Source organism: Herbaspirillum aquaticum (assembly GCF_002213425.1).
GTDB lineage: Bacteria > Pseudomonadota > Gammaproteobacteria > Burkholderiales > Burkholderiaceae_D > Herbaspirillum > Herbaspirillum aquaticum.
Map to the genome: position 1 here is coordinate 172,375 of NZ_NJGV01000005.1, position 57,070 is coordinate 229,444.

Here is a 57,070-nt window from a genome sequence, read left to right on the forward strand (position 1 = left end):
TTCACCATTGTGGATGCTGGTGCTTGCCATGGCTTTGTCTCCCACTGTTAGAGGTTTAGTCGCAGTACGTGCTACAGGGCCTGTTCACACTTAATCTGCGAGTGCGAGAGGTCGCCAAGCGTTGACTGCCTAGGCGCAGCGACGCGCCGTGGTGGTGCCACGGCAAGGAGCTGCAACAACGGCAGGCGACGCTTGGCGGCCTCTCCCGGAGGGTTGCCCCCAGAAGGCGCGCTGGCCGCGTTGCACGTCAGGGCTGGTGGCGCCACCACCAGCCCTGACGCGCGCCTTGCCACCACGCCTTCTGGGGGCAACGCATCTCGCAGATTAAGTGTGAACAGGCCCTAATCCCAACCTGGCAGGTGGCAAGTGACAGGGTGGGACAAAACGTCCAATCGCCAACACACTTTATTGGCGTTACATTACCACGCTCTGATACATACGACTGGAATTTTCCTTCATGGTTTCTCAAATCCTCCGTCGCGGATTGCTCCTGCTTCCTGCGCTTCTGTTGGCTGGGTGCAACACCGTCGTGATGAATCCTTCCGGCGACATCGCTAACCAGCAAGCACGCCTGATCGTCATCTCGACCGCGTTGATGCTGCTCATCATCGTCCCGGTGATCATCCTGACGCTGCTGTTCGCATGGCGTTATCGCAAGAGCAACACTTCCGCTCCCTACGAGCCGGACTGGGATCACTCGACCCGCCTGGAACTGGTCATCTGGGGCGCGCCCCTGCTGATCATCATCGCCCTGGGCCTGTTGACCTGGATCACCACCCACACCCTGGACCCGTACCGTCCGCTCTCGCGCATCGACGCCGAGCGTCCGCTGTCGCCCCAGGTCAAGCCGCTGGTGGTGGAAGTGGTGGCGCTGGACTGGAAGTGGCTGTTCATCTATCCGGAACAGGGCATCGCTACTGTCAATGAGTTGGCGGCGCCCGTGGATGTTCCCATCCAGTTCAAGATTACTGCCTCCAACGTGATGAATTCCTTCTACATCCCGGCACTGGCAGGCCAGATCTACGCGATGCCGAGCATGGAAACCAAGCTGCACGCCGTCATCAACAAGGCCGGCGAATACGAAGGCTTCTCGGCCAACTACAGCGGCGCCGGCTTCTCGCACATGCGCTTCAAGTTCCATGGCCTGGACCAGGCCGGCTTTGACGCCTGGGTGCAGAAAGCCAAGGCAGGCGCCGGCAAGCTGGACCGTGCCGAGTACCTGAAGCTGGAACAGCCGAGCGAACGCGAACCTGCCCGCCTGATCGGCAGCGTCGAGCCCGAACTGTTCCACGCCATCGTGAACCGCTGCGTAGCACCCAACACGGTTTGCATGGACAAGATGATGGCCACCGACCTGAACGTGAAACCGGGCCAGCAAAAGGCCGAATGATTTCCTTGCCTGGTAGCCGTATCAGCGCAGCAGAACACCGCTGCGCCCCAATTTCCTTTTTCCCCGGGAAGTAAAGATGTCTGACAATTTTGACCTGATAAAGCTGATCTTCGGTCGTCTCAGTCTGGAAGCGATTCCATACCATGAGCCGATCCTGATCGGTACCTTCGCCATGGTGGCGCTGGGCGGCATAGTCGTACTCGGCCTGCTCACCAAATATCGCCTGTGGGGCATGTTGTGGCGCGACTGGTTCACCAGTATCGACCACAAGCGCATCGGCATCATGTACATCGTGCTGGCCATCGTCATGCTGCTGCGTGGCTTTGCCGATGCGTTGATGATGCGTGCGCAGCAAGCCATCGCCTTCGGCGACAACGCCGGCTTCCTGCCGCCGCACCACTATGACCAGGTGTTCACCGCCCACGGCGTGATCATGATCTTCTTCGTGGCCATGCCCCTGGTGACCGGTCTGATGAACTACGTCGTGCCCCTGCAGATCGGTGCACGCGACGTGGCATTCCCCTTCCTGAACAACTTCAGCTTCTGGATGACCACCTTCGGCGCGCTGCTGGTGATGGCCTCGCTGTTCGTGGGCGAATTCGCCCGCACCGGCTGGCTGGCTTACCCGCCGCTGTCGGGCATCCTGTACAGCCCTGACGTGGGGGTGGACTACTACATCTGGGCCTTGCAGGTGGCCGGGGTAGGGACACTGCTCTCCGGCATCAACCTGGTGGTGACCATCGTCAAGATGCGCGCCCCCGGCATGAACATGATGAAGATGCCGGTCTTCACCTGGACTTCGCTCTGCACCAACGTCCTGATCGTGGCTGCCTTCCCGGTGCTGACCGCCGTGTTGGCCATGCTGTCCCTGGACCGCGTCTTCGGCACCAACTTCTTCACCAACGACATGGGCGGCAACGCCATGATGTACGTGAACCTGATCTGGATCTGGGGCCACCCCGAGGTCTACATCCTGATCCTGCCGGCCTTCGGCGTGTTCTCGGAAATCGTGTCGACCTTCAGCGGCAAGCGCCTGTTCGGTTACACCTCGATGGTGTACGCGACCGTGGTGATCACCATCCTGTCCTACCTGGTGTGGCTGCACCACTTCTTCACCATGGGTTCGGGCGCCAGCGTGAACTCGTTCTTCGGCATCACCACGATGATCATCTCGATCCCTACCGGTGCCAAGATCTTCAACTGGCTCTTCACGATGTACCGTGGCCGCATCCGCTTTGAAGTGCCGATGCTGTGGACCATCGGTTTCATGGTCACCTTCGTCATCGGTGGCATGACCGGCGTGCTGCTGGCCGTTCCTCCGGCCGACTTCGTGCTGCACAACTCGCTGTTCCTGATCGCCCACTTCCACAACGTCATCATCGGCGGCGTGGTGTTCGGCATGTTCGCCGGCATCAACTTCTGGTTCCCGAAGGCCTTCGGCTTCAAGCTCAACGAATTCTGGGGCAAGTGCTCGTTCTGGTTCTGGCTGGTCGGCTTCTACCTGGCCTTCATGCCGCTGTACGTGCTGGGCCTGATGGGCGTGACCCGTCGCATGAGCCACTTCGACGATCCGTCGCTGCAGATCTGGTTCGTGGCTGCAGCACTGGGCGCTGGCCTGATCGCCCTGGGCATCGCTTCTTTCATCATCCAGATTGCCGTCTCGATCCGCGACCGCAAGAAGCTGGCCGATGTGACCGGCGACCCGTGGAACGGCCGTACCCTGGAATGGTCGACTTCCTCGCCGCCGCCGGCTTACAACTTCGCCTTCACCCCGGTCGTGCATGACAACGACGCCTGGGCTGACATGAAGAAGAACAACTATCAGCGTCCGCTGGGTGATTTCGTGGAAATCCACATGCCCAAGAACACCGGTGCAGGCTTCATCATCGCCGCGCTGTCCGCTGCTGTTGGCTTCGCCATGATCTGGCACATGTGGTTGCCCGCCGTGGCCGGCTTCATCGCCCTGTGCGTGGCCACCATCGTGCACACCTTTAATTACAACCGCGACTACTACATCCCGGCCGACGAAGTCGTCCGTGTCGAAGCAGAGCGCACACGTCTGTTGAATAGCCATGTCTGAAGCAATCAACCACACGGCCGACGCGACGCCTAGCTCGCGCTATTTCGTCCGCCATCACCATCCGGAGAACGGCACCCTGCTGGGCTTCTGGATTTACCTGATGAGCGATTGCCTGATCTTCGCCTGTCTGTTTGCGTGCTATGCCGTCCTGGGCCGCAACTATGCAGGCGGGCCGACCGGCGCCGAGCTGTTCGACCTGCCGCTGGTGGCGCTCAACACCGCGCTGCTGCTGCTGTCGTCGATCACCTACGGTTTCGCCATGCTGGCCATGCAGGCCAAGAAGCAGCAGAACACCATCATCTGGCTGATCATCACGGGTCTCTTGGGTGCTGGCTTCATCTACTTCGAACTGTATGAGTTCCTGCACCTGATCCACGAAGGCGCCGGCCCGACCCGTAGCGGCTTCCTGACCTCGTTCTTCGCGCTGGTCGGTACCCACGGCCTGCACGTGACCTTCGGCATCATCTGGCTGGTCGTGCTGCTGTTCCAGATCAACAAGCACGGCCTGACCGAAGCCAACGGCCGTCGCCTGATGTGCCTGTCGATGTTCTGGCACTTCCTGGACGTGGTCTGGATCGGCGTCTTCACCTTTGTCTACCTGATGGGAGTCCTGCCATGAGCCGCGGCCACCAAGAACACCCGGCCCGTCCGATGGGCCACCACGACGACCACGGCCACGGTCACGACCATGGTCATGGTCATGGCGACCACGCCGCCCACGGCACGATGAAGGATTACGTTACCGGCTTCGTGCTGGCCGTGATCCTGACCGCGATCCCGTTCTGGATGGTCATGAACAAGACCATCGCCAGCTCGGCGACCCTGGGCATCGTACTGCTGGCCTTCGCGGCCGTGCAGATCGTGGTGCATATCAAGTATTTCCTGCACATGAACGGCAAGTCCGAAGGCGGCTGGAACATGCTGGCGATGATCTTCACCATCGTCATCGTGGTCATCACGCTGTCCGGCTCGCTGTGGGTCATGTATCACCTGAACCACAACATGATGCCGACCATGTCGCCGGAAAACATGGCCAACGAAACCGTGCCGCAGTCGATGCAAGGCATGCAGGGCATGCAACACGGCGCAGCCCAATCGAAATGAGCCAAACGCCAAGCAATGGCGTGAAGCAAGGCAAAGAAAGCGGGGCGGTGCAAGCCGCCCCGGTATCCCGCACAAAGGCCAGCTTGTTGTTGCTGACGCTTTTGGCGGGATTTTTCTTTCTGGTCTTCGCCGCCCTGGGAACCTGGCAGGTTTATCGCCTGCAATGGAAACTGGACCTCATCGCCAAGGTGGACGCCCGCGTGCACGCCGCACCGGTGGCACCACCCGCTCCGCAGGACTGGCCGAATGTCGGCGCCGAGCGGGATGAATACAAGCGCGTGGTCTTGAGTGGCCGCTACCTGTACAGCAAGACGGTGGCCGTGCAGGCCAGTACCGACCTCGGCAGCGGTGCCTGGCTGCTGACGCCGTTGCAGGCCGCCGACGGCAGCCTGGTGCTGGTCAATCGCGGCTTCGTGCCGGTTTCGCCGCTCAAGCTGGCCGACACGCAGCTGCCGGACGCGCCTGCGGGGCAGATGAACGAAGTGACCGGTCTGTTGCGCATGAGCGAGCAGGGTGGCGGTTTCCTGCGCAGCAACGACGCCGCACAGAACCGCTGGTATTCACGTGATGTGAAGGCCATTGCACAAGCCCGTGGTCTGCCCGTTGGGCAGGTGGCGCCGTATTTTGTCGATGCCGACAAGGCTTCGTCAGAAGCCAATGCCGCCAGCGCTCCCGATGCGCAGAAACCCGTCGGTGGCCTGACCGTGATTGCCTTCCACAACAGTCACCTGGTGTACGCCCTGACCTGGTATGCCCTGGCGTTGATGTCGCTGGGTGCGGGCTACTGGGTCATCCGCGACGAGCGCCGCTGGCGCCAGCGCATCCAGGATGCACAAGCCCGTGGCTGAGCGATGACCGCCTCCGACACCGTCGCCAAGCGCAAGACCCTGCGCGAGCGCTGGCAGCGCCTGCGCCAGGGCGAGCAGAACCCGGCCGGCCACCAGAACATGCTGCTGCTGATCCAGCTGCGCTGGCTGGCGGTGCTGGGGCAGGTGTCCACGATTGCCTTCGTGGTGCTGGTGTTCGACCTGCATTTGCCGCTGCCGCACATGCTGGAGGTGCTGTCCTGCCTGATCGCCTTCAACATCGCCAGCCACCTGCGCTGGCACGAGCGGCGCATCGCCACCAATGCCGAACTGTTCCTGGCCTTGCTGGTGGACGTGGCGGTGCTGACCTTCCAGCTTTACCTGAGCGGCGGCATCACCAATCCCTTCGCCTTCCTGTACCTGATGCAGATCATCCTCTCGGCCGTGCTCCTGAAGCCCTGGTCGAGCTGGGCCATCGTCGCCGTGACCATGGCCTGCCTGGCGGGATTGGCGCTCTTTTCCGAGCCGCTGGCGCTGCCGCCGGACCACAATGCCGGCTTGCTGAGCCTGTATGTGGAGGGCACGCTGATCTGCTTCCTGCTCAATGCCGGGCTGATGGTGTTTTTCATCACCCGCATCAGCAGCAACCTGCGTGCCGGCGATGCCCTCTTGGCCGACCTGCGCCAGCGTGCTGCGGAAGAAGACCACATCGTGCGCATGGGCCTGCTGGCCTCCGGTGCGGCCCATGAACTGGGTACGCCCCTGGCCACCGTATCGGTGATCCTGGGCGACTGGAAGCGCATGCCCGAGATCAGCCAGCGTGCCGACATGCTGGAAGACATCGCCGAGATGGAAGCCCAGCTGCAACGCTGCAAATCCATCGTCAGCGGCGTGCTGCTCTCGGCCGGCGAGGCGCGCGGGGAATCCTCCATCAAGACCACCATCAACACCTTCCTCGACAGCGTTGCCGAAGACTGGCGCAAGACGCGCCCGGTGGAGATCTTCGAATACCGCAACCTGATCGGGCAGGATGTGCCGGTGGCCTTCGACTCGGCCATCAAGCAGATGCTGGGCAACGTGCTGGACAACGCCTTCGAGGTCTCGCCGCAGTGGCTGGCGCTGGAGGTGCGCAGGGAAGGGGATCTGCTGCTCATGGAAGTGAGCGACCGTGGCCCGGGCTTCCCCGACTGGATGATCAACCAGATCGGCAAGCCCTACCAGTCCACCAAGGGCAAGCCGGGACGCGGGCTGGGCCTGTTCTTCGTGGTCAACGTGGCGCGCAAGCTGGGTGGACGGGTCTGGGCCAGCAATCGTGCCGCCGGTGGTGCGCGCGTGACGCTGGAGCTGCCGCTGTCGGCCATCAGCCTGGCACCGCTGACCGAGGAGACCACGGTCAGCGAAGCACCGGACTATCCCACCGGCGCTTGATGTGGCGCAAGCCGCGCCTGACGCGGCTTTGACTGTAATCATTTCCTTTTTCTTCAGGTGCCGCCGGTGTCCGGCGCCGTCTCGCCTTACAATACCGGCTTTGGCAAAGTAGAAAAATAGGAAATGCACATGCCGGCTGATCGCCTGCTTCTGATCATCGAGGACGACGCCGCCTTCGCACGCACCTTGGGACGCTCCTTCGAGCGTCGCGGCTATACCGTCCTGCTGGCCGCCAGCCAGGAGGAAGCGGCGGCCCACCTGAAAGAACACAATCCCGGCTATGCCGTGGTCGACCTCAAACTGGGCGGCAACGCCTCGGGCCTGGCTTGCGTGCAGATGCTGCATGCCCACGATGAAGCCATGCTCATCGTCGTGCTGACCGGCTTCGCCAGCATCACCACGGCGGTGGAAGCCATCAAGCTGGGCGCCTGCCAGTACCTGGCAAAACCTTCCAATACCGACGACATCGAAGCTGCCTTCGGCCATGTGGCCGGCGTGTCGGAGGTCGAGCTGCCCGCGCGCGCCACCTCCATCAAGACCCTGGAATGGGAACGCATCCATGAAGTGCTGGTGGAAACCGACTTCAACATCTCCGAAACCGCCCGCCGCCTGGGTATGCACCGTCGTACCCTGGCGCGCAAGCTGGAAAAACAGCGTGTGAAGTAATCTGCATACGGCCGCGCCAGCGGTTATCATTACGCCCGCCCCGCGCGCCTCGGCGGCCCGGGCACTCTCACCAGAAGGGAATGACGTGAACCATTTCAACTTCCAGCGCGGCCTCCTGTGGGCGTGCGCCGCGACCATCGTGAATCTTTCTGCGGGCGCAGCCCAGGCGCAGGACACCATCAAGATCGGCGAGATCAACAGCTACAAGGCGCAGCCAGCGTTCCTGGAGCCGTACCGCCGGGGCTGGGAGATGGCCCTGGATGAAGTCAATGCCGCCGGTGGCGTGCTGGGCAAGAAGCTGGAAGTGATCGCCCGCGACGACAACGGCAACCCCGGCGACTCCGTGCGCGTGGCCGAAGAACTGATGGCGCGCGAGCGTGTGGCATTGCTCTTTGGTGGCTTCCTCTCCAATACCGGGCTGGCGCTGACCGATTACGCCAAACAGCACAAGGTCTTCTTCCTGGCGGCCGAGCCGCTGACCGACAAGATTGTCTGGCAGAACGGCAACAAGTACACCTACCGCCTGCGTCCCTCGACTTACATGCTGGTGGCCTCCGTGGTGAAGGAAGCTGCCAAGCTGAAGAAGAAGCGCTGGGCCATCGTCTATCCCAACTATGAATATGGCCAGTCTGCGGTGGCCAGCTTCAAGACCTTGCTCAAGCAAGCCCAGCCGGATGTGGAATTCGTGGCTGAACAAGCGCCGCCGCTGGGCAAGATCGATGCCGGTGCGGTCACGCAGGCGCTGGCCGATGCCAAACCGGATGCCATCTTCAACGCGCTGTTCGCTGCTGACCTGGGCAAGTTCGTGCGCGAAGGCAATACGCGCGGCCTGTTCGACCAGGTGGAGGTGGTGTCGCTGTTGACCGGCGAACCGGAATACCTCGATCCGCTGAAGAACGAAGCGCCGCAGAACTGGATCGTCACCGGCTATCCCTGGTATGCCATCAACACGCCCGAGCACAAGAAGTTCGTGGACGCCTACCGCAAGAAATTCAACGACACCCCGCGCAATGGTTCGCTGGTCGGCTATAGCGCCTTGATGTCCATCGTCGCCGGCATCAAGAAGGCGGGCAGCACCGATGCCGACAAGCTCGCCGCCGCCTTCTCGGGCCTGAAGGTGGAGACCCCCGTGGCTTCCATCGTCTATCGTCCGCAGGATCACCAGTCCACGCTGGGGGCTTTCGTGGGGCGTACCGGCCTCAAGGACGGCCGCGGCATCATGACCAGCTTCAGCTATGTGGACGGTGCCAGCCTGCAGTTGCCGGATGCCGAGGTCAAGAAGCTGCGCCCGGCCGATTGATCCGCACACTGATCGTGTCCTTGTCCGCCTGCGGCCAGTCCTGATGCCATGACGCTTGCCAGTCTCACCGTCCAGCTGCTCAATGGCCTGGCCGATGCTTCCGCGATGTTCCTGGTGGCGGCGGGCCTGTCGCTGATCTTCGGCGTCACCCGCATCGTCAATTTCGCGCATGGCTCTTTCTATATGCTGGGGCTGTATGTGGCCTACAGCCTGGTGGAGCGCTTGGGCAGCACGGCCCTCGGTTTCTGGGGCGCACTGCTGCTGGCCGCGCTCACCGTGGCCGCGCTTGGTGCCGTGGTGGAAGTGCTGGTGCTGCGCCGCATCTATCGTGCGCCGGAACTGTTCCAACTGCTGGCCACCTTCGCCCTGGTACTGATCATCAAGGACGCCGCGCTCTGGATCTGGGGCCCGGAAGACCTGTTCGGCCCACGTGCGCCGGGACTCACCGGTGCCGTGCATCTGCTGGGACGGCGCCTGCCGCAGTATGACCTCCTGCTCATCGTGATCGGCCCGCTGGTGTTCGGGCTGCTGTGGCTGCTGCTCAACCGCACGCGCTGGGGCACGCTCATCCGCGCGGCCACCCAGGACCGTGAAATGCTGGGCGCACTGGGCGTGAACCAGGCCTGGCTGTTCACTGCCGTCTTTGCGCTGGGCTGCTTCCTGGCTGGACTGGGCGGCGCCCTGCAGGGACCACGCATGCCGGCCAACCTGGCCCTGGATCTCGATACCATCGGCAATGCCTTCGTGGTGGTGGTGGTCGGTGGCATGGGCTCGCTTGGCGGCGCATTTGCCGCCGCCTTGCTGATCGCGGAGGTCAAGGCGCTGTGCATCGCACTGGGCAATGTCTCCCTGTTCGGCATCGAGGTCTCGCTCTCTCGCCTCACCCTGGTCGTGGAATTCCTGGTGATGGCGGCCATCCTGGTGATGCGCCCCTGGGGCCTGTTCGGCAAACCGCTGGCACTGGTGCGCAGCGGGGCCGGCCATGACGCGCCCCTGCGCGCAGCCGGCCGCAAGACCCGCCTGGCGGGGTGGGCTGCGCTGCTGGCCTTGCTGGCCCTGCCTTTGCTGGCGACCCGGTTCCCCTATCTGCCGGTGCTGATGGTGGAGATCCTGATCGCCGTCCTCTTTGCCGCCAGCCTGCATTTCCTGATGGGGCCGGGCGGCATGGTGTCGTTTGGTCACGCGGCCTATTTCGGCCTGGGGGCCTATGCGGCGGCACTGGTCACGTTGAAACTGCAGTGGCCGATGCCGCTGGCCATGCTCGCCGGCGCGCTCGCGGCCATGGCCGGGGCCATCCTGTTCGGCTGGTTCTGCGTGCGCCTGTCGGGCGTCTATCTGGCCATGCTCACGCTGGCGTTTGCCCAGATCGTCTGGGCCACCATTTTCCAGTGGGACGACCTCACCGGCGGCAGCAACGGGCTGGTCGGGATTCGTCCCGCCGACGCGCTGGCCTCGCCCTTGGCGTATTACTACCTGGCCCTGGCCTGCGCCGCCCTGGGCGTGCATCTCCTGCGGCGCGTGATCCATGCACCGTTCGGGCTGGCCTTGCGCGCCGCGCGCGATGCGGCCGGGCGCGCCGAGTCGCTGGGCATGGACGTGCGCAGCCTGCAATGGGGTGGCTTTGCCATCGCCGGATTGTTCTGCGGGCTGGCCGGTGTGCTGTTCGCATTTTCCAAAGGCAGCATCTCGCCGGAAGTGGCCAGTGTGGGGCGCTCGGTCGATGGCCTGGTCATGGTCTTGCTGGGCGGCGTGCAAAGCCTGCTGGGCCCCTTGCTGGGGGCGGCACTGTTTACTTGGCTGCAAGATCTGGTGGCGCGTGAGACCGATTACTGGCGCGCCTTGCTGGGTGGCGTGATTCTGTTGCTGGTACTGCTGTTCCCGGGTGGCGTCGCAGGTGCATGGGGCGGCGTGCGTCCGTCCGCGAAGGAGGAGGGCGCATGAGCCTGCTGCAAGTCGATGGCCTGCGCAAGTCTTTCGGGGGCGTGGCTGCGCTCGATGGCGTGTCCTTCGCGCTGCCGGCCGGGCAGATGCTGGCGCTGATCGGGCCCAACGGCGCCGGCAAGTCGACCTGCTTCAATGTCATCAACGGCCAGCTGCGCCCCGATGCCGGACGTGTCCTGCTTGATGGTCAAGACATCGCCGGCCTCGACGCCCGCCGTATCTGGCGGCGTGGGGTGGGACGCACCTTCCAGGTCTCGGCCGCCTTTGCCTCGCTCACCGTCCTGGAAAACGTCCAGGCGGCCTTGCTCTCGCATCATCGCCGGCTGTGGCAATTGTGGCGTCCGGCGGCGGCCTGCCTGCGCGAACAAGCCATGGACCTGCTCGCCCAGGTTGGCATGGCCGACCAGGCAGGGCGCGCCTGCGGCGTGCTGGCCTATGGCGACATCAAACGCGTGGAATTGGCCATGGCGCTGTCCAATGCGCCGCGCCTGCTGCTGATGGATGAACCGACGGCCGGCATGGCCCCGCGCGAGCGACAGGCGTTGATGGCCCTCACGCGCCGTCTGGTCAGCGAACGCGGCTTGTCGGTGCTGTTTACGGAGCACAGCATGGATGTGGTGTTCGCCTTTGCCGACGAGATCATCGTGCTGGCGCGCGGCCAGTTGATCGCACAAGGCAAGCCGGACGCGGTACGCCAGGATGCCCGCGTGCGCGAGGTCTATTTCGGTTCCGGCGCCAGTTTCGGGAGTGCTGCATGAGGCCGCCCTTGCTGCAAGTGCAGGGCTTGCATGCCTACTATGGGCAGGCGCATATCCTGTTTGATCTCTCGCTGGAAGTCGGACGCGGCGAAGTGGTCGCACTCACCGGCCCCAACGGCGCGGGCAAGTCCACCACGCTCAAAGCGCTGATGGGCCTGCTCGAAGGCACGCAGGGCAAGGTCTCCCTGGACGGACGTGACATCACGCCCCTGGCCCCTTTCCGGCGCGCAAGGCTGGGGCTGGGCTTCGTCCCCGAGGACCGGCGCATCTTCACTGAACTGAGCGTGCTGCAGAACCTGGAGACCGGCCGCCAGCCGCCCCGCCCAGGTGTTCCAGGGTGGACCCCGCAGGCGCTCTTCGCGCTTTTCCCCAACCTGGGCGCCATGCCCCATCGCCCTGGCGGACGCATGAGCGGCGGCGAGCAGCAGATGCTCACCATCGCCCGCACGCTCATGGGCAATCCTGCGTTGCTGCTATTGGACGAACCGTCTGAAGGCGTGGCGCCCGTCATCGTCGAGCAGATGGCCCGCATGATCCTGCAATTGAAGCAGCGCGGCATGTCGATCCTGTTGTGCGAGCAGAATACGCACTTCGCGGCCATGGTCAGCGACCGTTCTTATACGCTGGATCAAGGCCGCTTGTTGACGTAGGAAAGCACGACACCGCGGCCAGCTCATCCATGGGAATCCCGCCTGTGGCAAGGCTGGCGACAGGCAGGCAAAAAGATGTAACAGGCCACTCGCGTTCCTGTTGCAAATCGCGGGGAACCGATGAGGTACTCCGTGTCCAAACTCCTGAAAGCAGCTCGCTTCCCGTTGCCTCACTGCAACCGAAAACAGCCAAACGGAGAAAAATACAATGCCCACATTCGCCAGGCACCCCACGGTGCATTGGCCTGCCGACGACTTCAATGATGCAGGAATACGTAACGACCACGCCAAGGTCGCGGTAGGCGATGACGCCAACGATATCTTTTTTGCCGCCGTCGAAATGACGCGCATGCCGATGATCGTGTCGGATCCGAACCGGCCTGACAACCCGATCATCTTCGTCAACAATGCCTTCATCAACATGACCGGCTACAGCCGCGCCGAAGTGGTGGGCAAGAATTGCCGCTTCCTGCAAGGCCCGGAAACCGACATGTCGGTCGTGGCGCAGGTCCGCGAAGCCGTGGCCGAGCGCCGCGAAATCGCCACCGAACTGCTGAACTACCGCAAGAACGGCTCCACCTTCTGGAATGCGCTCTTCATTTCCCCGGTCTATGACCAGCATGGCGAGCTGAAGTATTTTTTCAGTTCCCAACTGGACATCAGCCGCCGCCGCGACGCCGAGCAGGCGCTGGGCCAGGCGCGCAAGATGGAGGCGCTGGGCCAGCTGACCGGCGGTATCGCGCACGACTTCAACAACCTCCTGCAGGTCATCAGCGGCTACCTGGACATCATCAACCTGGCCCTGCGCAGCGACAAGCCCGACCTCGACCGCGTGGCGCGCAGTACGGACAGCATCCGCAAGGCGTCCGGCAAGGCCGCCATGCTGACCCAGCAATTGCTGGCCTTCGCCCGCAAGCAGCGGCTGGAGGGGCGCACCATCAACCTCAATTCGCTCACGGAGGGTTTTACCGATCTCGTGCAGCGCACGCTCGGTGGCGACATCGAAGTACAAACCGAGCTGGGTCAAGGCTTGTGGAATTGCCGCGTCGATCCGACCCAGATGGAAGTGGCGCTGCTGAACGTGCTCATCAATGCGCGCGACGCGATGTCCGGCAAGGGAACGGTGCGCATCCATACAAGCAATGAAGACCTGACTTCTGAAGATCGGGCGATCCAGCTGGGCGTGAAACCCGGCCTCTATGTATGCATCGCCGTTTCCGACAACGGCCCCGGCATTCCGCCCGACATCCTGCCGCGCGTGATGGATCCCTTCTTCACGACCAAGGACGAAGGCAAGGGCACAGGGCTGGGATTGTCGATGGTGTATGGCTTCGTGAAGCAGTCCGGCGGTTCGGTGCGGATTTCATCGGGCATGGACCGTGGCACGACCGTCTCGATCTACTTCCCGGCCACGCAGGACCAGGTCGGCGGCGCCTTCGAGTACGACAACCGCACCCATAGCCAGGGTGGCCACGAGCACGTTCTGGTGGTAGACGATAGAATCGAGGTCGCCGAGCTGGCCCAGGCGATGCTGGAGAGCCTGGGTTACCGTGTCAGCATGGTCAACTCGCCGACGCAAGCCCTGCAGGTCCTGCGTTCGGAGCCGAAGGTGGACCTGCTGTTCACCGACCTGATCATGCCCGGCAGCATGAATGGGGTGGTACTGGCGCGGGAGGCCCGGCGCATGATACCTTCCATCAAAATTTTATTAACTACCGGTTATGCCAGTGAGTCGATAGAGCGGCATGGCGCCGATGGCGAGTTTGCCGTCATCGACAAGCCTTATCGCCACGATGAACTGGCCCGAAAGATCCGCATTGTCCTCGACGGCGCCACTGGCGTGAGCTGAAAAAAATAACAACAAGTCGTCCGTACACGTGCCCTCACACGAAGGGGAGTCGTCCCATGCAATTGGATCACCTGCTGGCCAAGGCGCAGTCCTTGGCCTATCGGATCTCGGCCGAATACAACGGCCAGCCGCTGCCCGATGACCGCCGTGCCTGCGCCGCCATCGGCTGCCTCACCGTGGCCCAGCAGCACCACTGCGGCATCATCCTGCTGCTGCGCAATGACATGCCGGTGCACGCCTCGGCCTTTGCCTTGATCGGTCCCCAGATCGAAACCGCATTCAATGCCCTCTGGCTGTGGTACTGCGCTACTGAGGAGGAGATCACGCGCTATCTCTCGGATGGCAGCGGCAAGAGCATGCGCCAGCTGGTCACCCAAGTCGACAGCGCACTGGCCGGGCGTGATGGCCAGGAGGCGGCCATCGTGCGCGGTCACTGGGCGCGCCTGAGCGACTTCGTGTTTTCCGGCGAACGCCGCATCCGCCGCTGGCTCGACGCCAATGAGGTCGATGCCCTGTATTCCGAAGAGGCCGTCACCGAACTGGTGGAGCTGTCCAATTCGATGGCCGAGCTGGGACTGGCCAGCTATCGCACCATCCATGACAAGCATTTCACGGCGGTGCGCAATGAGCTCGCCCGTGGCCTCAGGGTGGATCAGGCCAAGTAAGACGCGCAGCAGCCTGCGCCGCCGTCATGCCCGGCAACCACGGCAGACGGCCCAGCAGCGGCGCCCGCAGGCGCTGGATGAGCGACGCCACCATGGCCTCACCCTGTTTTTCTCCCGCATCGATATGGTTGGCGACCCAGCCGGCCAGGCGCAAGCCCCGGGCACGGATGGCCTGCGCGCTGAGCAAGGCGTGATTGATGCAGCCCAGGCGGATGCCCACCACCAGCACCACCGGCAAGCCCAGTCGCACTGCCAGGTCATCGCTGTTGTGCTCGGCATTGAGCGGCACCATGAAGCCTCCCGCACCTTCCACCACCAGGACATCGCAGGACGATTGCAACTGCGCATGGCATTGCAGCAGGTGTTCCAGCGTGACCTGCACGCCTTCTTGCGCCGCCGCGATATGCGGCGCCGTGGCCTGACGCAGCAGGTAGGGGTTGACCAGCTGCGTCGGCAAGGCGGCATTGGAGGCGGCCTGCAAGGCTTGCACATCCTCGTTGCACCACACGCCCTCATGCAGGAAAGCCCCCGAGGCCACCGGCTTCATGCCGCCGGCCCGCAAGCCGCTTGCCGCATGCAGGTGGATCAGTGCGCAGGCCACCAGCGTCTTGCCTACGCCGGTATCGGTACCGGTGACGAAACAGCTGCGGCCGTTCATGCCTTCTCCTTCCCACTGAGTGCCGCATCGAAAGCGGCATGCAGCCGTTCACCCAGCCACTGCGCCTGCTGAGCGTCGATGATGTACGGCGGCATCACATAGAGCGCGGTACCGATCGGGCGTACCAGTAGTTCGCGCTGCGCGGCTTCCCGGGCAAGCCGGCGTGGGAACGCCGCTGCTGTTGCCGCATCGTCGATGCGCGCATCACAGGCCCAGATCATGCCGCGCTGGCGCACGTGCTGCACGCGGGCATCCTGTGCCAGCGGCTGCAGGGCTTGCGCCAGCAGCGCGGCGATGCGGCCGTTGCGTTCGATCACCTGGTCCTGCTCGAAGATGTCCAGCGTGGCCAGGGCAGCGCGGCAGGCCAGGGCATTGCCGGTGTAGGAGTGCGAATGCAGGAAGCCGCGCCGCACGTCATCGTCATAGAAGGCCGCATAGATGGCGTCGCTGGCCATCACCAGCGACAGCGGCAGGTAGCCGCCGCTGATGCCCTTGGACAGGCACAGCAGGTCCGGCCAGATTGCGGCCTGTTCGCAGGCGAAGAAGCTGCCGGTGCGTCCGCAGCCGACCGCGATCTCGTCGGCGATCAGGTGCGCCCCATGCGCATCGCACAGGGCACGCAGGCCGCGCACGTAGTCCGGATCATGCATGGCCATGCCGGCCGCGCACTGCACCAGCGGCTCGACGATGATGGCGGCGATACGCCCGCTGCGTTCCTGCAGCAGCCTTTGCACATCGGCCAGGGCGCGGCGGCTGACATCGGCGGCGCTTTCGCCGGGGCCGGCCAGGCGCGCATCGGGCGAGGCGGCGATATGGGCCGGGCGCAGCAAGGCCTCATAGGCGCTGCGGAACAAGGGAGTGTCGGTCACGCCCAGCGCGCCCACGGTCTCGCCGTGATAGCCGCCGGCGATGCAGATGAATTCGTTCTTGTCTGCATGCCCGGCATTGCGCCATGCATGCACGCTCATCTTCAGTGCGATCTCCACCGCCGAGGCACCATCGGAGGCAAAGAAGCAATGCCCCAGCGCATGGCCGGTGCGTGCTGCCAACCGCTCGGAGAGCTGCACCACCGGCTCATGGGTGAAACCGGCCAGCATGGCATGCTCCAGCCGTCCCAGCTGCTCGACCAGGGCGGCATTGATGCGCGCGTTGGTATGGCCGAACAGGTTGACCCACCATGAACTGATGGCGTCGAAGTAGCGCCGCCCGTCGGTATCGACGAGCCAGGGGCCATGTGCGCTGGCCAGTGCAATGGGCGGCGTGCGTTCATGCTGGCGCATCTGGGTGCAGGGATGCCAGACGCTGCGCAGGCTGCGTGCCGCCAGGGAGTTGGCGATGTCCATGGGCATGTCTCCTCAGGCCAATGCGGTCAACGCGGCCACCAGGCGCGCCACGTCAGCCGAAGTGTGCAGGGCCGACAGGCTGATGCGCAGCCGCGCGGTCCCCTTGGGTACCGTGGGCGGACAGATCGCCGGCACCCAGATGCCTTGTGCGCGCAGGGCGGCCGAGAGTGCGCGGGCGGTGGCGTTCTCGCCCACGATCAGCGGCTGGATCGCGGTGGCCGAAGGCAGCAGCGACCAGGGCAGGCCGGCCAGGCCCGCGCGCAATTGCGCGGCCAGTGCCTGCAGCCGTTCGCGCCGCCAGTCTTCGCGCGCGATCAGCGCGAGGCTGGCCGACGTGGCAGCCGCCAATGCGGGCGGATGGGCCGTGCTGAACATGTAGGTACGCGCCCGCTGCAGGATCCATGCAAGCACGCCAGCATCGCCCGCGACGAAGGCCCCGGCTACCCCGGCTGCCTTGCCCAGCGTCCCCATCGTCAGCACATGCGCTGCGCGCACCCCGGCCAGGGCCAGGCTGCCGCGTCCTTGCGGGCCGTGCACCCCCAGGCCGTGGGCATCATCCACCAGCAGCCAGGCATCGTGCCGCCCGCAGACTGCCGCCAGTGCGGCCAGCGGTGCCAGGTCGCCATCCATGCTGAAAACGGCATCGGTGAGCACCAGCTTGCGCCCGGTGGTGCAGCGGGCCAGCACCTGCTCCAGGCGTACTGCATCGTTGTGCGGGAACACCTTCAGGCTGGCCCCGGACAAGCGCGCTCCATCGATCAACGATGCATGGGCGAGGCGATCCACGATGACGGTATCTCCTTTGCCCACCAGCGCTGCAGTGACCCCGAGGTTGGCCATGTAGCCACTGCCGAACACCAGGGCCGAAGGCGTGCCGACAAAGGCGGCCAGTTCGCTTTCCAGCGATTCATGGGCGCGGCTGTGGCCGCTGATCAGGGGCGAGGCGCCGGCGCCCATGCCGTAGCGTTGCAGGGCGTCGGTGGCAGCGTCAATGAGGGCGGGATGGTTGGCCAGGCCCAGGTAATCATTGCTGCAGAAGGACAGCTCCTGGGTGCCCTCGACCTGCAGCAAAGGACCTTGCGGCCCCTCGACCACGCGCCGTGTGCGCAGCAGGCTCTGGCTGGCCAGGGCCTCCAGCCGGGTGGTGAAATCTTGCATGGAAGTGCTTTCAGAAAAATACAGACAAGCGGTCCAGCGCCCGGTAGGCGGCATTGTCTTGCCAGACCGGTGGCGTGTCGGCGAGTGTGAGCGCAGGCAGGCGCTGCATCAGGGCGCTGAAGGCGATCTCGGCTTCCAGCTGCGTCAGCGCCGCACCCAGGCAGACGTGAGGCCCTTGGCCAAAAGACAGGTGCATGCCCTCGTCGCGCCGGATATCAAAGCGATGGGGCTCGCTGAAGCGCCGCGCGTCATGATTGGCCTGGCCGATATGCAGGATGGCCAGTTGCCCGCGCCGCAAGGTCTGTCCGCCCATTGCCACATCCTGCAGCAGGCGCCGGCCCGTGTATTGCACCGGACTGTCATGGCGCAGCATCTCGCGCACGGCCAGGCGCAACGCCGCCGTATCGTCTTGCTCTGCCTTCAGGGCTGCCCATTGGTCCGGATGCTGCAGCAGGGCCAGCAGTCCGTTGCCCAGCAAATTGCGTGTGGTTTCGTAGCCGGCAAAGAGCAGGGTGCAGCACTGTGCCAGCAATTCGGTGCGGTTCAGCTGACGGTCCTGGTGCGCTTGCAGCAGCGTGCGCACGAGGCAGCCAGGGGCCAGGTCGGCAGGGCGTTCCAGCACCTGCGTGAAGAACTGGCACAGCTCCGCCAGGGCGTCTTGCGCGGCGCGCGCCTGTGCTGCATCCGGTGTCGGGCTGCCGATGAAGGCGGCGAGATCGGCGGCCCAATCGATGAACTGCGCAGGCACGCGATCCGGCAATCCCAGCAATTGCGCAATCACCAGCGCGGGCAGTGGCCGTGCAAAACGCCCGATGAAGTCGAATCCGTTTGCTGACTTCGGATCAGCGACGATGTCATCGATCAAGCGATGCGCCAGTGCAGTGATGCCCGCGCGCTGCGCTTGCAGCTCAGCCGGCTTGAAGCCCGGATTGAGCACACCGCGCAGGCGGCGATGGGCGCGTCCGTCAAGGAACAGCAGAGAACGCGAAAAGAGTCGCTTGAAGCGCTGCTGCGCCTGCTGGTCGCAGTCCTCGTCGCTGCGCGCGCCTAGAGCGCTGTTGATCCAGCGCGCCGCCCGTCGCACGGTGAAGCGGGGATCACGCAGCGCGCTGGCTACTTCCTCGTAGCCGCTGATGACCCAGGCCCCGCCGCAATACGCGGTGCTCCAGTGCAGGTGCATCAGGCAGCCGCAGGCGCCGCCTGCAGGCCCAGGCGCTGCAACAGGTCGCGGTCGGCGGAGACCGGTGCATTGGCCGTGGTCAGCAGCTTGGCACCCAGGAAGATGGAGTTGGCTCCCGCTGCAAAGCACAGTGCCTGGGTCGCGTCGCTCATGCTTTCACGTCCGGCCGAGAGGCGAATGACCGCATGCGGCAAGGCGATGCGGGCCACGGCGACCGTGCGCACGAATTCGAATTCGTCCAGCGGCGCCACATCCTGCAGGGGCGTGCCGGCAATGGGCACCAGGTGATTGATGGGCACTGACTGCGGCGGCACCGGCAGGCTGGCCAGCTGGGCGATCAGCCCGGCGCGCTGGGCGCGTGTCTCGCCCATGCCGATGATGCCGCCGCAGCACACGTTCAGGCCGGCGTCCTGCACCCGTTGCAGGGTCTGCAGCCGGTCCTGGTAGGTGCGGGTGGAGATCACCTGGCCATAGAAATCGGGGGCGGTATCGAGGTTGTGGTTGTAGTAGTCCAGCCCGGCTTCCTTGAGCGCCTCGGCCTGGGCCTGCTCCAGCATGCCCAGGGTCATGCAGGTTTCCAGCCCCAGCGCACGCACCTGGCTGACCATCTCGGTGAGGGCGGCCATGTCCCGCTCCTTGGGGTTGCGCCAGGCGGCACCCATGCAGAAACGGGTGGCGCCCTGGTCGCGCGCGGCTTGCGCCGCCTGCACCACCTGGTCCACGCCCATGAGCTTGCCGGCCGGGACCTTGGCCTCCTTGTGATGCGCCGATTGAGAGCAGTAGCCGCAGTCTTCGGCGCAGCCCCCGGTCTTGATCGACAACAGGCTGGAGAGCTGGACTTCGTTGGGCCGATGGTGTTGCCGATGCACGGTCTGGGCGCGGTACAGCAGGTCGAGGAAGGGCAGCTCGAAAAGCTGCGCGACGGCGCTGCCATCAATGGCCGCAGCTGGGCGGTGGAAATGCAGCGGCGCGCTGACCTGGTGGCCGTTGGCAGCGGAAGGGGCGGGGCACTGGCTCATCGATAAAATCCGGTCCGTGTGTGAAAAGGCTTAGAATTCAACGTCGGCGGATTCTAACTTCGCTCAATTTCGTAGAACAATTTCTTTTTTCATAGATTATCTATAAAAATATGGCGCACCAAACCGAGCATCCCAGCACCGTTGAACGCATTGCCGAGGTGCTGCGCACGCGCATCATTCGCGGCGATATCGCAGGCGGGGCGGCGCTGCGGCAGGATCACGTGGCCCAGGAATTCCAGTCCAGCCACGTACCCGTGCGGGAAGCATTTCGCCAGCTGGAGGCACAGGGATTGGTACTCACTTTGCCCCGTCGCGGGGTAAGGGTGACGCAGGTAGACCGGGCCGCGGTCAAGGAAAATGCGGAGATGCGCGGCGCGCTGGAAATCCTGGCCCTGCGCCACAGCGTGCGCAAGTTCGGGCCGCAGCACATCGCGCGCCTGGAAGAGGCCCAGGACGCCTGCGCCCAGGCTGCCTCGCTCATCGAATGGGATGCCGCCAACAACCTGTTCCACGACATCCTCTCCAGCGAATGCGGCATGCCGCGCCTGCTGGCGGTGTTGAAGCAGCTGCAGCTGACCAATTCACGCTACCTGTTTTCGACCGGTTTCAAGCGCGGCTGGCAGCCGCGCTCGGATCACGACCACCGCCTCATCATCGAGGCCCTGCGCGACAAGAAGACCGATCGTGCCGTGCAGCTGCTGAGCATGCATATCGGCACCATGGAGCGAGTGGGATTCGTTGCCGCCTAGCTGCTGCCCTGGCGGGCGAATGCCGAAGGCGGCACGCCCACATGGCGGCTGAAGGCCACACTGAAGGTGGACGCCGAGCTGTAGCCGACCTGTTGCGCGACTTCCGCCATGGAGCCGTCATCGCGCAGCAACAGCCGCTTGGCCAGTGCCATGCGCCAGGCCAGCAGGTATTCCATGGGTGCCAGCCCGACTTCGCGGCGGAAGCGTTCGAAGAAGGACGACCGTGACAAGGCGGCTGCGCGCGCAAGTCGCGCCACGCTCCAATCCTCGGCGGGATGTGCATGTATGGATCGCAGGGCCGAGGCGAGCCGTACATCGCCCAGGCCACGCAGCAGGCCGGGGGAGGCAGCGGCGCCGGCATCGGCGCTGGAGCGCAGGGCTTCGATCAGCAGCACCTCCAGCAGGCGCGCCAACACCACATCACGGGCCGGGCGTTCGGCGCGGTATTCGTCGCCCACCAGTTGCACCAGCGTGGCCAGTCGCGCGTGTGCCCGCGCCACCACCAGGCTGGGCAGCAGCGACAGCAGCAGCGGCGTGTCGGGCGACTCGAAGACGCAATGGCCCACCACCAGCTGTACCTCCGGCGGCAGGCCCAGGGTGCCCAGGTGATAGCGGCCATCGGGCAGGCGCGGAGGGGGATTGTCTTCGTCGAGGACGGCGTCCTCGCACTCCGCCATGCTGGCCAGGGTAAATCCTTGCATGGCCGGTGCCAGGAAAAAATCCCCTGCATGCAGCACGATGCCTTCATCCCCGGGACCCACACCCGGCCATGCGCGCAGGATGCGGCAACTGCCTTCCAGCACGGCGCAATAGAAGGCCAGCTCCGGCCGCGAGCGCTGTACGCGCCAGCCGCCGGCGCCTTGCACATACTTGGTGTAGCGGGCGGCGGGCCGCAGCAGGCCGACCACTTCGGCCAGGGGATCGGTCAATGCGGTGTCGGACATGGCTGGACGATTGCAAATGAATGATGGACTCCTGATTGTAGCAAGTCCGGTGATCAACGCCTATGCTTTGCCTTGTCCTCTCCCACACCACAAGGAAACGTTCATGAAAACCGTCCTCATCACTGGCTGTTCGTCCGGCTTCGGCCTGGAAATCGCAAGCTACTTCCTGCAACGTGACTGGCAGGTCATCGCCACCATGCGCACACCGCGCAGCGACCTGCTGCCGGCCTCGCCAAACCTGCGCATCCTGCCGCTGGACGTGACCAGCGCCGCCAGCATCGCCGCGGCCCTCAGCCAGGCCGGGCCCATCGACGTACTGGTCAACAATGCCGGCATCGGCGCGCTGGCCGCCGTCGAAGCCCAGCCCATGGAGCAGGTGCGCGAGATCTTCGAGACCAACACCCTGGGCAGCATCGCCATGACCCAGGCCGTGATCCCGCAGATGCGCCAGCGCGCTGCGGGGGTGATCGTCAATGTCACGTCCTCGGTGACCCTGCGCTCGCTGCCGCTGCTGGCGGTCTACACGGCCAGCAAGGCGGCCGTGAATGCCTTCACCGAATCGGTCGCGCTGGAGCTGGCCAGCGTGGGCGTACAGGCCCGTCTGGTCTTGCCCGGCCGGGCACCGCATACGCGCTTCGCCGACAATGCCCGCCCGCGCATGGAGGGGGCCATCCCGGATGCCTATGGCCCGCTGGCTGCCCAGGTGTTCAGCAATTTCCAGGACCATGGCCAGATCACCCACGCCAGCGACGTGGCCCAGGCCGTCTGGGAGGCCGCCACCGATCCGGCCGCACCGATGCGCATCGCGGCCGGGGAAGATGCTCGGGAGTGGATGCGTACGGCCACGGCATGAGCCAGGTCGCCCGCAAAGCCTTGGCACAAAGGGAAGTTGCGATGTATGGATTTTTGTCGAGCATGCATCCATACTAGACGGCCGGCCCGCAGCCAGCCCTGCGGGCAACTTCACCCAGGATGCTCATGGCCAGACCGGAACCCCCGCACGCAACAGATCCCTCCCTGCACTGGATTGCCCGCTTTTCCGCCCATGGCGGCCCGCGCTACCTCCAGATCGTCGGCTTCATGGAGCAGGCCATTGCCGATGAGCGGCTCAAACCGGGTGACCGCCTGCCGCCGCAGCGGATGCTGGCCGAGCGCCTGCAGGTCGATCTCACCACGGTCACGCGCGCCTATGGCGAGGCGCGCCGCCGCCAGCTGCTCGAAGGGCGCGGCGCGGCCGGTACCTTCGTGGCCGCCCCCAAGGTGGATTTGAGCCAGGTGCTCGACCTGTCGATGAACATTCCGCCGCCGCCCACCGGGATCGACCTGGACGACCTGCTGCGACAGGGCGTGTCACAGGTACTGATACACAGCGACGTCGACCTGCTGATGACCTACCACCTGGGCGGCGGCAGCAGCACCGACCGCGCCGCCGGCGCCATGTGGCTGCAGGACATGCTGGGCCCGGTCGATGACAGCCGGGTGCTGGCTTGCCCGGGCGCACAGTCGGCCCTGGCCGCCTTGCTGCTGTCGCAGACCCGGCCGGGCGACACCATCCTGGCCGAGCCGCTGGCCTATCCCGGCTTGCTGGCGGCAGCGGCGCAATTGGGACGGCGCGTGGTGGCGGTGGGCGCCGATCACGAAGGCATGCGTCCCGACCTGCTCACGACCATGGTGCGCAAGCACGGCGCGCGCCTGGTCTATCTCAATCCCACCCTGCAGAACCCGACCACCCACACCATGCCGGCCACACGCCGTGCCGAGATCGCAGCGTTGGCCACGCGGCTGGATTTGCGCATCATCGAGGATGATCCCTACTGGCGCTTCGCCGTGCATGCGCCCAGGCCGCTGGCACACTATGCGCCGCGGCACGTGTTCTACGTGTCCACGCTGGCCAAGTGCCTGCTGCCGGGATTGCGGACCGCCTACGTGCTCACCCCGGAAGGACAGGCGCAGGATGAGGTGCTGGCCGCATTGCGTTCCTTCGTGCTGATGTCGACGCCACTGACCACGGCGCTATCGACCCAGTGGATACACGATGGCACCGCCGCCACGCTGGCCACCGGCATCCGGCAGGAAGCCTGGGCGCGGCAGGAGTTGGCCCTGCGTACCCTGGGTGACGAGAGCCTGGCCGACAGCGGCGGCATCCATCTCTGGAAGGCGCTGCCGGCTCATTGGAAGGGGCAGGATTTCGTGGGCCGGGCCCGGGAGGCCGGTTTGAACGTGGTCTCGCAGGCCAGTTTCGTGGCCGGCGAGCCCGAGGCCCAGCGCGGCATGGCGCCGCACATCCGCATTTCGCTGGGGCGTTCGCGCAGCCGCTTCGAGCTCGTCCACGCCTTGCGGCGGCTGATGGAGCTGGCCCATCGCCGCAGCTTGCGGGAAGTCGTGGTGTAGCAGGAGCAGGGGGGCTAGGCGGCCATGGCGCTGCGGGTCTGGCGCCGCGCTGCTGCCAGGATCTCGCCGACGGCGTCGTCTTCCGAGTGCGCCGCCAGGGGCAGCGAGCCCCGGGTGATCTCTGCACGATCCTTCAGGATCGCGTAAGAGCCTTTCCAGCGGCCTTCGCTATCATCGGCCTGGTAGACCAGCAGGTAACCGTCGAATTCGATTTTCTTCATAGGAGCTTCTCGCCAGGGCAAGGGGAGCATGCGCACCATGCTCGATGTTGCGCAGTATGCCCGTGGCGCATGCTCCCGCCTGTCATCCGCCTTCGCAATCGCGTGTAGGACAAGCGCGCAAACTCAAGCTTGGCCCTAGCGCGACTGCACCGGGGCCAGCAATCCATTGAGCGCATCGGCCACGATCAGCGAGGGCAGCGAGGCGCGGTCGTTGCTGACGATCACCGTGTCCTTTTCCACGTCGCCGGGCAGCGCCAGCCGGGCAATGTAGCGGCAATCGGCGCTGCAGGTGTAGCGCAGCACGGTCTGGCCGCGCACGGCTTCGAGGATGTGCTGGCCGTTCTCCATGCCGTAGTAGCGCACCGCCACCAGCGGCTGCGTCTCGCCTGCGTCGGGGTCACGATAGAAGTACTGGCCGTGCTCGGCGCGCGCGTAATGCGGCCAGGGCGTGCTGCCGGCCGGTGCCAGGTGATCGATCTGGCGCGCGTCCAGGCCCAGCCGCAAGGCCGGCGTCGCCGGCAGCGCGACTGGTTGCGCCTGAGGCGGCGCCAGCGCAGCCAGGGCAGGTGCCGGCGCGCCCGCTGCTGCGGTGGGCTTGTCATTGCCTGCCGGCGCTGCCAAGGCCTCCAGTTCGCCCTGGCGGCGTTGGTACCAGGCCAGCAGGCAGTCGCGGTCGTGGCAATTGTCCTCCCGCCAGCGCCATTGCGCGTCGCTGGCGCTGCGGAAAGCACGCACGTCCACCGCTGCCTGCCGCGCCCGGCGATAGGCGCGGCCCAGTTGATCGTCCAGCGCCGAGAGTTCGGCATCACGGCAGATGGCCTTTTCATTGGCCGACCCGGCGCGGCCGCAATCGAAGCTGGCGGCGTGGGCTGTCGGCAGCTGCAGGACGCCCAGCACGCTGGTGCTGCTGAGCAGGAGGATGAGGGGCAGGACTTTCATGGCGAGACTCTCCGTATTGCGGGGACGTGATGGGCGCCAGCATCGCACCGCCATCAGGCGCGCAAAACGCGGAGAAGACAGGGAATTTTTTTAAAATCTTTGCAGCTGAAAAAGCATGTTGGGCCTTCTTCACAATTGCCCTCCCGCCCTCGCGCACGTGCGCGCACATCCAAGTAGAATCCCGACTCCATCCGCACACCCCCGACTGACGGTGACCGACCAAGACCTTGCTCTTCCTGCTGCTTCCCTGCGCCCCGGCGAGCGCGCGGGCTTCCTGCTGTCCCGGCACTGGCGCGATACGCCGGCCGGGGTGGAGATCGAGCTGTGGGTGGCCACCGACGATGGTCCGCAATGCCTGCGCCTGCCGCCGCAGACGGCCGTGGCCTTCGTGCCGCAGCCACAGGCCGAACGCGTGCAGGCCTTGATCGCCAACGAGCCCGGCATGGAGCTGCGCGCCCTGGAACACTTGAAGGATGTCAGCCAGCGCCCGGTGCTGGGCTTGTATGCGCGCCAGTATCGCAAGCTGCTGAAGATGGAAAAGACCCTGGTCGCCGCCGGCATCAGCGTCTACGAAGCCGACATCCGCCCGCCCGAGCGCTACCTGATGGAGCGCTTCATCAATGCGCCCGTGGCCTTCCAGGGCGTGGACGATGGCCATGGGGTGCTGGTTGATGCACGCATCCGTGCCTTGCCTGGCTATCGTCCACCCCTGAAGCTGGCGTCGCTGGATATCGAAACCAGCTGGCAGGGCGAGCTCTACAGCATCGCCATCGAAGTTTGCGGCCAGCGCAGCGTCTATGCGCTGGGGCCGCCCAGCGGTGCGGTCGATGCAGTGGATTTCGAACTGCAGTTCTGCCACAGCCGCAAGGAACTGATCGACTGCCTCAATGCCTGGGTTGCGCGGCATGACCCGGATGCGCTCATCGGCTGGAACCTCATCCAGTTCGACCTGAATGTGCTGCAGAAGCAGGCCCAGAAATACCAGGCCACCCTGCGCCTGGGCCGTGGCGGACGAGCGCTGGAATGGCGCGAGCACGGCATGCGCGCCAACCACCTGCTGGTCAATGCAGCCGGCCGCCTGGTGATCGACGGGATCGAAAGCCTGCGCGGGGCGTTCTGGAATTTTCCGTCCTTCAGCCTCGAGAACGTGGCGCAATCGCTGCTGGGGGAAGGCAAGGCCATCGCCACTCCTTACCAGCGCATGGATGAGATCGACCGCATGTTCAACGAGGACAAGGCGGCCCTGGCCACTTACAACCTCAAGGATTGCGAACTGGTCACGCGCATCTTCGGGAAGACCGACATCCTTTCCTTCCTGCTGGAACGCGCCAGCGTGACCGGGCTGCAGGCCGACCGCAGCGGCGGCTCGGTGGCCGCCTTCACGCACCTGTACCTGCCGCACATGCATCGCAAGGGCTACGTCGCTCCCAACCTGGGCGATGCCGAGGCGCTGGCCAGTCCGGGCGGGTTCGTGATGGATTCGCGCGCGGGCCTGTATGACTCGGTGATCGTGCTGGACTACAAGAGCCTGTATCCCAGCATCATCCGCAGCTTCCTGATCGATCCGGTGGGACTGGTCGATGGCACCTTGAATGAACCCGAGGGCCAGACCGTGCCGGGCTACAACGGTGCGCGCTTCTCGCGGCGCAGCCACAGCCTGCCGGCCATCATCGAACAGATCTGGCAGGGCCGCGAAGCCGCCAAGGCGCAGGGCAACAAGCCGCTGCAGCAGGCGCTGAAGATCATCATGAATTCCTTCTACGGCGTGCTGGGCTCGACCGGCTGCCGGTTCTTCGATTCGCGGCTGGCGTCCTCCATCACGCGGCGCGGGCACGACATCATGCATCGCACGCGTGAGCTGATCGAGGAGGCGGGTTACGAAGTCATCTATGGCGACACCGATTCCACCTTCGTCTGGCTGCGCCGGCCCCATGGCGATGAGGAGGCGCGCCGGATCGGACTGCAGCTGACCGCGCGCATCAATGACTGGTGGCGCGTCCACCTGGCCAGCCAGTATCAACTGGAAAGCGCGCTGGAATTGCAGTTCGAGGTGCATTACCAGCGCTTCCTGATGCCGCATGTGCGCGGCGCCGATACCGGCAGCAAAAAGCGCTACGCCGGGTACGTACGCACGCCGGAGGGTGAGGACAAGGTCACCTACAAGGGGCTCGAAGCGGTGCGCACCGACTGGTCGCCCCTGGCGCAGCGCTTCCAGCAGGAGCTGTACCTGCGCATTTTCCGGGGCGAGCCCTATCGCGATTTCATCACCGGCTATGTGGCTGAGCTGCTGGCGGGGAAGCTGGATGAACTGCTGGTGTATCGCAAGCGCCTGCGCCGCCAGCTCGACCATTACGAGAAGAACGTGCCTCCGCATGTACGCGCAGCCCGCATGGCCGACCAGGTCAACGAGGAGGGCGGACGTCCGCTGCAGTACCAGCAAGGTGGCTGGATCAACTACGTCATGACGACCGCCGGTCCCGAGCCGCTGGAAAAGCGCCGCGCCGCCATCGATTACGGCCACTACCTGGAACGCCAGCTGGCCCCGGTGGCCGATGCCATCCTGGTCTTCGTGGGGGACAGCTTTGCGGCGGTGACTTCGCCGCAGCAGGAGTTGTTTTGATCCAGGAGGAATGCCAAGCCAAAAACAAAAGGCCGGATCCAACGAATCCAGCCCCAGGCTGACCTGCAATCCAACAGTGATTGTCTACGTTTGGCGCATGACAGCGTTCACGTTTCAGCGGTAATACGAATCACGCTCACGGCTTTCAATGCGCTCGTGATGGACACGCACGCGCACCGGCACCGGCTGGCGCTGCGCCTTGCCGTAGACCTTCTGCCACAGCACGGCCCCGAACGCCAGGCTGCCCGCCAGCAGGTACAGGGCGTAGAAGGCGGCGAGATAGCTGGCGTAGTGCAACAGGGTCTGGATGAGGGCCATGGGGTTCTCCGGGCAATGAATCAGTGTCGATGACTGCATCGTATGCCCATGGCCGTTGCGCCGGTATCAGGGTTTTTCTGATGGTCGGATTGGCAACGCCCCGGGGACCGCCGGCACCTGCAAGTGCTGCAGCAGTTTGCCCACCATGGCAATGACGGTCAGCCCGACGATGCAGAAGAACACTGCCAGCGGCGTGAGGCTATGGATGGAGACAAAACCGGCCAATCCCATCATCCCCGAGGACACCAGCAGCAGCGCAAAGCCCAGGATGGCGCTGGTCAGTCCGGCAATGTGCGGGAAGATCGAATTGCCCTTGGCCATGAGCGTGGGATACATGGCGCCGGCACAGAAGGCCATCACCAGCACCGGCGTGATGAGCGTCCACACCGTCAGCCCGACCAGCAGGGCCAGCGCCAGCATGGCGAAGGCCGCCACCGTCATGACGCGCGCGCCGATGCGCAGCCGCTGTTCGGCCGAGGGCAGGCGGCGATGGTGGATGCGGTTGGAGATGCCGCCCAGGAAATACATCATGCCGATGGCCAGGGCCAGGTAGCCGAAGAAGGTGGGCGGCTGGTGCAAGGTGTTCTGCACCATGAAGGGGCCGACGATGTTGAACACCAGCAGGATGCTGTAGCACAGTCCCTGCGCCAGGAAGCAGCTCTGGAACACCGGGCTGGCCAGCACCATGCGCGCATTCTTGAGCAAGGTGGCCGGATGCAGGTGCACCGGCCGGGCCAGTGTCTCCCGATACTTCCACAGGATGGCCCACATGGCGAACGAATACACCAGCAGGAACACCAGGCAGGAGCGCCAGCCGAAGGCCTCCTGCAGGTGGGCGCCGATCACCGGCGCGATGATCGGCGCCAGCCCCCAGGCGATGGCCATGTAGGTGTAGGCATGGACCAGGGTTTGGCCGGTGAAGGAGTCGGTGATGATGGCCTTGGCCAGCAGGTTGGTGGCCGCAATGCCGAAGCCCTGCAGCACCCGTGCCGCGACGAAGGTTTCCAGGTTGGGGGCGGCCAGCGAGAGCACGCAGCCCAGCGTGAACAGACTGAGCCCCAGGACCAGGATGCGCTTGCGTCCGTAGGCATCGGCCAGCGGACCGAAGACCAGCTGCCCGAAGGCATAGGCAATCAGGTAGCCGGTCACGCTGGTCTGGATCGCCTGGGCCGAGGTGGCGTAATCGACCGCCATCTCCGGCAGGGCCGGCACGTAGAGGTCGATGGCCAACTGGCCGGCCGAGGCAAAGGCACAGATCAGGAACAACAGGAAACGAGGATGATTGGCAGCACGCGGTGCAACAGGGTTCATGGGCAGCAGTCTGCAGGGCAAAGTCCGCTATTGTGAACCGGGTTCGCTTTTCTTGCTGGCGCTCACACGATGGTGAACTAGATGTCGGTGATGGACTGAAAAGGCTCTGATATTTTTGTTACGGATCAGGATAGTTTTAGAGAGAAATTCAAATTTATTCGATAAAAAAAGCGAACTAATTCTAGATTCATCAAGCATCTTCCTGCGTTTCGCCCCTAAGCCAAGCCCTCCACGTATCGTCCGCCTGCCGGTCGGCGAGGCACTGCCCAAGAGGCTTTGCGCGGCCCGGCCGGATTTTTCAGACGAACAGGGAGGGGAAGATGTCCATCTATAAACGTTTCTCGATCAGGCAAATTCTGCTGACGATCACTTTCATCATTTCCGTGCTGATGGTGACGCTGGTGGTGGTGGCCATGGCCGAATCGCAGGCCGAGCGCGAGCTCAACCAGGCGCATCAGCGGCGATACGTGTCGCAGCAGCTGGCCGAGGAGTTGCGGCAGAGCTCGGATGATCTCACGCGCCTGGCGCGCACTTATGTGATCTCCGGCAACCCGGAGTATGCACGGCAGTATCAAGCGATCCTGGACATTCGCGACGGCAAGCGCGCACGTCCGGAACAATACCAGCGCATCTACTGGGACCTGGTCGCCGCCGACGGCCAGCCGCCCCGTCCGGACAGCAGCGTGACCGCCTCGCTGGGCGAGTTGATGCGACAAGCCGGCTTCACCCAGGCGGAGATGGACAAGCTGCTCGAAGCCAAGCGCAACTCCGACACGCTGGTGGCCACCGAGACCCAGGCCATGAACATCGTGCAAGGCCGCTACCAGGGCCGCCAGGGTGCTGACCTGCTGCTGGCCGAGCCTGACCTGGAATTGGCCCGGCGCATCCTGCATGACCATGCCTATCACGTGGAGAAGGCACGCATCATGCGTCCGGTGGATGAATTCCTGGTGATGCTGGAGGCGCGCACGGAGCGCGAGATCGTCCGGGCAAGCCAGCGCGCGGAGTCGCTCAATGCCGCGACCACCCTGTTGGCAGGCGTGGTGCTGCTGGTCATGGCGGTGAGCCTGACCAGCCTGTACACCCTGATCACCGGGCCGCTCAGCCAGGCCGCCGATCTGGCGACGCAGGTGGCCAAGGGCGACTTGTGCGGCCAGATCGAGGTCGAGGTCAAGGGCGAGACCGGCAAGCTGCTGGCTTCCCTGCAGGACATGCAGCAGGGGCTGCGCCACATCGTGTGCCAGGTACGCCATGGGGCCAAGGTCATACGCGGTTCGGCCGGCAACATCGCTGATGGCGCACTGGACCTGGCCGCACGCTCGCAACAGCAGGCCTGCTCGCTGGAGGAAACCGCCGCTGCCATGGAACAGCTGAGCGCCACCGCGCAGCAGAGCGCCACGTGTGCCCAGCGGGCCAGTACCCTGGCGGACTCGGCCGCGCAAGTCGCCGCCGAGGGTGGTGCGGCAGTCGACCAGGTGGTCATCAAGATGGCGGCGATCCAGGCCGCTGCCGGACGCATCGTCGAGATCATCACGGTGATCGACGAGATTGCCTTCCAGACCAACTTGCTGGCGCTCAATGCGGCCGTGGAGGCCGCCCATGCAGGCGCGCACGGGCGCGGCTTCGGGGTGGTCGCCAGCGAGGTGCGGGTATTGGCACAACGTTCGGCGGCCGCCGCCCAGGAGATCAAGACCCTGATCGAAGCGTCGGCGCAGCAGATCGAAGAGGGCAGCCAGCGTGCCCAGGCGGCCGGCCTGACCATGCAGGAGGTGGTGGTGCAGGTGGGCAGCGTGAGCCGGGTCATTGCCGAGATCGCCAGCGTGAGCACGCAGCAGTCAGCCGGCGTGGTGCAGGTGGCCGAGTCCGTCAGCGCCATGGAGCAGATCACGCAGCACAATGTGGCACTGGTGCAGCAGTCTTCGGCGGCCGCCGAGGCGATGCGCCTGGCGACCGAACGGATGGCCGACCTGGTGGGCGCGTTCCGGGTGGACCAGGGTGAATTCCATGACGATGACGGCATGGTCATCGACATGGCGGCCTAGGGCCTGGTCAGGCCTGCAGGCGTGCGTGCAGCTGGTCGAAGCGGGCAGTCCACTGGCTGCGCCATTGCTGGCGCAGCGACGGCGCCATCCACGCCGCATCCAGGCCATTGAGCATGAAGGCCTTGAAGTCGCGGACCTGCGCGCCCAGTTGCAGCATCATCAGCCAGGCGCCGCTGGGCGTGACCAGATGCAGCGTCGGATCGTCGGTGTTGGGGTGCAAACGCAGCCCGGCCGCCAGCATCTGGCGGATCGGATGATCCTGCGCCCAGCGCTGCGGCGCCAGCGTGCGCAAGTAGTAAGAGTTGGTCGGCACCACCGTGAAGACCAGCCCGCGTTCAACGCAACGTTGCATCAGTTCGGGGTTGTCGACGATGGTGTAGCCATGGTCGATGCGGTCCACCTGCAGCAGGTCGATGGCGGTGGCCACGTTGTGCCAGGGCATGCCGAATTCACCGGCATGCGCCGTGGTCTTCAGGCCCGCTTCGCGCGCCAGGCGGTAAGCGGCTTCGAACAGTTCGGGCGGACGATCATTCTCGCGGTAATCCATGCCGATGCCTACCACTTGCGGTGCGCGCCTGGCCAGCATCCACTGCACCATGGCCACGGCTTCTTCGGGGCTGGCTTCGCGGTCGATGCTGGGGATCAGGCGTCCGATGATGCCGATCTCGCGCTCGGCATCGACGATGGCACGCACGATGGCGTCCTGCGCGTCGGCGTAGGCAATGCCCGAGACGCGCACCGTGCCGGTCGGGTTCCAGAAGAACTCGCTCCAGGCCACGCCGTGGGCGTGGGCATCCTGCAGGTATTCGTAGGTGATGCGGTAGAGGTCGTCGGGCTGGCGGATCAGCTCGGCATCCAAGGCGCGCAGCACGCGCAGCACGCCGACCGGTTTTTCACCGCGGGTATAGAAGGCGTCGATCTCTTCCGGCGAGACCGGATGACCGGCGCGGGCGGAGAGATCGCTGAAGGTTTCGCGGCGCACCGCGCCGAACAGGTGGCAATGCAGTTCGACCTTGGGCAGCGCCCGCACGAATTGTTCGAGCGTGAGCGGGCCGGTGTCTTGTTGGTGGTGGTTGTCGAGGGTCATGAAACGCAAATCAGTGGAGAGGGCCGGGGCCATTGAGCTTGGAGGTCGGCCTCTTCAGGAGAGCCTGCCCAGCAATTCCTGCATCATGCATTGCATGGCACGCGGGCCGTCGACCGTCATGGCGACCTCGGTATTGGCCGGGGCGCGGCGCGGTACGCGGAATTCGCAGACCGTCATGCCGCGCGTGAGGCGGCCCTGCAATTCGATGTCCACCCGCGCCGGCTGGAAGCTGAACAATTCCGGCCGCTTGAGCCAGATCGCCACCGCCGGGTCATACATCGGCATGGGTACCGAGCCGTCCGGACTGCGGATGCGCAGGTAGGCATCGAAGTAGCCTGCCAGCCATTTGGCGCGCGGGGTACCCAAGGCCCGTACCTGCTGGACTTCGGCGGCGGTCACCAGCAGCTGGCGGCACAGGTTCAGGCCGAACATGCGCAGCGGGATGCCGGAGCGGAACACCACATCAGCCGCTTCCGGATCGGCAAAGATATTGAATTCTGCAGCCGCCGTGTGATTGCCCTGGTCGGCCGAGCCGCCCATGAGGATGATTTCCTTGACCATGCCCGCGATCTCGGGCGCGCGCTGCAAGGCCACGGCCACATTGGTCAGCGGGGCGATGCACATGAGCGTGATCTCGCCCGCATGCAGGCTGATCGCCTCGATCATGGCATCGACTGCATGCGGCAGCGGATCGCGTTGCAGTTGCCGCGACTGGCGCGCTTCGAGCTCGGCGATGTCGACCTGGGGCAGGGCATCGCCCGTGGTGGCCATGCCGGATTCACCGAGGATGCCTTGTGCAGTTTCCACGGCGCCGGCCAGCGGCCGCTCGCAGCCCGCATAGACGGGCACGTCGAGCTGGTAATGCTGCTTGATGCGCAGCGCATTGTCGTAGGTGGTGACCAGCGGGGCATTGCCTGCCACGACTGAAACGCCCAGCCAGTTCACTTCCAGGTTGGCCGACAGCATCAGCATGGCCAGCCAGTCGTCAAAGCCGGGGTCGGTATCGAGCCAGATCTTGTGCATGTTTGTCTTCTTCTTCAAAGGTCGAGGGGAGCTCAGGCAGCCAATGCCAGTGCCTCATGCGCAGGCAGGTCGAAGTGCACGGTGTCGCCCTCACGGGCCGAGGCCAGGGCGGCGGGCGCCATGCCGCGCACCTCGCCCAGCGCGGTCTGCAACAGGTATTCGACATGCTCGCCGAGGAAACCGCGCGAGAGCACGCGGCCCGCGTAGGGACCGCTGCCGACCTGCACCTGCTGCACCCGCCATCCGGCGCAGGCGGTGCCTGCGGGCAGGCCGGCCAGCGGCAGTTGGCCCGCCGCACCGTGCAGCTGGCCGTCGCGATAATCGAACAGGTTCTCGAAGCCCATGAAGTTGGCCACGAAGCGCGTGCGCGGCGCATTGAAGAGCTGCTCGGGCGTATCGAGCTGCTCGATCTTGCCGCTGTTCATGACCACGATACGGTCCGACATGGCCAGCGCTTCATCCTGGTCGTGGGTCACGTAGAGCATGGTGATGCCGAGCTCGCGCTGGATGCGGCGCAGCTCGGCACGCATCTGCACACGCAGCTTGGCATCGAGGTTGGACAGCGGTTCATCCAGCAACAGCAGCTTGGGTTCGATCACGATGGCACGCGCCAGCGCCACGCGCTGTTGCTGGCCGCCCGACATCTGCGCAGGCAGGCGCGCTTCGAAACCGGCCAGGCCGACGGCGGCGATGACCTTCTCGACGCACTGGCGCAATTCGGCGGCCGGCACCTTGCGCAGGCGCAGGCCGAAGGCCACGTTGTCGAATACGTTCAGGTGCGGGAACAGCGCATAGGACTGGAATACCAGGCCGATGTCGCGCTTGTTGGGCGGCAGGCGGCTGATGTCGCGGCCATCGAGCGTGATGCGGCCGGCGCGCAGGTCGATAAGGCCGGCGATGGCGCGCATGGTGGTGGTCTTGCCGCAGCCGCTGGGGCCCAGCAGCGAAATCAGTTCGCCGCGTTCCACGGCCAGGTCCAGGCCTTCCACGGCGGTCCTGGCGTTGCCGTAGCCGAGCGCCACTTGCTGCAGATTCAGGTAACTCATCAGGTTCTCACATCACATGTATTTGGAAATGCCCAGCACCTTCTCGGTGACCAGCACGAAGGCCATGGTGAACAGCACCAGCAGCGTGGACAGCGCGGCAATGGAAGGATCGAAACTGTTTTCCATGTGGCCCAGCATTTCGATGGGCAGGGTGCTGATGCCCGGGCCGGTGAGGAACAGCGACACCGGCACCTGGTTGAAGGAGGTCACGAAGGCCAGGAAGAAGGCCGCGATGACCGCGCCCCGGATATTGGGCAGCACCACCAGCCGGAAGGTCTGCATGCGCGTGGCCCCCAAGGTGATGGCGGCTTCCTCGATATCGACCCGCAGGTTGGCCAGGCTGGAATAGACCACCCGCACGGCATAGGGCGTGAGCAGCCCGACGTGGCCGATCAGCAGGCCCAGGAAGACGGGGGCATCGACCAGCAGCACGAAGTGGCGCAACAGGCCCAGGCCCACCAGCATGGCCGGGATGATCAGCGGCGACGTCAGCACCTGCTTGATCACCGCCATGCCCGGCGGCGGCATGCGCGACATCGCATAAGCCACGGGTACGCCCAGCAGCAGCGCGATCACGGTCGCCAGCAAGCCGATCTGCAGGCTGGTGCCGAAGGCCTGGCGGAATTCCTCGGCCTGCAGCACCGAAACGATCCAGCGCAGCGAATAGGAGGGTGGCGGGAAGGCCAGCGTCTCGCCGCCGCTGAACCCGGCCAGGAAGACGATGATGAATGGCCCAAGCAGGAACAGCATCACGGCCCACAGCACCACGCGCGGGAAAAGTCCTTGTTTCATGTCGTCCTCCGGGGTGCGGCAATACGTTTCAGGCCGGCGTTGACGGCCAGCGTCATCGCCACCAGGATCACCGCGATCACGTTGGCGGTGCCGAAATCACTTTCCACGCTGACCTTCTGGTAGAGCAGCGTTTCCAGCATCAAGACCTTCGGTCCGCCCAGCAGGGCCGGGGTGACATAGGCGGTGACGCTGCCGGTGAAGACCAGGGTGCCGCCCACGATCAGGCCTTCCTGCGTCAGCGGCAGCGTCACGCGGGTAAATACCTGCCAGGCATTGGCGCCCAGCGTCGAGGCGGCCAGTGCGAGGTCGGCCGAAATGTTTTCCATCGCACTGACGAGCGACATCAGCATCAGGGGCAGCAGCAATTGCAGCAGGCCTACGAAGACCGCCATTTCGGTAAAGAGCAGGCGTTGCGGCTCATCGGCCAGCCCCAGCTGCAGCAGCACCGCGTTGACCGCACCATTGCGTCCGAACAGCACGATCCAGGCATAGGTACGCGCAATGGGCGAGACCATCAGCGGCAGGATCATCATGCCCAGCACCAGCCCGCGCCAGCGCGCAGGCACCCGCACGATGGCCTGGGCGGCGGGATAGCAGAGCAGGGCCGAGCAGAGCGTCACCAGGGCCGCAATGCGCAGGGTGCGCCAGAGAACCTGCAGGTGCAGGGGCTCGGCAAAGAAATCGGCGAAGCGGGCCAGGCTCCATTGCAGCGGGCCGCCGTCGAGGCTGTCGGGGCCGCCGATGCGGAAGGCATCCAGCAGCAGGGCCGCCACCGGCAGCAGGAAACAGACCAATGTGAAGATCAGCGCAGGCGTGACCAGCATCAGTCCGAGGCGTGATTTGGAAGAGGCGAGCATGGGGCGCAAACGAGGTCCGGAAAGAAAAGGGCGGCGCACTGCCAGCGGCAGGCGTCGCCACGGCGTGAAAGGTTACGCTTACTTGCTGATGCCCTTGTTCCACTGTTCCAGCCAGCCCGAGCGGTACTTCAGCAGGTCTTCCGGCTTGACGAACTTGAGCGAGGCGATGTGTTCACCGCCATAGGTATTGAATTCGGCCTTGTCCTTGGGCAGCACGACTTGCGTATTGACCGGCGAATCCACCAGTTCCATGGCCAGCGCCGTCTGCACTTCCTTGGAGAGCCAGAAGTCCATCAGCTGGTAAGCCAGGTCGGCATTCTTCGATTTGGCGACGATGCCCATCACGTTCATGCCGGCGGCCTGACCCTCGGCGGGGATGGCCCATTTCAGCGGCATGCCGGTCTTCATCAGTTGCGACCAGGTGAAGCGCGCCACCGGTGCCACCCAGATCTCGTCCTGGGCAAACAGCGACGACAACTGCGCGCTGTTCTTGGTGAAGGTCACCACGTTGTTCTTGATCGAGAGGATCTTCTGCATGCCGGTGCCATAGTCGCCGCCCTTGCCGCCCCAGGCCAGGTCGGCCATTTGCAGGGCCAGCGGACCTTGCGTGGTGCTCACATCAGGCAGCGCCAGGCGGCCCTTCAGTTCGGGACTCCACAGGTCCTTCCAGGATTGCGGGGCGCGCGTCTTGTCGCTGCGGTAGACCAGGCCGACCGAATAGATGGTGTAGCCGACTGCGTAATTGCCGCCGATGGGATTGCGGGCGAAGGGATAGATCTGGCTGTAATTCTTCAGCTTGGCATAGTCCAGCGGCTGTACCAGGCCCTTGCGGGCGGCTTCGAGCATGCCGAAGTCCGACAGCAGCACCAGGTCCACCACCGGATTGTTGCGGCGGGCGTCGAGCTTGGCGATGCGATCGGCATTGTTGCCGGTTTCCACCACGATCTCGCAGCCGCATTTTTCCTTGAAGGGGGCATAGACCAGCTTGTTGAACAGCGGCTGGGAAATCGGATACGCCGACAGCACCAGCGTGCGCTTTTCCGCGTGGGCCGGGGTCGCCAGCAGGGACAGGCCGAGGCCGGTCATGGCCAGGGCGGCGAGGGGACGGAAGAAACGTGCGGGCTTGAACATGGCGGATCCTTGATACCGGTAAAAAGACTGCATATTGTAGGCCCGGCCAGCGCGGGAGCCACTGGCCAGGCCTGGGGAGAACAAGTAATGCTTAGAACACGTGGCGAACGCCCAGCATCAGCACGGCCTGCTTCTTGTCGCTGGACGAGGGGAAGCCGAAGATGGTGGCCTTGGTCGCATCACCCGCGGCCAACTGGTAGCTGTAGGTGATGGCCACGTCGGTGCGCTTGGAGAGGAAGTAGTCCGCCTGCAGGTTGATCTGGTGCCACTTCGGGTTCTTGTTGATGGTGTCGTACTTGCCGGTGGTGTAGAAGTAGGACGCGCCCAGGTTCAGCGCCGGCGTGTAGTGGTGCACCAGGTTGATGTCGAAGTTCTGCAGCGTCAGCTTGGTGTTGTCCAGGTATTCGTACTTGACGTTGCTGTACATGGCACCGAAGTCGGTCTTGCCAACGGTATAGAAACCGCCGGTCCCGGCAATGCGCTGGCGGCGTACGCCGGCCGAGCTGTTGACTGCGCTCTTGTTGAAGATCAGCAGCGAGCTGGCATAGTCGTTGCCCATGGCGCCGTCGGGACTCTTGCTGCTGTTGGGCTGGTCCATCTGGGTGTAGGCCACGGCCCAGCGGAAGTTGCCGCCCTTGTAGCCGGAGCCGATGCTCATGACGCGGTTGACTGCTGCATCACCGGCGGCTTCGCCAAATCCATACAAGGCGGTAACGTTGAAATCGTTGAACATCGGGCTGACATACTTGACCGAGTTCTGGACCCGCAGGTTGTTGTAGCCGTTGTCGTTGTCGCCGATGTGCACGCCGTTGGAGGCGATGACCACCGGGCCCAGGTAGTCCTTGACCGCTTCATACTGGCGGCCCAGGGTCAAGGTACCCATGCTGTTGGAGGCCAGGCCGACCCAGGACTGGCGGCCGAACAGGCGGCCGTTTTGCGAGGCCGCGCCGGTCATCATGTTGAAGCCGTTTTCCAGCGTGAAGATGGCACGGGTGCCGCCGCCCAGGTCTTCCTGGCCACGGAAGCCGATGCGCGGATTCTGGTTGGTGCCCGAGAGCGCCTCGAAGTTGTGCGGACCGCCCTGGTTGGTGAGATAACCCACGCCCCCCGAGATGAGACCGTAGATCTCGACCTTGCTTTGCGCCTGTGCCTGTGCGCCTGCCAGCGCTGCCGGAATGGCCAGCGCGCCTATCATCCAGTGTTTTTTCATGCCTGCCCCTGTGGTATTGAGATGGTCTTGCGACCGTTCAGTGTTGGATTTTGTTGAGAACGGTGTGGAGGATAGGACAAGACGTTAAATAATATAATTTGTTTATATTTATAATTTCATAAATTCGATTTATAACCAGGCGGCGTTTCCCATCCCGTGATTGCCTGCTTGCCGACTTCTTTTGAGCGCTTGCCATGATCAAACTGAATCAGAAAGTCACCCTGCGCCACCTGCAGGCCCTGGTCACCCTGGCCGACACCAACAGTTTCAGCCGCGCCGCCGATGCCCTGGCGGTGACCCAGCCGGCCTTGTCGGCCTCCATCAAGCAGCTCGAAAACCAGCTCGGGACGCGGCTTTTCGACCGCACCACGCACCAGATCAGCCTGACCGCGCAGGGCAGCGTGGTGCTGGAATACGCCCGCCACCTGCTCAATACGGCCAGCAACATCTTCGACGACATCGAGCACGCCATCGGTACCGGACGCCACCGCATCCGGGTCGGGGCGATCCCTTCGGCGGTCACGCTGACGGCGGCGGTGATTGCGCGCTACAACCAGGCGCATGACGAACATGTGGAAATCCTGCTACAGGATATGCCCAACGATGCCCTGCTCGATGCGCTGCATTCGGGCAAGCTGGATTTCTGCGTGGGTATCAAGCCGCCGGATTCGCTGTCTTCGCAGACGCTGGAGACGGTGACCCTGTTCGAGGATGAACTGGTCTTGATCGTCTCACGCCGCCATCCCTTGTCGGCGGCCAAGGAAGTGCAGTGGCGGCAGATGGCGGGCGAGGAGATCGTGCTCTTCACCCAGGGCAGCGTATGGGAATTCGCGTCGGCGGCACTGATGCAACACGGGCTGGCGTCATCGCGACGCTACCAGGTGGTGCACAGTGAATCGCTTTACGGCGTGGTGCGCTCGGGCATCGCCATCGGCATCATGCCCAGCCTCTACACCACCTACCTGCGCGATGACAGCCTGCACGTGGCCCCGCTGCGGCAGCCGACCTTGAAACGCAAGATCGTCCTCATGCGCCGCAACGAGGTCAGCCGCAGCCACTGGACCGATCATTGTTTCCGCGAGCTGCGCAGCGACCTGAAGCAGGCCAACCAGTGGTTCTGACGGCGCACCGCAACGCTCACCGCGCTTCAGTAGCGTGCATCGGCCGGCTTCTTGTCCCGTGGCCAGTCCTTGGACTTGAGGGCGAAATCCGGGCGCGGCTGGTGCGTGAAGAACTCGGCCACGTCCACCGCATCCTGGTCCGATAGTCCGCCCTGGCCCAGCGGGAAGCGGTCATGCAGGGCGATGGGCATGTTGCGTTTGACGAAGGCCGCCGCAGTATAGGTGCGCGCCATGCCGGCGCCGATGTTGAAGGACTCCTCGCCCCATAGCGCAGGGTAGATCCACTGGCCGTCGCGACTGCGGATACCTTCGCCCTGCGGACCATGACAGGCGGCGCACTGCGCGCGGTAGATGCGTTCACCGTTGACCGGATCCGGCTTCAGATTGTGGTCGATCTTGCCGATGCCACGTCCCGGCACCTTGCCGCCGGGTTGCGCATCACGGCGCATCCACTCGATATAGGCCAGCATGGCTTGCATGTCTTGCGATCCCGGCGGCAAGGGCTTGCCGTTCATGGAGCGGGGGAAGCAGCCATTGATGCGATCTTCCAGCGTGATGACGCGCCCGGCGCGTGCCGCGTAGGACGGGAAGGCGGCCGACACGCCCACATAGGGCGAACCGCCGCCGACGGTGCCGGCATTGAGATGGCAGCTGGCGCAGTTCAGTCCGTTGCCCACGTGCTGGGGCAGCAGGCGGCCGGTCTCGATATTGAGACGGGCGCCACGGATGAGCTGAGGAGAATTTTTTTCTTTCAGCATGTCGGCCAGGCGCGGCGCTTCGAAGCGAGGGCCTTCGGGTCTCTGCTGCGGCGTCCCCAGTTCGGAACGCAGCCGGGCGACTTGGTGCGCGCTGATATTGCCCTGTTGACGTCCACCCCAGCTGGCCCGTGCGAAGTTGAGGATCTCGGCAATCTCGCCATCGCTCAACGCGGAAAACGCCGGCATGCTCATCGCCTTGGGCTGGGCATGAGTGCGTGCCGCACGCCATCCGGTGAGCATGATGTGGATCAGCGAGGAGGGCTCATCGCTTTGCAGGGTCGGATTGCCCGCCAGGGGCGGGAACAAGTCTTGCACCCCGTTGCCGTCGCTGCGATGACAGGTGGCGCAGAACTGCAGATACCCCAGCCCGCCGCGCGTGCTGTAGAGCTCGGCCGGGACGGTGCTGGTGACAGTTGCGGCAACCGCCGGGGATGGTCGTTGCGGGGACGCCGGCGACAAGCTGGCCAGATAAGTGCCGACGGCCAGCAGGTCCTCGTTGCTCAGGTATTGCGTGCTGTGCTGGACCACGTCGACCATGTTGCCCGCCACCGTACCGAAGCGGTTGCTGCCGGTGCGCAGCAGTCCGGCCACATCCTCGGGCCGCCAGCGGCCGCGCAGATCGAGCGCGCGCCAATGTTCCACCGTCTCGCCGGAGAGGAACAGCGGACCATTGCTGCCGGATTCACTCATGGTCTTTTCCTGCATGCCGATGCCGCGCGGGGTATGACAGGCCCCGCAATGCCCCGGTCCCTGGACGATGTAGGCACCGCGATTCCACTGCGCCGAGCGCGCCGGATCGGGCTCGAATGCACTGCGCTGCAGGAAGGCCATGTTCCACAGCGCCATGCCCCAGCGCTGGTTGAAGGGGAAGGACATTTCCAGTGGGCGGTTCGGCAGCGTCACCGGCTTGACCGCCTGCATCAGGTAGACGTAGAGGGCACGCATATCCTCTTCGCTCATCTTGGCGTAGGACGGGTAGGGCATCGCCGGATAAAGATGGCGGCCGTCTGCCGTTACCCCTTCGCGCATGACGCGATCGAATTGGGCGAAGCTGTACTGACCGATTCCGGTCTGTCGATCTGGCGTGATGTTGGTGGAATAAAGTTTGCCGAAGGGGGTCTCCAACGCCAGGCCACCGGCCATGGGCTTGCCCTTGTCGTGTGTGTGACAGGCCACGCAATCGCCCAGCCGCGCGACGTAGCGGCCGCGCAAGACCTGCTCACGGGTGGTTGCATCGAGCGCGTCGCTGAAGTCGGACGGGAGATCGTCGGACAAGCTGGCCACGCTCGCGGGCATGGTATTGGGCGGTGCGGCGGCGGCCAGCGGCGAGCAAAATGCAGCGCACAGCGTCAGCGAGGAAAGCAGGGAGACAGTCAGGGGAAGAAGGGGAAGAAGGGGGCGGCGAAGACTTGTCATGATGGTTCCGGGTGGTTATTCCGAGGGGGAAACATCCACCATTTAAGCCTTGCTCCGCAGCCACCCCGAGCGCCTCATCGGGATTGGCTTGATCTTCCGCAAAGCCCGTCGACGCGGCCTGTGTCAGGTTTTTGATGGCTTTCACAAACCTTTCCCTGGCAACAAAAAACGCCATCCGAACAGCCCGGATGGCGTTGTCAACGAAGGCGGCGCAGCATTCGCTGCGCGGATCGCCAGATCTCAGCGGCGCGGCGAGCGCAAGGACATGCGCTGCAGGATGGGCATGCGATCAAAGAGCTGGTGCCACAGCGCGCCCAGCACATGCAGGCCGACCAGGAAATACACCGCGTTGCCCATGAACTCGTGCACCTCCTTGATGGGGCCGCGTACGGCCATGTCCTTGGCCAGGATCACCGGGAGCGTCATGCCGAAGAACACCACATCGCGCCCACCGGCCTGGGTGAAGAGGATGCCGGTGATGGGCAGGCCGATCATCACGGCATACAGCAGCAGGTGCACGGCGCTCGCACCGAGCTGCTGCAGGCGCGGCAGCGGCAGCTCGGGCGGCACGCCCGTCAGCTTGCGGGCCACCAGGCGCACCACGACGAAGATCAGCACCAGCTGGCCGGCATGCATGTGTACGGTGCGCAGCAGGTCGCGCAGGGGATCGCCCTTGGGGATGTCTTCGCGGTATTCGATGGTGGCCAGCGCCACCACGAACAAGAGGAACATCAGCCAGTGCAGCGCGGCGTAGAGGGGGTGGTAACGGGTGCCTTGCCCGAAGGCATCATTGGACTTGTTCATTTGGGTTCCCATGGAAAAAAGCTGCCCCATGGTAAGCCACGAAACTTAGTCCGGCATTAGCCCGGCGCAATAAATTGCTGACCAGGCCTGACCGTTGCCGTTGCTGGTGCGGGTATATCGAGGATCACGCGCAAGCCAGCCTGTGATTGCTCATCGCTTGCCGCCAGGCGCACCACGATATCCAGCCGCGCGGCCACCGACTGCACGATCGCCAGGCCCAGGCCCGAACCCGGCGCCGCTGCCGGGTCGAGCCGCAGGAACGGCTGGAAGACACGCTCGCGCTCGCTGGCCGGGATGCCGGGACCATTGTCGGCAATCTCCAGGCGGACATGGCCCGGCGGCGTTTGTGCCGGCGCCGCCAGGGTCAGGCTGATACAGCCGCCTGGCGGGGTGTAGCGGATCGCGTTGTTGACCAGGTTGCCCAGCAGCAAGCCCAGCTCCATGGCATTGGTGTCGACCTCGGCGTCAAGGGACCCGTCAACGCCGAGATCGATGTTCTTCTGCTGGGCCAGCGGCAACAGGTCTTCCAGCACCGGGCGCACGGCTTCGCGCAGGACCAGGCGCTGGCGCGGTGCTTCACCGGCCTGGTCCTGCGCTTGTACGCGCGCCAGGGCCAGCAACTGGGTCACCAGCGTACGCGCCCGTGCCAGCCCTTGTTCCAGGCGTTGCAGGCGTTCGCGGGCGGTGTCGGACAACTCGCTTTGGTGCAGGCGTTCGGCCTGCAGCGAGAGTGCGGCCAGGGGCGTACGCAATTCATGCGCGGCATCGGCCACAAAGCGCCGCTGCGCCGTCATCGCGCCTTGCACGCGCGCCAGCAGGCGATTGATGGCGTCCACGAAGGGACTGATTTCGGTGGGCAGGCCTGTCGTGGGCAGGGGGGCAAGCTGATCGTCGCGGCGCCGGTCGATCTCGCCGCGCAGGCTGGCCAGGGGTGCAAAGAGCCGTCCCATGATGCGCTGGAGTGCCAGCAGCAATACCGGTACCAGGATCAGGACCGGTATCAATGCACGCCAGGCGGCGCGCACGGCGATGCGGTCGCGCACGTCGGTTTCCTGCGCCAGGGCGATGCGCCGGCCCGAGGGCAGGGGCTGGACGTAGACGCGAAAGTTTTCATGAAACATGAAGACCGTCTGGAAGCCATCGTGCAATCCCTCCGGCAGCGGCAGTGCGGCACCTGTGGTGCCGGCCTGGCCCGGTTGGGGCAGCCACTGCACGCTGATGCGGGATTCATGATCGGCACCGGGATAGCTGCCCACGGCGCCATCATCGGGCAGGCTGCCGCCCAGGCGGACGATGAGCGCGCCCACCTGCAACAGCAGGTCGTCCTGGAGGCGGATGGAATCGCGATAGGCGCTGATGAAACCGAAGGCACCGGCGCCCACGGCCACCAGCAGGATGGCCAGCGTCAGCGCCACCGACAGGCGGGCTTGCAGGGAGCGTTGCAGGTGCTTCATGGCGTGGCCGTTCCCCGCGCTACCATCCAGCCCATGCCGCGGACGTTCTTGATGGCCTCGCGGTCCAGTTTCTTGCGCAATCCGTGGATCAGGAATTCGACCGCATTGCTCTCCACTTCCTCGCCCCAGCCATAGATGCGTTCTTCCAGCTCACCGCGCGAAAGGATGGCACCGGGACGATGCATGAGTGCCTGCAGCAAGGAAAACTCGCGCGCCGACAGCTTCACCGGTGGCTGGCCTTGCCAGCGTGCGGTCTTCTCGGCCAAATCCAGGCACAACTGGCCGTTGTCCAGCACCACTGTGGCCGCGCCGGACTTGCGCCGCATCACGGCGCGCAGGCGCGCCAGCAACTCGCCCATGGCAAAGGGCTTGAGGATGTAGTCATCGGCGCCGCTGTCGAGCCCGTCGATGCGGTCCTGCACGCCATCGCGGGCGGTGAGGATCAGCACCGGCGTGGCAGCGTGCCTGCGCAATTGGCGCAGTACCGACAAGCCATCGGTACCGGGCAGGCCCAGGTCCAGCAGGGCGGCGTCGTACTGCTGTTGCGCCAGCGCGACCAGGGCCAGCGCGCCGTCCTGCACCCAGTCTGCTGCGTAGCCAGCGTCCTTCAGGGCGGCACGGACTTCTTCGCCGATCATCGCGTCATCTTCCACCAGCAGTATTCGCATCGCTCGCCATGCCTTCCTCAAGGTACCGATCGACCTGACCGGATGGCGCTAGAGTCTAAGTCAAAATGTGCGGCGGCAGTGCATCGGCGAGCAGCGCGGAGCGGCTCAAAGCCGCCGGGCCGCGATACGCTGCGCCGCGAAGGCGCGGGCGGCCTCGATGGCCTGGTCGCGGCTGCGCGCCGGTGCCCCGATCTGCACTTGCTGGCGCTGGACGACGCACAGGCTGCGGCGCGAGGTGGAACGCCCGCGATAGATCGTCACGAAGGGTTGCCAGCCGGTATTGGCGAGGTTGGCATACGCTTCCAGGACAATCTCGTATTGCCCCATCACTTCGATGTGCATGATGTGCTCCCTGCTGCATGGTGTCGATGGCGCGAGCATAAGCAAGCAGCAACGTGGATGCCATGCTTGCACACGCTGTACCGGCCTGCAGAATACGTCTTCTGTGCTGCCCGCAGCAAGCCATGCCACCCATGCACGCGCTACCTGGCCACATTGCGATGGTCGATCAGGCAGGCTGTTGCTAGCTATCAATGCCGGTGGCAACTGTGTTCCACAAGCCTCCCGCGCTGTGTATGTACCGGGCCCAGCGTACCCCTCCTAGACTTCCTTCCCATGCACAGCAAGCCGTCGCCGACGGCGCAAGCAAGGAAGGCATCATGCGATCCCCCAGCATTGGCACCATGGCCGGCATTGGCCGCTCCGATATCGCCCGCAGCAGTGAACCAGTTCACGGCTATAGCCGCACCATGATCGAATGGGGTGCGCTGGCGGCCACGCTGGGTTTTACGGCGCTGCTCATTGCCAACTTCGTCTGGTCCGAGCAGCGCCTGGTGGTGGCCGATGAAACCGAGCGCATGCAGAGCCAGGCGCGCATCATCGAGGAGAACCTGGCGCACCAGTTCCAGGGCGTACGCCATGCGCTGGAAAGCGCGCGCAGCGCCCTGGGCGAGGACTCCGGCTGCACCGCGTCCTGCCAGCGACTGCTGCTGCAATCGCTCAAGCGCGCCATGCCGGGGGTGCGGGCCATGGTGGTGCTCGATGCGCGCGGCTACATCCTGCGCTCGGCCGATGATCTCGATGACCGGCGCCTGGATGACAGCGATTTCCTTTCGCAGATCCCGCGCATGTCCTCGGGGCAAATGATGTACGTCTCGCAGCCCTATGAGAACACGCCCGGTGTCTTCAACATCAAGCTCACGCTGCCGGTGACCACACCGGAAGGGCGGATCGAGGGCGCGGTCAGTGCCATCCTCAATCCCGAGTATTTCGATGCCGTGATGCGCTCGGCCCTGTATGCCGAGGACATGAACATCGCCATCACCGGCGAGGACGGGCGGCGCCTGCTGTTCGTGCCGGCCAACGCTGCGCAGATGCGCATGGGCAGCCAGCCCGGCAGCGGGCCGGAGGAAGTCCTGCAGAAGCACCTGCGTGGAGGCGACGTCACCAGCGTCATGCGCTTCGCGGACGCGCGGGGACAATCCCGGCTCATCGTCCAGCGCACCGTGACCAGCCGTGAACTGGGGCTGGACAAGACCCTGGTCATCAGCCTCTCGCGCAGCCAGGCGCAGGTCAATGCAGGCTGGCATGAGCCGGTGCATTCCTTTCTGCTGCTCTGGCTGCTTTTCGGTGTGGCCGCCGCCGTGGTGCTGGCGTGGCTGCAGCGGCGCCGGCGCGCAGCGCAGGCCCTGGCCACGCAATGCGAAAGGCAGCATGCCGAGATGACCGAGCGCATGGAACTGGCTCTCTCGGGGGCCAACCTCGGCTTGTGGGACTGGCACATCCAGCAGGATATCCGTACCGTCGACGCGCGCGCCAATGCCATGCTGGGCTATGCGCCAGAGCGCCAGTTCCATGCGCCCGGCGAGTGGCGCACGCTGGTGCACCCGGAGCACATGCCGGCACTGGACCACGCCCTGCGCCTGCACCTGGCCGACAGCCGGCACAACTTCGAAGCCGAATACCAGATGCGTCACCAGGACGGCCACTGGGTCTGGGTCCAGTGCCGCGGCAAGCTGGTCGAGCGCGATGGACAGGGCCGCCCGCTGCGCATGGTCGGCACCCGCATGGACATCAGCGCACGCAAGGCCGCCGAGCAGGAGATCGCTCGCCTGGCGTATTACGACGGCCTGACCGAACTGCCCAACCGCCGCCTGCTGCTGGATCGCCTGGGACAGGCAGTGGCCCGCTATGCGCGGGGAGGGCAGGTGGGCGCGGTGATCTTCGTGGACCTCGACAATTTCAAGGGCCTCAACGATACGCTGGGCCATGACACCGGCGACCGGCTGCTGGAGCTGGTCGCGCTGCGCCTGCGCCAGGTCACGCGCGAGGTCGATACCGTAGCGCGACTGGGTGGCGATGAATTCGTGATCCTGCTGGAGAACCTGGGCAGCCTGGTCGAAGAAGCCGAGCACAATGCCGAGTGCGTCTGCCGCAAGATCCTGGTGGCGCTCAATGCCGGCTATGAACTGCAGGGCCATGAGGTACGCAGCACACCCAGCCTTGGCGTGGTGCTCTTCGGCAATGGTCGGCATACCGTCAATGACCTGCTGCGCCAGGCTGACATGGCCATGTATGAAGCCAAGGCGGCAGGCCGCAATACTTACCGTTTCTTCTGCCCTTCGATGCAGGAAGTGCTGGACCAGATGGCCATGCTGGAAAACGATTTGCGCCACGCCCTGGTACGCCATGAGCTGCGCCTGCACTACCAGCCCATCGTGCGTGCAGACGGCAGCCTCTCCGGGGTGGAGGCCCTGATGCGCTGGCAGCATCCCCAGCGCGGCATGGTTTATCCGGCGGAGTTCATCGGCCAGGCCGAGAAGGCCGGCCTGATCGTGGAATTCGGCCAGTGGGCGCTGACCACCGCCTGCGAGCAGCTGGCGGCCTGGGCGCACGACCCGCAGACGGCGCACCTGAGCATCTCGGTCAATGTCAGTGCCCGGCAGTTCCGCCAGCCCGACTTCGCCCAATGCGTGCTGGAGATCCTGGAACGGACCGGTGCCGATGCGCACCGGCTCAAGCTGGAACTCACCGAGAGCATGCTGCTCACCGACCTCGATGCCCTCATTGCGCGCATGGCCATGCTCAAGGAAACCGGACTGGGCTTCTCGCTGGATGATTTCGGTACCGGCTATTCCTCGCTGAGCTATCTCAAGAAGCTGCCGCTGGACCAGCTCAAGATTGACCGGTCCTTCGTGCAGGACATGTTGCAGACGCCGCATGCCGGGGCCATCGTGCAGACCATCGTCAGCCTGGCGCGTGGGCTGGGCCTGGATGTGGTGGCCGAAGGCGTGGAGACCAGCGAGCAATGGGCCGCCTTGCGGCAGCTCGGCTGCACCGGCCTGCAGGGCTACCTGTTCGGCAAGCCGGCGCCGGTGGAGCAATTGCGTTGGGGCAGCTTGATGGGCGCGCACAACAGCGTGGCAGAGCAGGCCGAGCCGGCCGCCCCGCCGCGCACGGCTCACCTGGCGTTGATCAGCCCGCCCGCCGGGGCCTGAGCCGCCAGCGGGCGCGCCGCCTGGTAGTGCGGTTGTGCTGCCTGTGCGCTGCCGGCCAAGAGGCCGTGACACAGTTCGCCCAGGGTGCGCACGGCCGCTTCGATGCCGTCTTCCCACGGGAAGCTGTAGTTGAGCCGGATGCAATGCCGGAAGGCCCCGTCGGTACTGAACATGTCGCCCGGCGCCACGCTGATGCCGGCGGCCTGCGCCAGCGCGTGCAGCTCCAGTGCCAGGATGCCGTCCGGCAGCGTGACCCACAGCAGGTAACCGCCCTGTGGCTCGGAACAGCGGGTGCCGGCCGGGAAGAACCGCAGGACGGCAGCACGCATGATGCGCTGGCGCTGCATGAGGAGCTTGCGCAGTCGGCGCAGGTGAAAATCGTAGCCCTCGCTTTGCAGGTATTCCGCCACTGCGCGCTGCGGATGCGCCGGCATGGACACCGTATTGAGGAACTTGAGCCGCTCCACCGCCTGCCGGTAACGGCCCGGCAGGGTCCAGCCGATATGGTGTTCCGGCGTGAGGCTCTTGGAGAAGGACGAGCAGTACAGTACCCGTCCGTCCTGGTCATAGCTCTTGGCCGTGCGGGGGCGCTGCTCGCCAAAGTGCAGTTCGCCATAGACATCATTTTCCACCAGCGGCAGGTCGTGCTTGGCCAGCAGGCGCACCAGCGCCTGCTTTCTGGCGTCCGGCATGACGTAGCCGAGCGGGTTCTGGAAATTGGTCATCACCGCCACGCCGGCTACGTCGCCGCTGGCCAGCGCCCGGTCCAGCGAGGGCAGGTCCATGCCCTGGTCCGCGTCGGTGGCGATGGGCAAGGCGCGCATGCCGGTCCGCTCGATGGCATGCAGCAGTGCGTAGTAGGTCGGCGACTCCACCGCAATGGCAGCCCCCGGCCGGGCGATGGCGTGCAGGCAGAGCTGCAGCGCCTCGGTGGCGCCCTGGGTGATGATGATCTCGCCGGCTTGCACCGGCAGCCCGGTCTGCAAATGACGCCGCGCGATCTGGCGGATCAGCTCGGCATTGCCTGGCGGGAGCACCCCGATGAGCTGCGCATGCTCGCGCCGCTTGTAGAAGCCTTGCGCCAGCTGGCTGATGCGCATCGACGGGAACAAGGCCGGATCGGGATAGGGGGAGCCCAGCGGAATGCGCGCATTGCAGTTGATCGAGCGCAGGTTGTGCAGCACCAGTTCGACTGGCGTATTGGCGGCGGGCAGCCGGCTGGCCGGCAAAGCCTGGGGGGCGGTGGCGACAGTCGGTGCCGCTGGCGCGTTCTGCGGCGTGCGAACGAAATACCCCGATTGCGGGCGGCTCTCGATGTAGCCCTGGCTCTCCAGCAGCAGGAAGGCACGGATCACGGTGGAGATGCTGAGCTGGTATTGCTGGCTGGCGCGGCGCACTGAGGGAATCTTTTCTCCCGGCAGCATCACGCCGTTGAGTATCTGGCGACGGATGGTCTCGGCAAGCGTTTCATAGAGTTTCATGGCGGTCCACGGCTGGGCTATTGGATGAGCCGATGCTAGGACTGCCGTGCCAGGCCGCCAATAACACCAAGGTATGCGGATCAGACCGCCATGGCAGCCATTCCCCGGCGCATGAGAAGCCGCCCGCGACGGCAGTGCATCAGCGCCGGATTGCCCCCTTATACTTTGGTGTAATACATGCACTACTGCATGCGCACTGGCCTTATACTCGCGTCCAAAACGGGACCGGCTATCCGCCGCAATCCCCACCGATGAAAAGTTTCACCAAACTTGGATGACAGAGGCGATGCAGCAGGGGGGATCCTACATGTACCGAACCATTCGTTCACCGGCTGTGCCGGCCGCTGCGGCCGCACTGACGGTGGCGATCTTTTCCGTTGATGCGCTGACCTCGCTGGATGTGGCTATTGCGGTGCTGTACGTGGCCGTGGTGCTGATGTCGGTCTGGATCTGGCCGCGCCGGGGTGTCATCGGGGTGATGCTGTTCTGCATGGCGCTGACCCTGCTCGCCTTCGTGCTGTCGCACGATGTGCTGCGTGACGATGCCGCCCTGGCGCGCTGCCTGGTCAGCCTGGCCGCCATTGCCATCACGGGCTTCCTGGCCGTGAAGGGACAGGAAGCCACGCAGGCGCTCCTGCAGCGCGAAGAGGCGCTCAACCAGGCCCGCAACCAGCTGGCCCACGCCAGCCGCGTGAGCACGCTGGGCGAGATGACCGCCACCATTGCCCACGAAGTCAACCAGCCGCTGGCGGCCATCCTCACGCACGGCCAGGCCGGATTGCGCTGGCTCGATCGGGACCAACCCGAACTTGGCGAAGTGCGCCGCGCCGTCGACGCCATGCAGCAGAACGCCCGCCGCGCCAGTGAAGTGATCCAGCGCATCCGTGGCATGGCACGGCAGTCGGCGCCCAGCATGGTGCCGCTGGCACCGGCTGCACTGGTGCAGGAGAGCTGCGACCTGCTGCGCCGCGAGCTACACCGGCTGCGCGTGAAGCTCAAGCTGGAACTGGCAGCGGACCTGCCGCTGGTGATGGCCGACAAGGTGCAGCTGCAGCAGGTCGTCATCAACCTGGTCATGAATGCGGCCCAGGCCATGTCCGAGGCCATGACCGTGGCGCCCACCATCGAAGTGCGCTGCAGCCTGGTCCCGGCCGGGGAGGCCCAGGAGGGCGCAGCGATGATCCAGGTCGAAGTGGCCGACAATGGTCCGGGCCTGAGCCAGGAGCACATGGAACGCATGTTTTCCGCCTTCTTCACCACCAAGAAGGAAGGCATGGGCATGGGCCTGGCGATCTGCCGCTCCATCCTGGAAGCCCATCATGGCAGCATTCGCGCCGGCAATCGCGCCCCGCAGGGCGCGGTCATGCGGGTCTTGCTGCCGCCAGTGACGGGAGGGACCTCGTGAGCCAGCCGATCCGTCCCGCGCCGAACCAGTCGGCCAGCACTTCGCCAGCCAAGCCGGTGGTGTACATCGTGGATGATGATCCGGCCTTGCGCGAAGCCCTCGACAGCCTGTTGCGCTCGGTCGGCCTGCAGGTGGTCGGCTATGCCAGCGCGGTGGAGTTCCAGCAGCGTGCGGCCCTGGCCGCACCGGCCTGCCTGTTGCTGGACGTACGGCTGCAAGGCATGAGCGGGCTGGATGTACAGGCCGAGCTGGTGCGCAGCGGGGTGGACATGCCCGTGATCCTGATGACCGGGCATGGCGACATCCCCATGAGCGTACGCGCCATGAAAGCCGGCGCCGTTGATTTCCTCACCAAGCCTTTCCGCGACCAGGACCTGCTCGACGCAGTGGCGGCCGCCCATGAGAAGGATCGCCACCAGCTGGCCCAACGCCAGGCCCGCAGCGGCCTGCAGGCGCGCTACGCGAGCCTGACCCCGCGCGAATCGGAAGTGATGTGGCTGGCCGTCAGCGGCTTGCTCAACAAGCAGATTGCCGGTGAGCTTGGCACCAGCGAAGTCACGGTCAAGATCCATCGCGGCCATGCGATGAAGAAGATGCAGGCGCGTTCCTTCGCCGACCTGGTCCGAATGAGCCAGGCACTGGAACAGGACGGACTCAAGCCGCAGCCCTGAAAGCCGCGTGCGGACTGGCGCCGCGGCGCTCATACCAATGTATGATTCCCGCCCCGGCGCGGGATTGCTAACCTGCGATCAAGAATGCATCTCATCCATCGGGATGCACAGGACAAGCCGCCCCCGGCATCACGCGAGGCGCGGCATCGCCAAGGGAATGCAGTGAATCACACAAGCAAGATCGCCGTCATCGATGACGACGCCTCCATGCGCGAAGCGCTTTCGGCGCTGATGCGCTCCATGGGTTGGCAAGTGCAATGCCACGCCAGCGCCAGCGATTTCCTCGCCGCGCTGGGCTATGACGGGACCGACTGCATCGTCACCGATGTCCAGATGCCCGGAATGAGCGGCGTGGAATTGCTGGAATGGCTGCGCGGCCAGCAGCTGGCCACGCCAGTGGTAGTCATCACCTCCTATCCCACACGCGTGCAAGAAGAGCGTGTGCAGGCAGCAGGGCAGGCGGCCTTCCTGGGCAAGCCCTTTGATGGTGACGAGATGTTGCATACGGTTGAACGCCTGTTGACGAAATGACCCCGGGGGACATGATGGAACATCTGATGCTGCAATCGCGGCCGGTGCCGCGCCGCTGGAAAGACAGCCTGCTGGCGCTGCTGCCGCCGCCTGCGGCGGGACATGAGCGCAGCATGCGCCAGCGCCTGGCGCGTCACACGCGCTGGCCGATCTATCTGCTGCTGACCCTGGTGGTGGCCTGCGGGGCCGGCCTCTCCATGGTGATGCAGCACACTGTCGAGAACATCCGCAATGCCGCCGATCCGCTGGTGCATTGGACCCTTCATGGCCTGGGCATGCACGACGTGACCGAGCTGCTGCGCCAGGATGGCCTGGTCGATGTCAACCTGCAGCGCATTGCCCGCCTGGTGCACTGGTTCAACCTGCTGGCGCTGGCCACGGCGCTGTTCATGATGTATCACATTCGCGCGCGCTTTCGCTCCGAAGATGCGCTGGCGCACCAGGCCGCACACGACCCGCTGACCGGACTGGCGCATCGCCGCTCGCTGGAGCGACGTATGCATCAGTTGCAGGGACATCCCCATACATTGGTGCTGGGCAGCGTGGATCGCTTCGAACGCGTCATCGGTGCCTACGGGCATGAATTCGCCGACGCCATGATCATCGACATCGCCACCCGCCTGCGTACCATCGCCGGCGCCTACCAGGGCGAGGTGTTCCGGCTCGATGGCGCCAATTTCGTCATCCTGTACCGCCAGCAGGCCCAGTCCGAGGACGTTGGGCGCGCCCTGGTGGCCTTGCAGGCGGGCATGCAGCGTCCCTTCAGCTGCCGCACGCACGAAGTGTTTTCACACCTGAGCCTGGGCGCTGTCGAGTATCCGCGCCACGGCGGCGATGCGGTGCAGCTGCTGCGCAACGCCGACGCCGCCCTGCAGTCGGCGCGCCAGCAGGGCGGCAGCCTGCTGGTGACGTATTCAGAGGCGCTCAATGCCGAGGCGCAGCGGCGCGTGGACCTGGAGGCGCAGCTGGTGCATGCACTCGAACGCGACGAACTGGAGCTGCACCTGCAGCCCCAGCAATCGCTGGCCGATGGCAGCCTGGTTGGTTTCGAGGCGCTGGTGCGCTGGCGTCGCCAAGGGCAGCTGGTGCCGCCGGGCGACTTCATTCCGGTGGCCGAGGAGTCGGGCCTGGTCATTGCCATCGGCGAATGGGTGCTGGAGCGGGCCTGCGCGCAGATCCATGCATTGCGCAACCTGACCGGGCGTGACGTGGTGGTGGCGGTCAATATCTCGGCCAGGCATTTCGGGCATCCCGATTTCCTGGCGCGCATGGAGGCGCTGCTGGCCCGCACCGGCATCCCGCCGGCCAGCCTGGAGCTGGAAATCACCGAGGGCGCAGTCATGGAGCATACCGAAGCGGCGATCGAACTGTTGCATGCGCTGCGCGCACTGGGGCTGAAGCTGTCCATCGATGATTTCGGTACCGGTTATTCCAGCCTGGCTTACCTGAAGCGTTTTCCGATCGACAAGCTCAAGGTCGATCGCTCCTTCGTCAGCCAGCTGCGGCCGCATTCGCAGGATGCCGCCATCGTCCAGGCCGTCATCGGGCTGGGCCACACGCTGGGTATCAAGGTCATCGCCGAAGGGGTGGAAACGGTCCAGCAGCGCGAATGGCTCAAGCGCCTGAGCTGCGACGAGATCCAGGGCTATTTCTACAGCCGGCCGCTGGCCGAGCCGCAACTGCTGGGTTTCGTGATCGGGCAAATGCGCAACGATGCGGCGGCGGCCTGAATGGTGTGCGGGAAGCAGCGCTGCGGAAGGCGGTCGGGAAGTTTTGCAGGGACCCAATGAGGCAAGCGCTGCATACATGCGTGGGGAAAAGGACACTTGTCCTTTGACATCCTCGAACCGGTACGCCCGATCTGACTTGATGTATGGGCCGGATTGCGGTGAGATGCATGCATCTTTCCGATCCGCTGTGCGGGGCAGGGTGGCCGGGAAGATGGCCGCTTTTCCGTGATGCGCGCTGGAGCCTGGTGCAAGGCTGACGGCAGGAAAGCAGATGAGTCCCCCCCGAGCTGCCGGCGCCGCGCTATGCGGTCCGATCTTTTTCCCCCCTCCAGGGTGACTCATCCACAGGCGGCATTCTAGCGGGGCTTGCAGGGAAAGAAACTAGTCCAATTGGACTGGTCAGCCAGTCCTCAGCAATCCTGATCCACGAAAGAAGCCGGGGCAGTGCCAAATACCCGGGCGTTTCCGGCCGACTGAATCAGCGTTTCATGGACGGTCTCGGTGAGAAAGTCGGGATGTTGACGCATATACACATCAAAAGAATGTCAATGATGTATTTATGCGCCATTTCCACTTTCCTTGGCAGGCAAGGCGTCTTCACTGCCGTTGTCAAACTTCACCTCCAACATTAAAATGAGAATTATTATTATCTAGAAGCCTCACTACCCCCATGCCCGTCCCGCATCCCGCCGACGCCCAGCGCGTCGACTCGCTCTATCGCGAGCATCATGGCTGGCTGCAGCAGTGGCTGCGACGCAGGCTGGGCAGCAGCAGCGATGCCGCCGACCTGGCCCAGGATACCTTCCTGCGGGTGCTGGGCAAGCCGCAAGTGCTGGCCGACCTGCGCGAACCGCGCGCCTGGCTGACCCGGATCGCGCAGGGCCTGGTGGTGGACAAGGTCCGGCGCGACGAAGTCGAACGCGCCTGCCTGGAGGCCATCTCCCACCTGCCGATGCCGGAAGTGATCTCGCCCGAGGCCAGGATGCTGCTGGTGGAAGCACTGGCCACCATCGACGCCATGCTCGAAGGCCTGGGGGCCAAGCCGCGCGAGGCTTTCCTGATGTCCCGCCTGGATGACCTGGGCTACGCCGAGATCGCCCAACGCATGGGCGTATCGCTGAGCAGCGTCGAAAAATACATGGCGGCGGCCATCCGCCATTGCTACCTGATGCGACAAGCCTGGCAGTCGCGCTGAAGCGCACCCGCTCGCGCAGCTGCCCGCCGATATGCCCGCCCATCCCATGCCTTCCGCCCCGCCTGATCCCGTACTGGAACAAGCCATCGCCTGGCTGGTCCAGCTGCGCGCGCAGCCTTCCGGAGTCGCACCGGATCCCGCCTTGCAAGCCCGTATCGATGCCTGGCGCGCAGCAGACGGCCGTCACGAAACGGTGTGGTCCGAGCTGATGGCGGCGGAAGCCCAGTTCCAGCGGCTGGTGGCGCTGCCGGTCGCGCCCGCGCAATGGCAGCAACCGCTGGCGGCGCTCAATGGCTCACGCAGCCGCCGCCAGGCGCGCCGTCGCTGGCTTGGCGGGGTGGCGCTGGGCCTGGGCAGCGTAGCCCTGGCCGGCTTTGCCGCGCGCCAGGCCGGTCTGTTCGACCGTGTCGCCGGCCAGCGCTACGCCACCGGGACCGGCGAGCAACGCCGGGTGGTGCTGGGCGACGGCACGCAACTGGCCCTCAACACCGCGACCGATGTGCGCCTGCAGTTCGATGCGCAGCAGCGCCTGATCGCGCTGGAGCAAGGCGAGATCTTCATCGAGACCGGCCGCGATGCACTTTCGCCCCTGCATCGTCCGTTGCTGGTGCAGACCGCCCAGGCTCGCCTGCAGGCGCTGGGCACGCGCTTTGCGGTGCGCCAGCAAGAGGGCGTGACCCGCCTGAGCGTGCTGGAAGGAAGGGTAGCCGTCGACCCGGGGCAGGGCGCGCGCACCGTGATCGTCCCCGGTGAAACGGTGGACATCGATGCGCATGGCCAGCTGCGGCGCCAGGCCATTCCCGCTGCCAACATGGACCCAACGGCCTGGCTCGGGGGCACGCTGGTGGCGCGCGACATGCGGCTGGGCGACGTGGTAGCCGAGATGGCGCGCTATCGCCACGGTTGGCTCCAATGCGAGGACAGCGTGGCGTCCTTGAAGGTGTCGGGCGTGTTCCAGCTGCGCGATGGCGATGCGGCACTGGAGTCACTGGCGCAAGCGCTGCCGGTGCGTATCGAGCAGCGCACCCGCTTCTGGGTCCGGGTGGCGGCGCAACACAGCCAATAAGAATTTTCTGGCAGGGATTACGGGTTTTGCGGGCCTGCTTCGGCATACCTCATGAGACCAGTGAATATTCTTGCCAACCGCCATGCCCGCCCTCATCCCGCCGCGACTGCACGCCGACCGCCTGCGCCGCCCCCGCCTTGTGCTCGGGCTGCTGCTGGCGCTTGCCGTGCCGGGCTGCGCCGGATTCGCCTGGGCGCAGGAGGCGCGGCCAGCGCATCGCCACTACCAGCTCAGCGCCGGGCCCCTGGACGAGGCCCTGAACCGGTTCGCCCGGCTGGCTGGCATCACGCTCTCCTATGCGCCGGACATGGTGCAGGGACGAACCGCCCCCGCGCTCGACGCCGACCTGGCCGTGGAAGAGGCCCTGGCGCAGCTGCTGGCCGGATCCGGCCTGCGGGCGGTGCGCACGCCGGGCGGCGGCTATGGCCTGCAATGGCAGGGGCCTGCGCGTTCCGGCAATGATGCCATCCCCGAGCAAGAGCAGCGCCTGAAGCAGGTCGTCATCGTCGGCCGTCGCGACGGTCTGGCATTGCACGAGGGGCCGCCGGACTATGCCGCCACCCACGCCCGGACCGGGACCCGCACCGATACGCCGCT

The 57,070-nt window shown here is 65.0% G+C and carries 51 protein-coding genes (2 of these 51 running past the window's edge); 27 read left to right on the top strand and 24 right to left on the bottom strand.

Features of this window, described 5'->3' with window-relative positions:
- Window positions 1–30, bottom strand: partial view of an MFS transporter gene (locus CEJ45_RS06930; protein ID WP_088754433.1) — the 5' portion only. 1,314 nt of this gene lie to the left of the window's left edge; only the first 30 of its 1,344 coding nucleotides appear in the window; its start codon is at window positions 28–30; its stop codon lies off the left edge, out of view.
- A gap of 427 nt (window positions 31–457) precedes the next feature.
- Here CEJ45_RS06930 and cyoA point away from each other — a divergent pair, with 427 nt between their 5' ends.
- From cyoA to CEJ45_RS06995, 13 genes are all read left to right on the top strand, one after another.
- Window positions 458–1,390 (top strand): ubiquinol oxidase subunit II, encoded by a 933-nt coding sequence (gene cyoA / locus CEJ45_RS06935; RefSeq protein ID WP_039785866.1) that lies wholly within the window; start codon window positions 458–460, stop codon window positions 1,388–1,390.
- A gap of 76 nt (window positions 1,391–1,466) precedes the next feature.
- Window positions 1,467–3,470 (top strand): cytochrome o ubiquinol oxidase subunit I, encoded by a 2,004-nt coding sequence (gene cyoB, locus CEJ45_RS06940; protein WP_088754434.1) that lies wholly within the window; start codon window positions 1,467–1,469, stop codon window positions 3,468–3,470.
- Window positions 3,463–4,089 carry a cytochrome o ubiquinol oxidase subunit III gene (gene cyoC / locus CEJ45_RS06945; RefSeq protein WP_088754435.1) on the top strand — a complete coding sequence of 209 codons (627 nt, stop codon included), beginning with the start codon at window positions 3,463–3,465 and terminating at the stop codon, window positions 4,087–4,089. Before cyoB ends, cyoC begins: the two co-directional genes overlap by 8 nt.
- Window positions 4,086–4,574 carry a cytochrome o ubiquinol oxidase subunit IV gene (gene cyoD, locus CEJ45_RS06950; protein WP_088754436.1) on the top strand — a complete coding sequence of 163 codons (489 nt, stop codon included), beginning with the start codon at window positions 4,086–4,088 and terminating at the stop codon, window positions 4,572–4,574. Before cyoC ends, cyoD begins: the two co-directional genes overlap by 4 nt.
- Window positions 4,571–5,422 (top strand): SURF1 family protein, encoded by an 852-nt coding sequence (locus CEJ45_RS06955; protein WP_088754437.1) that lies wholly within the window; start codon window positions 4,571–4,573, stop codon window positions 5,420–5,422. The genes cyoD and CEJ45_RS06955 overlap by 4 nt, the downstream gene beginning before the upstream one ends.
- Window positions 5,423–5,425: 3 nt before the next feature.
- The gene (locus CEJ45_RS06960) at window positions 5,426–6,808 is read left to right on the top strand and encodes an ATP-binding protein (RefSeq protein WP_088754438.1); all 1,383 of its coding nucleotides are present in this window, start codon (window positions 5,426–5,428) and stop codon (window positions 6,806–6,808) included.
- A 129-nt stretch (window positions 6,809–6,937) separates the two neighbouring features.
- Window positions 6,938–7,474 (top strand): response regulator transcription factor, encoded by a 537-nt coding sequence (locus CEJ45_RS06965; protein ID WP_088754439.1) that lies wholly within the window; start codon window positions 6,938–6,940, stop codon window positions 7,472–7,474.
- A gap of 115 nt (window positions 7,475–7,589) precedes the next feature.
- A complete protein-coding gene (locus CEJ45_RS06970) occupies window positions 7,590–8,774 on the top strand; it encodes an ABC transporter substrate-binding protein (RefSeq protein WP_154133404.1) in 1,185 nt (394 codons plus the stop codon).
- Window positions 8,775–8,822: 48 nt separating this feature from the next.
- Window positions 8,823–10,715 (top strand): ABC transporter permease, encoded by a 1,893-nt coding sequence (locus tag CEJ45_RS06975; RefSeq protein ID WP_088754441.1) that lies wholly within the window; start codon window positions 8,823–8,825, stop codon window positions 10,713–10,715.
- Complete coding sequence (locus CEJ45_RS06980; protein WP_088754442.1) at window positions 10,712–11,473, top strand: ABC transporter ATP-binding protein; 762 nt, start codon at window positions 10,712–10,714, stop codon at window positions 11,471–11,473. Before CEJ45_RS06975 ends, CEJ45_RS06980 begins: the two co-directional genes overlap by 4 nt.
- Window positions 11,470–12,123, top strand: coding sequence for an ABC transporter ATP-binding protein (locus tag CEJ45_RS06985; RefSeq protein WP_088754443.1), 654 nt, complete (start codon window positions 11,470–11,472; stop codon window positions 12,121–12,123). The genes CEJ45_RS06980 and CEJ45_RS06985 overlap by 4 nt, the downstream gene beginning before the upstream one ends.
- 208 nt (window positions 12,124–12,331) lie before the next feature.
- Complete coding sequence (locus CEJ45_RS06990; RefSeq protein WP_088754444.1) at window positions 12,332–13,972, top strand: histidine kinase famiy protein; 1,641 nt, start codon at window positions 12,332–12,334, stop codon at window positions 13,970–13,972.
- 56 nt (window positions 13,973–14,028) lie between these two features.
- The gene (locus tag CEJ45_RS06995; RefSeq protein WP_088754445.1) at window positions 14,029–14,637 is read left to right on the top strand and encodes a DUF6988 family protein; all 609 of its coding nucleotides are present in this window, start codon (window positions 14,029–14,031) and stop codon (window positions 14,635–14,637) included.
- Here CEJ45_RS06995 and bioD read toward each other — a convergent pair.
- From bioD to bioB, 5 genes are read right to left on the bottom strand one after another with little or no spacing between them, the layout of a single operon-like run.
- Window positions 14,615–15,295, bottom strand: coding sequence for a dethiobiotin synthase (gene bioD, locus CEJ45_RS07000; protein ID WP_088754446.1), 681 nt, complete (start codon window positions 15,293–15,295; stop codon window positions 14,615–14,617). The two genes, CEJ45_RS06995 and bioD, sit on opposite strands and share 23 nt — an antisense overlap.
- Complete coding sequence (gene bioA, locus CEJ45_RS07005) at window positions 15,292–16,644, bottom strand: adenosylmethionine--8-amino-7-oxononanoate transaminase (protein WP_420913282.1); 1,353 nt, start codon at window positions 16,642–16,644, stop codon at window positions 15,292–15,294. Before bioA ends, bioD begins: the two co-directional genes overlap by 4 nt.
- 6 nt (window positions 16,645–16,650) lie before the next feature.
- Window positions 16,651–17,796, bottom strand: coding sequence for an 8-amino-7-oxononanoate synthase (gene bioF / locus CEJ45_RS07010; protein WP_088754447.1), 1,146 nt, complete (start codon window positions 17,794–17,796; stop codon window positions 16,651–16,653).
- Between the two features lie 10 nt (window positions 17,797–17,806).
- Entirely contained in the window at window positions 17,807–18,976 is a 1,170-nt protein-coding gene (locus CEJ45_RS07015) for a cytochrome P450 (protein WP_088754448.1), read from the bottom strand.
- Entirely contained in the window at window positions 18,976–19,995 is a 1,020-nt protein-coding gene (gene bioB / locus CEJ45_RS07020) for a biotin synthase BioB (protein ID WP_088754449.1), read from the bottom strand. The genes CEJ45_RS07015 and bioB overlap by 1 nt, the downstream gene beginning before the upstream one ends.
- Before the next feature lie 110 nt (window positions 19,996–20,105).
- Here bioB and CEJ45_RS07025 point away from each other — a divergent pair, with 110 nt between their 5' ends.
- On the top strand, window positions 20,106–20,744 hold the full coding sequence (locus tag CEJ45_RS07025) for a GntR family transcriptional regulator (RefSeq protein ID WP_088754450.1): 639 nt from the start codon (window positions 20,106–20,108) through the stop codon (window positions 20,742–20,744).
- On the opposite strand, the gene CEJ45_RS07030 is transcribed toward CEJ45_RS07025, so the two are convergent.
- The gene (locus CEJ45_RS07030) at window positions 20,741–21,688 is read right to left on the bottom strand and encodes a helix-turn-helix transcriptional regulator (protein WP_088754451.1); all 948 of its coding nucleotides are present in this window, start codon (window positions 21,686–21,688) and stop codon (window positions 20,741–20,743) included. The genes CEJ45_RS07025 and CEJ45_RS07030 overlap by 4 nt on opposite strands.
- Window positions 21,689–21,791: 103 nt before the next feature.
- Here CEJ45_RS07030 and CEJ45_RS07035 point away from each other — a divergent pair, with 103 nt between their 5' ends.
- Together CEJ45_RS07035 and CEJ45_RS07040 are read left to right on the top strand one after the other, a co-directional pair.
- Window positions 21,792–22,541 (top strand): SDR family oxidoreductase, encoded by a 750-nt coding sequence (locus CEJ45_RS07035; RefSeq protein WP_088754452.1) that lies wholly within the window; start codon window positions 21,792–21,794, stop codon window positions 22,539–22,541.
- 125 nt (window positions 22,542–22,666) lie between these two features.
- Window positions 22,667–24,079 carry an aminotransferase-like domain-containing protein gene (locus CEJ45_RS07040; protein WP_088754453.1) on the top strand — a complete coding sequence of 471 codons (1,413 nt, stop codon included), beginning with the start codon at window positions 22,667–22,669 and terminating at the stop codon, window positions 24,077–24,079.
- A 14-nt stretch (window positions 24,080–24,093) separates the two neighbouring features.
- Here CEJ45_RS07040 and CEJ45_RS07045 read toward each other — a convergent pair whose 3' ends face one another.
- Window positions 24,094–24,300, bottom strand: a complete 207-nt coding sequence (locus tag CEJ45_RS07045) for a hypothetical protein (protein WP_088754454.1) — start codon at window positions 24,298–24,300, stop codon at window positions 24,094–24,096.
- A gap of 135 nt (window positions 24,301–24,435) precedes the next feature.
- Window positions 24,436–25,239, bottom strand: coding sequence for a hypothetical protein (locus tag CEJ45_RS07050; protein WP_241517293.1), 804 nt, complete (start codon window positions 25,237–25,239; stop codon window positions 24,436–24,438).
- A 211-nt stretch (window positions 25,240–25,450) separates the two neighbouring features.
- Here CEJ45_RS07050 and CEJ45_RS07055 point away from each other — a divergent pair, with 211 nt between their 5' ends.
- Complete coding sequence (locus CEJ45_RS07055) at window positions 25,451–27,859, top strand: DNA polymerase II (RefSeq protein WP_420913283.1); 2,409 nt, start codon at window positions 25,451–25,453, stop codon at window positions 27,857–27,859.
- Window positions 27,860–27,973: 114 nt separating this feature from the next.
- Here the strand turns inward: CEJ45_RS07055 and CEJ45_RS07060 are convergent, their stop codons facing one another.
- Entirely contained in the window at window positions 27,974–28,177 is a 204-nt protein-coding gene (locus CEJ45_RS07060; RefSeq protein ID WP_088754456.1) for a hypothetical protein, read from the bottom strand.
- Between the two features lie 66 nt (window positions 28,178–28,243).
- Window positions 28,244–29,488: a multidrug effflux MFS transporter gene (locus CEJ45_RS07065; RefSeq protein ID WP_088754457.1), complete on the bottom strand. Its 1,245-nt coding sequence runs from the start codon at window positions 29,486–29,488 to the stop codon at window positions 28,244–28,246.
- Between the two features lie 320 nt (window positions 29,489–29,808).
- On the opposite strand from CEJ45_RS07065, the gene CEJ45_RS07070 reads away from it, so the two are divergent.
- Entirely contained in the window at window positions 29,809–31,530 is a 1,722-nt protein-coding gene (locus CEJ45_RS07070; RefSeq protein ID WP_088754458.1) for a methyl-accepting chemotaxis protein, read from the top strand.
- Window positions 31,531–31,537: 7 nt separating this feature from the next.
- Here the strand turns inward: CEJ45_RS07070 and CEJ45_RS07075 are convergent, their stop codons facing one another.
- The 7 genes from CEJ45_RS07075 to CEJ45_RS07105 form a co-directional block, all read right to left on the bottom strand.
- Complete coding sequence (locus CEJ45_RS07075) at window positions 31,538–32,617, bottom strand: adenosine deaminase family protein (RefSeq protein WP_088754549.1); 1,080 nt, start codon at window positions 32,615–32,617, stop codon at window positions 31,538–31,540.
- A 54-nt stretch (window positions 32,618–32,671) separates the two neighbouring features.
- Window positions 32,672–33,640, bottom strand: a complete 969-nt coding sequence (locus CEJ45_RS07080; RefSeq protein WP_088754459.1) for a nucleoside hydrolase — start codon at window positions 33,638–33,640, stop codon at window positions 32,672–32,674.
- Between the two features lie 32 nt (window positions 33,641–33,672).
- On the bottom strand, window positions 33,673–34,686 hold the full coding sequence (locus CEJ45_RS07085; RefSeq protein WP_088754460.1) for an ABC transporter ATP-binding protein: 1,014 nt from the start codon (window positions 34,684–34,686) through the stop codon (window positions 33,673–33,675).
- A 12-nt stretch (window positions 34,687–34,698) separates the two neighbouring features.
- Complete coding sequence (locus CEJ45_RS07090; protein ID WP_088754461.1) at window positions 34,699–35,478, bottom strand: ABC transporter permease; 780 nt, start codon at window positions 35,476–35,478, stop codon at window positions 34,699–34,701.
- Window positions 35,475–36,335, bottom strand: a complete 861-nt coding sequence (locus tag CEJ45_RS07095; protein ID WP_088754462.1) for an ABC transporter permease — start codon at window positions 36,333–36,335, stop codon at window positions 35,475–35,477. The genes CEJ45_RS07090 and CEJ45_RS07095 overlap by 4 nt, the downstream gene beginning before the upstream one ends.
- Before the next feature lie 78 nt (window positions 36,336–36,413).
- A complete protein-coding gene (locus CEJ45_RS07100; protein WP_088754463.1) occupies window positions 36,414–37,466 on the bottom strand; it encodes an ABC transporter substrate-binding protein in 1,053 nt (350 codons plus the stop codon).
- Between the two features lie 91 nt (window positions 37,467–37,557).
- Window positions 37,558–38,676, bottom strand: a complete 1,119-nt coding sequence (locus CEJ45_RS07105; protein ID WP_187697642.1) for a porin — start codon at window positions 38,674–38,676, stop codon at window positions 37,558–37,560.
- A gap of 194 nt (window positions 38,677–38,870) precedes the next feature.
- On the opposite strand from CEJ45_RS07105, the gene CEJ45_RS07110 reads away from it, so the two are divergent.
- A complete protein-coding gene (locus tag CEJ45_RS07110; protein ID WP_088754465.1) occupies window positions 38,871–39,797 on the top strand; it encodes a LysR family transcriptional regulator in 927 nt (308 codons plus the stop codon).
- Window positions 39,798–39,823: 26 nt separating this feature from the next.
- Here CEJ45_RS07110 and CEJ45_RS07115 read toward each other — a convergent pair whose 3' ends face one another.
- The 5 genes from CEJ45_RS07115 to CEJ45_RS07135 all read right to left on the bottom strand — a co-directional run bounded on the left by CEJ45_RS07115 (window position 39,824) and on the right by CEJ45_RS07135 (window position 45,239).
- Entirely contained in the window at window positions 39,824–41,878 is a 2,055-nt protein-coding gene (locus CEJ45_RS07115) for a c-type cytochrome (RefSeq protein ID WP_420913287.1), read from the bottom strand.
- A 333-nt stretch (window positions 41,879–42,211) separates the two neighbouring features.
- Complete coding sequence (locus CEJ45_RS07120; protein ID WP_088754467.1) at window positions 42,212–42,775, bottom strand: cytochrome b; 564 nt, start codon at window positions 42,773–42,775, stop codon at window positions 42,212–42,214.
- A 56-nt stretch (window positions 42,776–42,831) separates the two neighbouring features.
- Window positions 42,832–44,229, bottom strand: a complete 1,398-nt coding sequence (locus tag CEJ45_RS07125; RefSeq protein ID WP_241517294.1) for an ATP-binding protein — start codon at window positions 44,227–44,229, stop codon at window positions 42,832–42,834.
- A complete protein-coding gene (locus CEJ45_RS07130; protein ID WP_088754468.1) occupies window positions 44,226–44,897 on the bottom strand; it encodes a response regulator transcription factor in 672 nt (223 codons plus the stop codon). The genes CEJ45_RS07125 and CEJ45_RS07130 overlap by 4 nt, the downstream gene beginning before the upstream one ends.
- Before the next feature lie 105 nt (window positions 44,898–45,002).
- Window positions 45,003–45,239, bottom strand: coding sequence for a hypothetical protein (locus CEJ45_RS07135; protein ID WP_088754469.1), 237 nt, complete (start codon window positions 45,237–45,239; stop codon window positions 45,003–45,005).
- 317 nt (window positions 45,240–45,556) lie between these two features.
- Here CEJ45_RS07135 and CEJ45_RS07140 point away from each other — a divergent pair, with 317 nt between their 5' ends.
- Window positions 45,557–48,394, top strand: a complete 2,838-nt coding sequence (locus CEJ45_RS07140; protein ID WP_158214897.1) for a bifunctional diguanylate cyclase/phosphodiesterase — start codon at window positions 45,557–45,559, stop codon at window positions 48,392–48,394.
- On the opposite strand, the gene CEJ45_RS07145 is transcribed toward CEJ45_RS07140, so the two are convergent.
- A complete protein-coding gene (locus CEJ45_RS07145; RefSeq protein WP_088754471.1) occupies window positions 48,358–49,875 on the bottom strand; it encodes an aminotransferase-like domain-containing protein in 1,518 nt (505 codons plus the stop codon). The two genes, CEJ45_RS07140 and CEJ45_RS07145, sit on opposite strands and share 37 nt — an antisense overlap.
- 307 nt (window positions 49,876–50,182) lie before the next feature.
- Between CEJ45_RS07145 and CEJ45_RS07150 the strand changes: the two genes are divergently transcribed.
- From CEJ45_RS07150 to CEJ45_RS07180, 7 genes are all read left to right on the top strand, one after another.
- The gene (locus CEJ45_RS07150) at window positions 50,183–51,280 is read left to right on the top strand and encodes a sensor histidine kinase (protein WP_158214898.1); all 1,098 of its coding nucleotides are present in this window, start codon (window positions 50,183–50,185) and stop codon (window positions 51,278–51,280) included.
- The gene (locus CEJ45_RS07155; protein ID WP_241517295.1) at window positions 51,277–51,951 is read left to right on the top strand and encodes a response regulator transcription factor; all 675 of its coding nucleotides are present in this window, start codon (window positions 51,277–51,279) and stop codon (window positions 51,949–51,951) included. The genes CEJ45_RS07150 and CEJ45_RS07155 overlap by 4 nt, the downstream gene beginning before the upstream one ends.
- A gap of 162 nt (window positions 51,952–52,113) precedes the next feature.
- On the top strand, window positions 52,114–52,482 hold the full coding sequence (locus CEJ45_RS07160; protein ID WP_158214899.1) for a response regulator transcription factor: 369 nt from the start codon (window positions 52,114–52,116) through the stop codon (window positions 52,480–52,482).
- Window positions 52,483–52,493: 11 nt separating this feature from the next.
- Window positions 52,494–54,212 carry a putative bifunctional diguanylate cyclase/phosphodiesterase gene (locus CEJ45_RS07165; protein ID WP_229296918.1) on the top strand — a complete coding sequence of 573 codons (1,719 nt, stop codon included), beginning with the start codon at window positions 52,494–52,496 and terminating at the stop codon, window positions 54,210–54,212.
- A 670-nt stretch (window positions 54,213–54,882) separates the two neighbouring features.
- Entirely contained in the window at window positions 54,883–55,407 is a 525-nt protein-coding gene (locus tag CEJ45_RS07170) for a sigma-70 family RNA polymerase sigma factor (protein ID WP_088754474.1), read from the top strand.
- Between the two features lie 46 nt (window positions 55,408–55,453).
- Window positions 55,454–56,473, top strand: coding sequence for a FecR family protein (locus CEJ45_RS07175; protein WP_241517296.1), 1,020 nt, complete (start codon window positions 55,454–55,456; stop codon window positions 56,471–56,473).
- An 82-nt stretch (window positions 56,474–56,555) separates the two neighbouring features.
- Window positions 56,556–57,070: the start of a TonB-dependent siderophore receptor gene (locus CEJ45_RS07180; protein ID WP_088754476.1), read on the top strand. It continues 1,921 nt past the right edge of the window; only the first 515 of its 2,436 coding nucleotides appear in the window; its start codon is at window positions 56,556–56,558; its stop codon lies off the right edge, out of view.

Excerpts from the sequence above, each read along its gene's own strand:
- cyoC (WP_088754435.1), top strand. The coding sequence starts at position 3,463 with ATGTCTGAAGCAATCAACCACACGGCCGACGCGACGCCTAGCTCGCGC.
- bioD (WP_088754446.1), bottom strand. The coding sequence starts at position 15,295 with ATGAACGGCCGCAGCTGTTTCGTCACCGGTACCGATACCGGCGTAGGC.
- CEJ45_RS07170 (WP_088754474.1), top strand. The coding sequence starts at position 54,883 with ATGCCCGTCCCGCATCCCGCCGACGCCCAGCGCGTCGACTCGCTCTAT.
- CEJ45_RS06965 (WP_088754439.1), top strand. The coding sequence starts at position 6,938 with ATGCCGGCTGATCGCCTGCTTCTGATCATCGAGGACGACGCCGCCTTC.
- CEJ45_RS07040 (WP_088754453.1), top strand. The coding sequence starts at position 22,667 with ATGGCCAGACCGGAACCCCCGCACGCAACAGATCCCTCCCTGCACTGG.
- CEJ45_RS07090 (WP_088754461.1), bottom strand. The coding sequence starts at position 35,478 with ATGAAACAAGGACTTTTCCCGCGCGTGGTGCTGTGGGCCGTGATGCTG.
- CEJ45_RS07120 (WP_088754467.1), bottom strand. The coding sequence starts at position 42,775 with ATGAACAAGTCCAATGATGCCTTCGGGCAAGGCACCCGTTACCACCCC.
- CEJ45_RS06985 (WP_088754443.1), top strand. The coding sequence starts at position 11,470 with ATGAGGCCGCCCTTGCTGCAAGTGCAGGGCTTGCATGCCTACTATGGG.
- CEJ45_RS07105 (WP_187697642.1), bottom strand. The coding sequence starts at position 38,676 with ATGAAAAAACACTGGATGATAGGCGCGCTGGCCATTCCGGCAGCGCTG.
- CEJ45_RS07015 (WP_088754448.1), bottom strand. The coding sequence starts at position 18,976 with ATGCACCTGCACTGGAGCACCGCGTATTGCGGCGGGGCCTGGGTCATC.
- CEJ45_RS07045 (WP_088754454.1), bottom strand. The coding sequence starts at position 24,300 with ATGAAGAAAATCGAATTCGACGGTTACCTGCTGGTCTACCAGGCCGAT.
- cyoA (WP_039785866.1), top strand. The coding sequence starts at position 458 with ATGGTTTCTCAAATCCTCCGTCGCGGATTGCTCCTGCTTCCTGCGCTT.
- CEJ45_RS07150 (WP_158214898.1), top strand. The coding sequence starts at position 50,183 with ATGTACCGAACCATTCGTTCACCGGCTGTGCCGGCCGCTGCGGCCGCA.
- CEJ45_RS07025 (WP_088754450.1), top strand. The coding sequence starts at position 20,106 with ATGGCGCACCAAACCGAGCATCCCAGCACCGTTGAACGCATTGCCGAG.
- CEJ45_RS06960 (WP_088754438.1), top strand. The coding sequence starts at position 5,426 with ATGACCGCCTCCGACACCGTCGCCAAGCGCAAGACCCTGCGCGAGCGC.
- CEJ45_RS07130 (WP_088754468.1), bottom strand. The coding sequence starts at position 44,897 with ATGCGAATACTGCTGGTGGAAGATGACGCGATGATCGGCGAAGAAGTC.
- CEJ45_RS07165 (WP_229296918.1), top strand. The coding sequence starts at position 52,494 with ATGATGGAACATCTGATGCTGCAATCGCGGCCGGTGCCGCGCCGCTGG.
- CEJ45_RS07035 (WP_088754452.1), top strand. The coding sequence starts at position 21,792 with ATGAAAACCGTCCTCATCACTGGCTGTTCGTCCGGCTTCGGCCTGGAA.
- CEJ45_RS07060 (WP_088754456.1), bottom strand. The coding sequence starts at position 28,177 with ATGGCCCTCATCCAGACCCTGTTGCACTACGCCAGCTATCTCGCCGCC.
- CEJ45_RS07030 (WP_088754451.1), bottom strand. The coding sequence starts at position 21,688 with ATGTCCGACACCGCATTGACCGATCCCCTGGCCGAAGTGGTCGGCCTG.
- CEJ45_RS07175 (WP_241517296.1), top strand. The coding sequence starts at position 55,454 with ATGCCTTCCGCCCCGCCTGATCCCGTACTGGAACAAGCCATCGCCTGG.
- cyoD (WP_088754436.1), top strand. The coding sequence starts at position 4,086 with ATGAGCCGCGGCCACCAAGAACACCCGGCCCGTCCGATGGGCCACCAC.
- CEJ45_RS07080 (WP_088754459.1), bottom strand. The coding sequence starts at position 33,640 with ATGCACAAGATCTGGCTCGATACCGACCCCGGCTTTGACGACTGGCTG.
- CEJ45_RS07095 (WP_088754462.1), bottom strand. The coding sequence starts at position 36,335 with ATGCTCGCCTCTTCCAAATCACGCCTCGGACTGATGCTGGTCACGCCT.
- CEJ45_RS07075 (WP_088754549.1), bottom strand. The coding sequence starts at position 32,617 with ATGACCCTCGACAACCACCACCAACAAGACACCGGCCCGCTCACGCTC.
- CEJ45_RS06980 (WP_088754442.1), top strand. The coding sequence starts at position 10,712 with ATGAGCCTGCTGCAAGTCGATGGCCTGCGCAAGTCTTTCGGGGGCGTG.
- CEJ45_RS06990 (WP_088754444.1), top strand. The coding sequence starts at position 12,332 with ATGCCCACATTCGCCAGGCACCCCACGGTGCATTGGCCTGCCGACGAC.
- CEJ45_RS07070 (WP_088754458.1), top strand. The coding sequence starts at position 29,809 with ATGTCCATCTATAAACGTTTCTCGATCAGGCAAATTCTGCTGACGATC.
- CEJ45_RS07145 (WP_088754471.1), bottom strand. The coding sequence starts at position 49,875 with ATGAAACTCTATGAAACGCTTGCCGAGACCATCCGTCGCCAGATACTC.
- CEJ45_RS06975 (WP_088754441.1), top strand. The coding sequence starts at position 8,823 with ATGACGCTTGCCAGTCTCACCGTCCAGCTGCTCAATGGCCTGGCCGAT.
- CEJ45_RS07085 (WP_088754460.1), bottom strand. The coding sequence starts at position 34,686 with ATGAGTTACCTGAATCTGCAGCAAGTGGCGCTCGGCTACGGCAACGCC.
- cyoB (WP_088754434.1), top strand. The coding sequence starts at position 1,467 with ATGTCTGACAATTTTGACCTGATAAAGCTGATCTTCGGTCGTCTCAGT.
- CEJ45_RS07110 (WP_088754465.1), top strand. The coding sequence starts at position 38,871 with ATGATCAAACTGAATCAGAAAGTCACCCTGCGCCACCTGCAGGCCCTG.
- CEJ45_RS06995 (WP_088754445.1), top strand. The coding sequence starts at position 14,029 with ATGCAATTGGATCACCTGCTGGCCAAGGCGCAGTCCTTGGCCTATCGG.
- CEJ45_RS07140 (WP_158214897.1), top strand. The coding sequence starts at position 45,557 with ATGCGATCCCCCAGCATTGGCACCATGGCCGGCATTGGCCGCTCCGAT.
- CEJ45_RS07100 (WP_088754463.1), bottom strand. The coding sequence starts at position 37,466 with ATGTTCAAGCCCGCACGTTTCTTCCGTCCCCTCGCCGCCCTGGCCATG.
- CEJ45_RS07125 (WP_241517294.1), bottom strand. The coding sequence starts at position 44,229 with ATGAAGCACCTGCAACGCTCCCTGCAAGCCCGCCTGTCGGTGGCGCTG.
- CEJ45_RS07050 (WP_241517293.1), bottom strand. The coding sequence starts at position 25,239 with ATGAAAGTCCTGCCCCTCATCCTCCTGCTCAGCAGCACCAGCGTGCTG.
- bioB (WP_088754449.1), bottom strand. The coding sequence starts at position 19,995 with ATGAGCCAGTGCCCCGCCCCTTCCGCTGCCAACGGCCACCAGGTCAGC.
- bioF (WP_088754447.1), bottom strand. The coding sequence starts at position 17,796 with ATGCAAGATTTCACCACCCGGCTGGAGGCCCTGGCCAGCCAGAGCCTG.
- CEJ45_RS06955 (WP_088754437.1), top strand. The coding sequence starts at position 4,571 with ATGAGCCAAACGCCAAGCAATGGCGTGAAGCAAGGCAAAGAAAGCGGG.
- CEJ45_RS07135 (WP_088754469.1), bottom strand. The coding sequence starts at position 45,239 with ATGCACATCGAAGTGATGGGGCAATACGAGATTGTCCTGGAAGCGTAT.
- CEJ45_RS07065 (WP_088754457.1), bottom strand. The coding sequence starts at position 29,488 with ATGAACCCTGTTGCACCGCGTGCTGCCAATCATCCTCGTTTCCTGTTG.
- bioA (WP_420913282.1), bottom strand. The coding sequence starts at position 16,644 with ATGCCCATGGACATCGCCAACTCCCTGGCGGCACGCAGCCTGCGCAGC.